This window comes from Streptomyces sp. NPDC001828 (assembly GCF_042892175.1).
In the GTDB taxonomy this organism is placed as follows: Bacteria; Actinomycetota; Actinomycetes; order Streptomycetales; family Streptomycetaceae; genus Streptomyces.
This window is the reverse complement of sequence record NZ_JBIATV010000008.1, coordinates 57,672-115,179: the sequence shown is the minus strand read 5'-3', so window position 1 is coordinate 115,179 and position 57,508 is coordinate 57,672. Positions and strand designations below refer to the sequence as shown.

Sequence of the window (57,508 nt, the reverse complement as noted above, 5' to 3'; positions counted from 1 at the left end):
CGTTCAGCGCCCCCGCCGCCCGCATCCGGCGGGGCCCACGAAAGGACTCCTCCATGTCCGGATCGCGTATCACCTTCCTCGACGGCCAGAGCGGCCAGCCGCAGGCGCTTGAGCGCGTGATCGCCCATGTACGCCGACAGCTCGACGGCCCGGCCCTCGATCCGCTGCGCGCCGCCCGGCGCCCGCTGCTGGCCGGGATCGGCGCCTCCTACGCGGCGCTCGCCGTCCCGGTCGAAGTGCTCCGCGGCCACGGCGTACCGGCCCAGCGGGTGCTCGCCAGTGAGATCGAGGACGGGCTGCGCGGCTTCGACACCGATCTCCTGATCGGTGTCTCGCAGGGCGGCCGCAGCTCGGAGACGATCGCCGCGTTCAAGGCCGCGCGGGGCGTGCCGACGCTCGCCGTCCTCAATGTCACGCCCTCGCCGCTGGGTGAACTCGCCGACCTGACGGTCGACATGGGCAACGAGCCCGACTCGTACGCCTCGACCATCGGCTTCACCGCCACGGTCGTCGCCCTCGACCTGATCGCCGGGGCGATAGCGGGCCGCGCGGACGACCCGTGGGACGGCATCTGTGCCGAGGTGGAGGGCGTCCGCGCGCGGGCGGCCGAGGTGATCGCGGCGCTGCGCCGGCGCGCGGCCCGCTGTGTGGCGGCCGACTGCGTGGCCTCCGGCGCCTCCCGGGTCAGCGCCGAGGAGGCGGCCCTGCTGCTGCGCGAGGTGCCCCGGATGCCGGCCGCGGCCTCGGTCACGCGCAACTACCTGCACGGCGAGATGGAGTCGGCGGGCAACACCCTGCACCTCGTCTTCGGCGACGGCCGCGAGGTCGAGCTCGCCCGCTCGCTCTCCTCGGCCGGCCACCTCACCCTCCTGATCACCACCCAGGACGTCGACCCGGCCGAGAGCCTCGGCGTCGTACGCCTGCCGAGGACCGCGCCCAGCGCCCGGGTCGTCCTGGAGACGGTCGTGGCGCAGGAGCTGGTGGCCGCGCTCAGCGACGAACGGGGCGTGCCCATCGAGTCGTTCGTGTTCGCCAACGACGACACCAAGGAGGGCGGCGTCGACGCGGCCGACTTCGAGCTGGCTTCGCCGGTCGCGGCCGCCTGAACCGGAGCCGCGCTACTTGTCCTTGGCGCGGCTCGGCTGTACCCGCTTGGGCTCCCCCGGCATCTTGGGGTAGTCCGGCGGGTACGGCAGGTCGCCGAGCGCGTGGTCGTGCTCGTCCCGCTCGGCGAGTTCGAGGAGCGGCTCGAGACCGAAGGCGTGGTCGTCCATCTCCGCGTGCAGATCGCCGAGTTCGGCGAAGCGCGCGGGCATGGTGCGCAGGGTGAAGTCCTGGGGGTGGACGTCGTCGACCTCGTCCCAGCGCAGCGGCGCGGACACCGGGGCGTGCGGTTTGGGGCGTACCGAGTAGGCGGAGGCGATGGTGCGGTCGCGGGCGGTCTGGTTGTAGTCCACGAAGATCCGCTCGCCGCGCTCCTCCTTCCACCAGGCGGTGGTGACCCGGCCCGCCATCCGGCGCTCCAGCTCGCGGCCGATCGCGATGGCGCAGCGCCGCACCTCGGTGAACGTCCAGCGGGGTTCGATCGGCACGAAGACGTGGATGCCCCGCCCTCCCGATGTCTTGGGATAGCCCGTGATCCCCAACTCGCCCAGCAGGGCTCGTAGTTCATGGGCGACCGGGACCGCGTCGTCGAAGTCTGTGCCGGGCTGCGGGTCGAGGTCGATGCGGAGTTCGTCGGGGTGGTCGGTGGCCTCGCGCCGCACCGGCCAGGGGTGGAAGGTGAGACAGCCGAGCTGGGCGGCCCACAGCACGGCGGCGGGTTCGGTGGGGCAGATCTCGTCGGCGTGCCGGCCGCTGGGGAAGGAGATGCGGGCGGTCGGGATCCAGTCGGGGAGGTTCTTGGGCGCCCGCTTCTGGAAGAACGACTCCCCGTCGACGCCGTCGGGGTAGCGCTCCAGGGTGGTGGGCCGGTCCCGCAGCGCGCGCGTGATGCCGTCCGCGACGGCCAGGTAGTACCGCGCCACGTCCAGCTTGGTGTAGCCGGACTGCGGAAAGTAGACCTTGTCCGGATTGGACAGCCGCACGGTCCGCCCGCCGGCCTCCAGCTCGATCGCCTCGCCCTTGCCCATGCAGGCCACGGTAGGCGGCGGGCACCAATGCCGCATATCGGTGAGAATCGGTTCTATGGATCTCCCGGTGATGCCTCCTGTCAAGCCGATGCTCGCCAAGTCCGTGGCGAAGATTCCGCCGGGGATGAGTTACGAGGCGAAGTGGGACGGGTTCCGGGCGATCGTGCACCGCGACGGACCCGAGATCGTCATCGGCAGCCGCAACGGCAAGCCCCTGACCCGCTACTTCCCCGAGCTGGCGGCGGCCCTTGAGGAGCGGCTCCCCGAGCGCTGCGTGATGGACGGCGAGATCGTCATCGCGCACGAGGGCCGTCTCGACTTCGACCGGCTCAGCGAGCGCATCCACCCCGCCGCGTCCCGGGTGAAGCTGCTCGCCGAACAGACCCCGGCGTCCTTCATCGCCTTCGACCTGCTCGCCCTCGGCGACGCCTCGCTGCTCGACACCCCGCTGACCGAGCGCCGGTCGCTGCTGGCCGAGGCGCTGAAGGGGGTGTCGGCGCCGGTCCACCTCGCACCGGCCACCACCGACATCGAGGTGGCCCGGCGGTGGTTCGAGCAGTACGAGGGCGCCGGGCTCGACGGGGTCGTCGCCAAGCCGCTCGACCTCCCCTACCGGCCCGACGCCCGCCTCATGTACAAGATCAAGCACGAGCGCACGGCGGATGTGGTGGTGGCCGGGTACCGCCACCACAAGAGCGGCCCGGTGGTCGGCTCGCTCCTGCTCGGCCTGTACGACGGCGGCGGCGCGCTCCAGCACGTCGGGGTGTGCGCGGCCTTCCCCATGAAACGGCGGGCGGAGCTGATCGAGGAGCTGGCGCCGCTGCTCATGGCCGACCCGGTCGCCGAGGGGCACCCGTGGGCCGCCTGGGCCGAGGAGGCCGCACACGAGGGCGCCCGCCTTCCGGGCGCGCCCAGCCGCTGGACCGGCAAGAAGGACCTGTCGTGGGTGGCCGTGCGCCCCGAGCGGGTGGTCGAGGTGGCGTACGACCACATGGAGGGCGACCGGTTCCGGCACACCGCGCAGTTCCGCCGCTGGCGCCAGGACCGCTCCCCCGAGAGCTGCACCTATGCCCAGCTGGAGGAGCCGGTCCGCTACGACCTCGCGGAGGTACTCGCGTCAGGGGGTGGGTGAGGGGCAGCCGGGACCGGAGGGCGAGCCGGACGGCTGCGGCGTCGGCGAGGCCGAGGGCGAGGGTGATCCGCCGGGGCAGTCCGGCAGGCCGGGGCTGCCCGACGGCGAGGGCCCGGGGCTCGTGCTGCCCGACGGCGAGGGCGTAGGACCCGGGCTGCCGGAGGAGGACGGCGACGGGGAGGGCGAGCCCGAAGGGGGCGGCGAGTGCGGTGGCGACGAAGGCGAAGGGCTGCCGCCGGGACGCCCGGGCACGGGAGCGGAGGGCCCGCCGCCCGGCTGCGGCCCGATCACGATGCCGCCGCCCTGCTTGCGGCCCTTGTCGTCACCGATCTGCCGGGCGCTGCCCGCGCCGGGCGTGGTCGGCAGCACCCCCTTGCCGTCGGGCACGGCGTGAGTGCCCCGGCGGTAGAACTCGAGCCACGACAGGACGGTGCGCAGATAGTCGGCGGAGTGGTTGTAGCCGAGCACCGCGCGGTCGAGGTCCGCCGGAACGGCCAGGTCGCGCGCGTCCGCGCACAGATACGCCCCGGCGGCGAGCGCCGCGTCGAAGACGTTGTTGGGATCCTTGCGGCCGTCACCGTTGCCGTCCTGGCCCCATGTCGCCCAGGTGGACGGGATGAACTGCATCGGGCCCACCGCGCGGTCGAAGCGGGTGTCGCCGTCCAGGGCGCCGTGGTCGGTGTCGGCGATGTTCGCGAAGCCCGCCCCGTTGAGCACCGGGCCGAGGATCGGGGTGAGCGTGGTGCCCCGCACGTCGACCCGGCCGCCGCCCGCGTGCCCCGACTCCACTTTGCCGAGGGCGGCGAGCAGTTGCCACGGCAGATGACAGCGCGGCGCGGTCCCGCGCAGCCGGGTCTCCGCCCGCTGGTACGCGGCGAGCACGGTGGCCGGGATGCCCTCCTGCGTCCACACCGGGTCGACGACGCGCACGACGGGCGGGGCGCTCGGCGTCCGTGGCGCGGCCACGAGCGGCGGGAGTTCGGTGTGGTACGAGCCGTCGGAGGGCGGCTCGACCCGCACGGCGGCGACCGGGCCCGTGGCCGCGGGCCCCTCCTGGTGCGGCGGCGCGGGGCGCAGCAGACCCGGGGCCTGGGATGCGGTGAGCGCGGCCATCGCGAGGGCCGCGACCGCGGTGCCTGCGGCCCCGCGCCGTAACCGCCTGCGGCCCGCGAGCAGTGAGAGGCGCCGCAGGTGGGCGAGGCGCGTCGGGGGTTTCACGCCGAGGCGCGTCGAGGGTGTCCCGCCGAGGTGCGTCGAGGGTGTCCCGCCGAGGTGCGTCGAGGGTTTCACGATCCCTGCCCGAAGGTGTCGATGCCGGAGATCTGCCAGGTGCCGCCGCCCTTGCGCGCCACGTCGACGGCGAACATCGCGGCGGCGTAGGTCGTTTCGGGCTTCTTGCCCGCGGTGCGCGTGCTGCTCTGGTCGGCATAGACCAGGACCCGGGCGCGGGAGCCGTCGATCATCTCCACGCCGCTCTCGGTCACGGTGGTCGTCAGGACCAGCTTCTGGTCCTTGCCCTGGGCCCGTACCGCCGCCAGCATGTCGTGGTGCTGCTGAACCGCCTTGCCCGTCAGCAGGGTCGCTGCCGCCTTGTCGGCGGGTCCGGAGTCCGCGTAGTTGTACGAGAACAGCGCGGCGACGGCCTTCTCGGTCTGGCCCTTGACCTCGCTGGTGCGGGCGGGATCGGTGAGCGCGACGTTCTGGGCGGCAGGGTCGGACCGCAGCGAGTCGGCGCGGGTCGCGGCGAACGCGGCGAAACCACCGAGCAGCACGACCAGGACGCACAGGACGACGGGCGCGCGCACGGACGGCACACGCCGGAGCCCGGTGCGCGCGGCCAACGCCCTCAGTGAGGCGGGAAGGCGGCGCCGCGCCGGGCGGTCCACGACATCCCCCGAAGGCGTCTTGACCTCCGAACTCGGCTTCACGCCAGGCGGGTTGACGGTTTTCGTTCCCCGCTCCTGGGGGGCTTCGGTGGCAACGCGGGCGGCGCCGGCGTTGGCCAGTCGGCGCTGACGGTTGACCAGGTGACGGGTCGTCGACATGTGCGGCTCCTGTCCGGGTGCGGGTGGGTGGTCAGTTGGCCGCGCTGTTGCCGACCGGCGCCTGGCCGAGGGCACTGAGCTTCCAGCCGCCGGTGGTACGGGTGAGTTCGCCGAGCATCCTGCTGTCCTTGGCGGCGGGCTTCTCCTTGGGCGCCTGCACGGTGATGCGCAGCGCCACCATCACCCTGGCCCTGCCCGCCCGGTCGTCGAGCTCGGTGACCGCGCCGTCGAGGACCTTGGCCGTGGTGACGGTCCCCGCCTGCCGCACCTGCTTCTCGAACTCGCCCCGCCCGTCCGCCAGTTGCTGGTGCAGGTCGCCGGTGGTGGAGTCCTGCCACATGTCGAGGCCGTGCGCGAGGTCGTTGTGGTCGAGGGTGGAGAGGTTCTGCACGGCCTGCTCACCGGCCGCGAGGACCTTGTCCCGGGAGGCGGCGTAGGCGGCCGAGTCGTCGTGCGCCGCGCCGTACCAGGACCAGCCGGCCCACACCGCGCATCCGCCCGCGAGCAGGGTGAGCACCATCGCGGCGATGAGCAGGGGCTGGGTCGTCATGCGTGCCATGTTCTTCGTGCTCCCTCTAGCAGGGCCCGGCGGCGGGCTGTTCCTAACGGGCTCGGATGTCGGTGATCTGCCAGTGCCCGTCGTCGAGTTGGGCGGTGATGGACAGCTGGGCCGCGGCCGTGGTGGCGGCGCTCGTGCCGCGCTGGGCCCGCTGGTCGAGGAAGACGAGCAGCTCCGCCCGGTCACGGGTGAGCCGGGTGACGCCGGCCCGCACGACGTGGGTGGTCAGACTGAGCTTCTGATCCGCCGCCCGCTGCCTCAACTCCCCGTACAGGGAGGCGAACTGGCTCGCCGCACGTCCACCGAGCAGCTCCTTCGCCGCCTGCTCGGTGGCGCTGGTGTCCTGCCCGGAGTACGAGAAGACCTTGCCGAGCGTGTTGCTGACGTCGCCGATGACGCGGGTGGTGGCGGGGGCGTCGGTGAGCGCGCGGTTGGCCGTGGCGGGGGTGTGGGTCAACTGCCGTGCCTGGAAGAGGAGTCCGGCCCCGGCCAGGAGGAGGACGAGAACACAGCCGAGCGTGAGGGCGCGGCGCAGGCGGTTGGCCGGGGGTGCGGCGCCCTCGACGGCGTCGGCGGCCGTGCCGGTGTCTGCGTACGCGTCGGCGTCGGCGGCCGGGTCCGCGTCGGCGGCCTCATCGGCGTCCCTGCCGGTGTCCACATCCGTAGCCGCGTCGGTGGCCGGGGCTGTGTCGGTGGCCATGGTCGCCGCCGTGGTCGCCGCCGCCGTGACCGTATCCGCGTCCGCGTCGGCAGCCGTAGCCGTAGCGGTAGCCGTTTCGGTGTCCGCGTCCCTGCTCGCTTCGCCGCCCCTGGGGGTGCGCGCCTCCTCCGGGTCCGAGTCCTGGCCCCGGTCGGAGGCCCGGTCCAGACCCGGGTCCGAGCCGGACGCCGGCTTCAGCTCTGCTGTGCTCACGCTGTCTCTCCCTCTCGGTCCCCACCGGCCGTCGGCGGTTCCTGTCGGCCGGGGCTCAGGACGCGGCGACCGGAACCGCACTCAGTGCCTTCAACTTCCAGCCCCCGTCGGTGCGTTCGAGCGCCGCTTCGAGCCGCTTGCGGTCCGTGGTGGCCGCGCCGCCCGCCGGGGTGAGCCGGACCTGGACCGTCGCGATGAGCTTCGCCGTGCCCGAGCGGTCGTCGAGTTCGGTGACGGCCGCGTCGGTGACCTCGCCACGGGCCGAGGCCGTCGGCTTACCGGCGCCCGTGCGGCGCAGTTCGTCCTGGAGCGGACCCGTCGAGGAGTCGAGCCAGGTGCGCAGTGCCGCGTCGGGGTGGGCGGCGTCCAGCGTGGAGAGCGCGGCGATCTGTGTACGGCCCGCCGCCAGGGCGGCGTCCCGCGAGGTGGCGTACGCGACCGAGGCGTCGTTCCGCGCCTGGAGGTACGCCCATCCCGCGAACGCGGCGAAGGCGACCGAGACGGTGAGGGCGGCCGCCACGAGGGAGCGGCGCAGCCTGGGCCGGGCGGGAAGCGCGATCACGGGCGTCCGTCCTTTCCGCCGGCGCCGGGGGCGAGCCCGAGCAGTCCGGCCAGGTCCGAGGGGCCACCGCCGGGCAGCGCGGGCAGGGCCAGGGCGCCGGGGAGCGCCACCGGCTGGGCGGCGGGCGGTGCGGCAGCGGTGGGCGCGGCCTTGCCGGGAGGCAGGGCGCCCGGCTGGGCCGGGGGGCCGAGCGGGGCGCCGGCCGGGGCGTGCGCCGAGCCCCGGACGTCCCTTCCGCTACCCGCGGGCGCGGTGCACCGCGCCTTGGTGTTGAGGTTCGGCGTATCGAGCGTTTCGAGGCCGTTGCGGTAGACCGTGCCGCCGTATCCCTCGGTGCACGGAAGCGGCGCGAAGAAGGTGACCGCCATGCCCAGATTGGCGCCCTTGGTGTCGATGGCGGTGGCCCCCGCAGCCACCAACGGCGGTACTTTGACGAGGAGTTCCTCGATTCCGCGCTGGCGGGTCACCGCGACGTCCGCCGTCGTGAGGAGGTTGGCGAGCACCACGCTGATCGCCGGATTCAGGTCCCTGAGCAGCCCGCTGACCTGGCCGGCCGCGTCGGGCGCGGCGGCGATCAGCCTGCGCAGATCGGTGTCCGAGCCCTTGAGGGTCGCGGCCAGTTGCTGGGCCCCCGACGCGAAGGTCTTGATGGCCTGGCCCTCCTCGGCCTGGGTGCTCAGGACGGTCTGGCCGTCCGCGAGCAGCGTGGTGGTGCTGGGCAGCGCCTTGTCGGCGGCCCGCACGAAGTCGCTGCCGTTGTCGAGGAGGACCTGGAGATCGTCACCGCGCCCCTCGAAGGCCTTGCCGAACTCGTCGACGACGGTGCGCAGCGAGTCCAACGGCACCGACGCGGCAAGGCTGTTGACACTGGAGAGCACGGTGGTGACAGGCGCCGGGGTGCTGGTCTGGTACTGGTCGATCACGCCGCCGTCACCGAGGTAGGGGCCGTCGGTGGTGGTGGGCCGCAGGTCGATGTACTCCTCGCCGACGGCGGACAGGTTGGCCACCACCGCGTCGAGGGCGGTCGGGATGGGCGGCGCCGAGTTGTCGATGCGCAGCTCGGCGACGACGCCGTCGTCGGTGAGCCCGATGGGTCCGACCCGGCCCACCGAGACGCCCCGGTAGGTGACGTTGGAGTGGGTGAACAGGCCGCCGGTCTGGGCGAGATGGACCTTCACGGTGTAGTAGTCGCGGAGGCCGACGTAGTGACCGACGTCGGCGTACCGGAACCCGGTATAGCCGAGCACGAGCACCCCGATGACGAGGAACGCGAGGTTCTTGATTCTGGTCGCGAGAGTCAGCATCAGCTCGTCCCCCCGGAGCGGGAACCAGCACCTGAATTAGAGCCCGAACCGGAGCCGGATCCCTGTCCGGACGTGGAGTCGGCGACGGACGGCAGAGCCAGCGGGGCCTTCTGCGCGCCCGGTGTCGTCGAAGGCGACGGCGACGGCGTGGTGAGCGGCGGGATGAGCTGGGTGCCGGGCGCGGCCGTCACGGCGAGGTAGACATTGAGGTAGTCGCCCTTGACACCGCGCAGCACCTCGTCGGTGAACGGATAGGTGAGGAGCACCTGGAGCGAGTCCGGCAGGTCCTTGCCGGAGTCCGCGAGCGCCTGGAGCGTCGGCGCGAGCGCTTTCAGGTCGGCCACCATGTCGTCCTTGCTCTTGTTGATCGTGGAGACGGCCACCGTGGAGAGGGTGTCGAGCGACTTCAGCATCGTCAGGAGTGAACCCCGTTGCTCCTCAAGGACTTTGAGGCCCGGCGACAGGCCGGTCAGTACCGTGCCGACCTGTTCCTTGCGGGTGGCGAGGGTGGCGGAGAGCCGGTTGACGCCGTCCAGGGCGTCGGTGATGTCGCCGCGGTGGCCGTCCAGGTCGGTGACGAGGGTGTTGACGCGCTGGAGCATGGAGCGGACCTCGGGTTCGCGGCCGCCGATCGCCTTGTTGAGCTCGGTCGTGATGGTCTTCAGCTGGCTGACGCCGCCTCCGTTGAGCAGCATCGAGAGCGCTCCCAGGACCTCCTCGACCTCCGGGTTGCGGTTGGTCCGGGAGATGGGGATCGCGGCGCCGGGCCCGAGACGGCCCTGGGCCGTCTCCTTGGTGTCCTCGGCCGGTCCGGCGAGCTGAACGAACTTCTCGCCGAGGAGGCTGGACTGTTCCAGCTGGGCGTAGGCGTTGGCGGGCAGCCGCACGTCTCCCCTGATGCGCATGGTGACCTTGGCGGACCAGCCGTCGGGGGCCAGCGACACCTTGGTGACCCGCCCCACCGCGACGTCGTTGACCTTCACCGCGGCTTGCGGAACCAGGCTCAGCACATCGGCGAACTCGGCGGTGATGTCGTACGGGTGGCTGCCGAGGTCGGCCCCGCCGGGCAGCGGGAGCTGGTCGATCCCGGAGAACGACGGCGCCGAGCAGCTGCCCAGGGTGAGGGCCAGGGCCACGACGACCGCGACCCCGGCGCCCAGCGCGGCTCCGGTCCGCCGGGTGATGCGCGCCGCCATCAGCGGTCCCCCTTCTTGCCGGCGGGACCGGAGGCCGAGCCGCCGTTGGCGCCCTTCACCGGGTCGGTCGAGGTCCCGTAGACGGTGCCGACCGGGGGCAGGGGCAGCGCTGGGAGCGCTTTCAGGCGGTTCTCCGGCACGGGGACGAGTCCCGCGCCGCCCGTCACCGCTGGATTGCCCGGGAACACGATGTCGCCGCCCATGCTGACCTCGTTGATGTTGCCCCGGCCGTCGAGGGTGCGATGGACCGGGTCGTAGGCGTTGAGAGCGTTTCCGGCGGCGAGCGGCGCGGTGTCCAGGGCTTCGGCGAGGGAGGCCCGCTGCTCGACGAGGATCTGGGTGAGCGGGACGAGCTTGTCGACTTCGGCCTTGAGGCTGCCCCGGTTGTCCTGGATGAACGTCTTGACGTTGCCGAGCGCGGTGCCGAGTTCCTTGAGCGCGCCCGCCAGGTTGTCCTTGTTGTCGGCGAAGAACGAGGTCACGTCGGCGAGTTGGTTCTGCGCGTCCCGCACCGCGCCGTCCTTGTTCTTCAGCATGGTGGTGAACGTCTGGAGGTAGGACAGCGTGGCGAAGAGATGCTCGCTGCTGCCGTCGAGTGTCTTCGCGGCCTTGCCGAACTGCTCGATGGAGTCGCCGATGGCGGCGCCGTTGCCGTTCAGGTTCTTGGCTCCGGTGTCGAGCAGCCCGGAGAGCGCTCCCGAGGAGTTCGCGCCGTCGGGGCCGAGCGACTTGCTGAGCTCGGTGATGGAGGCGTAGAGCTGGTCGACCTCGACGGGGGTGGCGTTGCGGGCGGCGGGCAGTTCGGCCCGGTCGGCGATCTCGGGGCCCCCGGTATAGGCGGGGGCGAGCTGGACGTACCGGTCGGCGACCACGCTGGGCGAGACGATGGCGGCCCGGGCGTCCTTGGGCACCCGTACGCCCCGGTCGAGGGTGACCACCACTTTGACCTGCTGGCCCTGCGGGGTCACCGAGTCGACCTCGCCGACCTTGACACCGAGGATCCGCAGGTCCGACCCGGGGTAGACGCCGACCGCGTGGTCGAAGTAGGCGGTGATCCGCTTGCCGCCGGAGTCGGCGAACACCGTCAGCCCGCCGACCACGGTGACGGCGATCACCGCGAGGGCCAGGACGATCGTGAGAGCGCGTCGCCGGCTCATGGGTAGCCTCCGTTCTTCGGCGGCATGCAGCCGGTGGTCGGGAGCGATTTCGCCGGGAGGTAGTTCCTGGGGACGAGCCCGCAGATGTAGGTGTCGAACCAGCGGCCGCTGCCTACGGCGTTGCCGACCAGCCGGTAGTAGGGCCCGGCCAGGGCGAGCGTGCGGTCCAGGCCTTGCTGGTTCTTGACGAGGACGTCCGTGACGCGCCCCAACGCCTGGAGCGTGGGCGCCAGTTGGGCCGAGTTGTCCTTGACGAGGCCGGTCAGCTGGGTGCCCAGGCCCCGCGTGCCGGTGAGGAGCGCCTGGATGGCGTCGCGGCGCTGCTTGAGCTCGCCGAGCAGTAGTCCGCCGTCGTCGATGAGGGTCTCGAAGCTGCTCTTCCTGTTGGCGAGCGTCTTGGTCAACTGCTCGCTACCCTTGAGGAGTTGGGCGAGCTGGGTGTCGCGCTGCGAGACGGTCCTGGAGAGCGCCGAGAGGCCGGAGACGGCGGTGCGCACATCGGGCGGTGAGTCCTTGAAGGTGTCGGAGATCGTCTCGAAGCTCTTGGCGAGCTGGGCCGTGTCGATCTCGCCGATCGTGTTGCTGAGCCCCTCGAAGGCCTGGGTGACGTCGTACGGGGATGTGGTGCGGGCCAGCGGGATGCGGCTGCCGGGGTTCTGCTCGGCGCTGCCGAGCGGGTCGATCGCCAGGTACTTCTCGCCGAGCAGGGTCTTGATGGCGATGGCGGCGGTGGAGGCGTCGCCGATCCAGGCGTCCTTCACCTTGAAGGTGACCTTCACCTTGGCGCCGTCCAGGGACACCCCGCGGACCTCGCCGACCTTCACCCCGGCGATCCGCACCTCGTCGCCGTCGCGCAGCCCGGCGGACTCGGAGAAGTCGGCGCTGTAGGTCGTGCCGCCACCGATGAGCGGCAACGAGTCCGCGTTGTAGGCGGCGAGGCCGATCAGGGCCAGGACCAGCAGACCCACCAGGCTGACCGCGACGGGGTTGCGCTCCTTCATGGGCTTGAGGCGGGGCCGGCGCCGGGCAGGGCTTCTGCGGTCGGAGGGCTCGGGGGCGGGGCGCGCGGCGGTGGGGCGGGACCGGCGCGGGATCCCGGGCCACCGGGGTGCGGGGAGTCTCATCCCTGGCACCTCGATTCGCTGACCGGGATTCCGGTGGGCGGCGGGCTGCCGTCCTCGTTCTTCACGCCGGACACCTTGGCCTCGCAGAGGTAGAGGTTGAGCCAGGATCCGTACGACGCGATGCGGGTGACGGCCCGCATCTTCTCGGGGGTCTTCTGGAGGAAGTTCTCGATCTGGGGAGCGCTCTCGGCGAGGTTCGAGGACAGCCGGCCGAGCTGCTTGATGTCCTCCTTCAGCGGGGCCCTGCCGTCCTGGAAGAGCCCGGCGGTGACGGTGGTGAGGTCGCCCATCGCGGCCAGCGCCTCGCCGAGCGGCTTGCGGTCCCCGGCGAACCCGGAGACCAGTTGCTGAAGGGTGACCACGAGGTCGTTGAAGCCCGCTTCGCGGTCGTTGACGGTGGTCAGGACCGTGTTGAGGTTGGCGATGACCTCGCCGATCACCTTGTCCTTGGCGGCGACGGTCGTGGTCAGCGAACCGATGTGCTTCAGCAGGCTGTCCACGGTCCCGCCCTCGCCCTGGAGCACCTGCACGATGGAACCCGCGAGGTCATTCATGTCCTTGGGCGAGAGCCCTTCGAACAGGGGCTGGAAGCCGTTGAAGAGCTGGGTGAGGTCGAGGGCGGGGGTGGTGCGTTGCACCGGGATCGTCGCGCCCGGCGCGAGCGCGGATCCGACCGCGCCGGTGCCCCGGCCCAGTTCGACGTAGCGCTGGCCGACCATGTTGAGGTACTTGATCGCGGCCGTGGTCGTGCCGGGCAGGCTCCGGCCGCGCTGCACGGAGAACGTGACCTGCGCGAGCCGCCGGTCGACGACCTCCACCCGGTCGACCTGGCCGACCTTCACCCCGGCGATGCGGACACTGTCGCCCTCGATCAGTCCGGTGGTGTCGGTGAAGCGGGCCCGGTAGGTGGTGGTGTCGCCCACCCCGGTATTGGCGATGGACAGGGCGAGCACGGTGGTCGCGAGCACCGTCACGAGGACGAAGACGAGCGACTTCACGAGCGGGCCCGCGATGCTGCGGCGCTTCACTTGATGGTCACCTCCGTCCCCCTCAGGGCGGGGCCGAGGAGCAGGCTGCTCCAGTCCGGCAGGGACTGCGGGGCCTGCCGGAGAGCGGGCGCGAGCAGTTCGTTCACCAGCTGGTTCTCCTGGGGCGAGTTCGGCAGGCCGAGCCCGGCACCGGAGGTGGCCGCCGCGCTGGTGAGAGCGCTCTCGGCGGGGAGCGGGGAGCCGAGGTACGGCACCGGGTAGCAGTGCGGGCCGTCGCCGCCCTTGTATACGGGGGTGTCGCGGCCGGCCACGTACTTGCCGAGCGAGGGCACGACCCGGACGGTGACGTGGAGGCCGGGCTTGTCGGTGCCCTTGCCCAGGGCCTTGTCCATCGCGGGCACGAATCCGGCCAGGGTGCGCAGGGTGCAGGGGAAGGCCGAGGAGTACTTCGCGAGGACGTCCAGGGTGGGCCGGCTCACGTCGCTGAGCCGGATGATGTTGTCCTTGTTCTGCTGGAGGAAGGCCGTGAGGTCCTGGGCCGTTCTGGTCGTCTGTCCGTAGACGCCGAGGAGCTGGGTCTCCTTGTCGACGAGCGTGCCGGTCGTGGTGGTGGCGTCGGTGAGCGCTCTCAGGATGTCGGGGGCGGCGTCGCTGTAGGTCCCGGCGACCTTGACGAGCTGCACCAGATCCGCGTTGAGGGTGGGCAGGTTCGGGTTGAACTTCTTCAGGTGGGCGTCCAACGTCACCACGGTGTCGCCGAGTTGGGAGCCCCGGCCGCGCAGCGCCCGCGCGACCGCGGAGAGGGTGGAGGACAGCTTGTCGGGTTTGACTGCGGTGAGCATCGGCAGCACGTTGTCGAGCACCTGCTCCAGCTCGATGGCGTTGCTCGACCGGTCCTGGGGGATGGTCGCATCGGCTGAGAGCGCTTTCGTGGACGGGTTCGGCGGCGGTACCAGCGCGACGAACCGTTCGCCGAAGAGCGTGGTGGGCAGCATCTGCGCCCGCACGTCGGAGGGGATGTGGCTCCGCTTGTCCGGCTGGAGGGCGAGGGTGAGCTTCGCCCCCGTGCCGTCCGCACTGATGGTGCGGACCTCGCCGACGACGACGCCGCGCAGCTTCACCTCGGCGCCCGGGTGCATCTCGTTGCCGACGCTGCCCGTCTCCACGGTCACCGTGTCGGAGCGGGTGAACTGCTTGTCGTACACGGCGATCGAGAGCCACACGAGCAGCGCCGGGACGAGCAGGAAGACGACTCCGGCGGTGCGGCGCCGGGCGGTGCGCGCGTTCATCCGGCCACCTTCACGGTGGTGGTGGCGCCCCACAGGGCGAGCGAGAGGAAGAAGTCGGTGACGGCGATCAGCACGATGGCGTTGCGGACCGAGCGGCCCACCGCGACGCCCACGCCGGCCGGGCCGCCGGTGGCGCGGAAGCCGTAGTAGCAGTGGGCCAGGATCACCATCACGCTGAAGATGAGCACCTTGAGCACGGAGAGCAGCACGTCGGTCGGGGAGAGGAACAGGTTGAAGTAGTGGTCGAAGGTGCCGCGCGACTGGCCCTTGAAGACGACCGTGGTCAGGCGGGAGGCGAAGTAGGAGCTGAGCAGTCCGATCGCGTACAGCGGGATGATCGCGACGACTCCGGCGACGATCCGGGTGGTGACGAGGTAGGGCAGGCTGCGGATGCCCATGCCTTCGAGGGCGTCGATCTCCTCGTTGATGCGCATCGCGCCGAGCTGCGCGGTGAAGCCCGCGCCCACCGTGGCGGACAGTGCGAGGCCCGCGACCAGGGGGGCGATCTCGCGGGTGTTGAAGTAGGCGGAGACGAAGCCGGTGAAGGCGGCGGTGCCGATCTGGTTCAGGGCGGCGTACCCCTGGAGGCCGACCACGGTTCCGGTGAACAGGGTCATGGCGATCATCACGCCGATGGTGCCGCCGATGACGCCGAGGCCGCCGCTGCCGAAGGCGACCTCGGCGAGCAGCCGCTGCACCTCCCTGAGGTAGCGCCTCAGGGTGCGCGGGATCCAGAGCAACGCCTTGACATAGAAGGTGAGTTGGTCGCCCGAGCGGTCGAGGATGCTGAAGAGGGCCATCGGTCAGCCGCCCTTCGGGGGGACGATCTGGAGGTAGATCCCGGTGAGCACCATGTTCACGAAGAACAGCAGCAGGAAGGTGATGACGACGGACTGGTTGACCGCGTCGCCGACGCCCTTCGGACCGCCGCGCGGGTTCAGCCCCCGGTAGGCGGCGACGATCCCGGCGATGAACCCGAAGATCAGCGCCTTGATCTCGCTGACGTACAGGTCGGGGAGCTGGGCGAGGGCGGAGAAGCTGGAGAGGTAGGCGCCCGGGGTGCCGCCCTGGAGGATGACGTTGAAGAAGTAGCCACCGAGCGTGCCGACGACGGACACCATGCCGTTGAGCAGCACCGCGACGAACATGGTCGCCAACACCCTTGGCACGACGAGGCGTTGGACGGGTGAGACGCCCATGACCTCCATGGCGTCCAGCTCTTCGCGGATGGTGCGCGATCCCAGGTCGGCACAGATGGCGGAGCCGCCGGCGCCCGCGATGAGCAGCGCCACGATGAGGGGACTGGCCTGCTGGATGACGGCGAGGACGCTGGCGCCGCCGGTGAAGGACTGGGCGCCGAGCTGCTGGGTGAGCGAGCCGACCTGGAGGGCGATGACGGCGCCGAACGGGATGGAGACGAGGGCCGCGGGCAGGATGGTGACGCTGGCGATGAACCAGAACTGCTCGATGAACTCGCGTAGTTGGAAGGGCCGCTTGAAGACGGCGCGGACGACGGCGGCGGCCAGCGCGAAGAGCCTGCCGGTCTGGCGGAACGCGCCGAGGCCGGGCACCTGGCGACGCGACGGTCTGTCCGGGCGGGGCGGCGCGGACGCCGGGTTCCTCTCGGCCTCCATCGTCATGGCCTTGCCTCCTGGGCCGGAGCCATGCCGTTCTCGACGGCGCGGCGGGCGGCGGGCGGCAGTTCGTCGAGCATGCCCATCACCCGCAGCTTGCGGCGCAGCACCGCCTGGCGGGCGGGCAGCCCCGGCGAGGGCTCGAGCTGCGGCACGATGCGACGCGGCGGCGAACTCGCCTGTCCAGCGGGCGAGTTGAGCTGCTCCTTGGCGAGGGTCGCGGCGTCCTTCTCCTCGGACATGCCGATGGGTCCCTCCCGGCGCCCGCTGAGGAACTGGGCGACGACCGGCTCCTCGCTGGTCAGGAGCACTTCGCGCGGACCGAACGTGACGAGGTTGCGGCGGAAGAGCATGCCCATGTTGTCGGGGACGGTCGCCGCGATGTCGAGATTGTGGGTGACGATCAGCATCGTCGCGTCGATCTGGGCGTTCAGGTCGATCAGGAGCTGGGAGATGAAGGCGGTGCGGACCGGGTCGAGGCCCGAGTCCGGCTCGTCGCAGAGGATGATCTGCGGGTCGAGGACCAGGGCGCGGGCGAGCCCGGCGCGTTTGCGCATGCCGCCGGAGATCTCCCCGGGCAGCTTCTCCTCGGCGCCGAGGAGGCCGACCATGTCGACCCGCTCCATGACGATGCGCCGGATCTCCGACTCCTTCTTGCGGGTGTGCTCGCGCAGCGGGAAGGCGATGTTGTCGAAGAGGGACATCGAGCCGAAGAGGGCGCCGTCCTGGAACATGAGGCCGAAGAGTTTCCGGGTCTCGTAGATGTCCCGTTCGGGACTGCTCACCATGTCGACACCGTTGATGAGGACCCGGCCGTGTTCCGGTTTGAGCAGCCCGATGAGCGACTTGAGAAAGACCGTCTTTCCGGTTCCGGAGGGGCCGAGCATGACGCTCACTTCACCTGCGGGCAAGGTGAGGGTGACGTCCTGCCAGATGTTCTGCTTGCCGAAGGACTTGGTCAGACCTTCGACCACGACTTCAATTCCCATCCCACCTCCAGCAGGCACATACGACGTGACGCAAGGGCACCGAGGGGCGCACGGTAAGTTGCGCGGCGGCGCCGAAACAAGATCCCGGACGGCCACATCGGTGAATTCCCTTTTCGTTGTCACTCGTTGACAAGTTCCGAAGCCGGCCTGGTGGACGACTGCGCAGAAATGGAGCAGTAAGGCGGTGGTGCGTGTGGAACGGGGGCGCCGCGGCCGGGGGGAGCTGAGCCGCGGCGCCCCCGTACCGGCCAGAGCCCGGGCCCGGTGACAGGAGCGGGCCGGGCACTTCGCCCGTGCGGCTCCCGGCCTTCGGGGGCGCGGCCGGGAGCGTGGGCGCGAACGCTCCGGATGGCGTCTGAGCTGCCCGGACCGACCGCACACCGGACGCTACGGCCCGGTAACCTCGCTCTGCAATACCAGTTCCGGAAGTTTCCGCGAGCCCGCGCCCGGCCGTCGCCAACTTGTCATCGAAGCAGTAGTCCATTCCCGGAACTTGTCATCCGTTGATGGGTTTCACCTGTAACCGGTCGACAGGGCAGCGCTTATGGGGAGAGAACCGGGAACTTCGGCACGAATGACGTGGCGCCGGCTCGGCCATTGCGCACCAATCGACAAGAAAAACCGGCCGGTTGCTCATCACGGGCACAAGGTAGGGCCTTGCTCGACACAATCTTGCACGGCAGGATTGTGCGCCGATGTTTCTCGCAAGTAACGTCCGCCTCGTCACGGATCGTACGTGGCCGAATCCGTCCCCGTAGCTGGTGAAACCGGAGGAATTACTGTGCGAAACCCCCTCGGAAAGCTTGCGCTGGTGTCCGGCGCCGCGGCAGCAGCGTTCGTCATGGCCACCGCCCCCGCGATGGCCCTCGTTCCCACCAACTGGGTCGTCGGCCCCAGTTCGCCGGAGAACTTCACCGCCAAGTCCACCAACGTGGTCCTTTCCATCAACGGCATCGACATGACGTGCACGTACTCCGACGCCGCGGGCTCCCTCCACAGCGCGACCGGCAACCCGGCCGCCGTCGGCACCATCAACCCGGTGCACTTCGGCAAGACCGGCGAGCCGTGCACCAGCTTCCTCGGCACCGTCAACACGGTCGCAAACACCCCGTGGACGCTCAACGTGACCAACTACACCGCGGCCACCGGCGTCTCGCAGGGCTACATCTCCGGCGTCAACGCCCGTGTCAGCGTCGCGACTTGTGCGTTCACGGTGACCGGGACCGCGCACGGCACGTACACCAACTCGACCGGTGACCTGAAGGTCGCGGCCACTCCCACCGAGCTGACGGTCTCGGCCCCGACGGCGGGTTGCGCCGGCGTGGTCTCCGCGGGCGACCACCCGTCGTTCAACGGCGACTACTACGCGGTGGTGACCGGTACCACCACCAAGCCCACCATCGTCGGCTCGTAGCAGCGGCATGACACCTCGCTACGCCCCCGGACCGCCCGGCCCGATACCTGACAGACCGGGCGGTCCCCCAACGGCGGCGCACCTGCCGCCGGCCCTTCCGAGGAGCTGAGCCAGTGGAGCTGAACGCGACGTGACCCGAACCCCGGTACCGGCCGGCCGGTGGCGGAGCGTGCGCGGCCGGGGTGCGGTGGCGGCGGCCACCGTGGTCCTGGCCGCGATCGTGCCCGGCGCCGACGTGGCCCTCGGCGACCAGCGCGCCAGCGCCGAACTCGCCTACACCTGTGCGTTCCCGGCCGGGCCGCATCCGGTGAAGGTACAGGTGGCGGCCAGGTTCCCGGCCCGGGCCGCCACGGGATCCGCCATCCTGCCCGCCGAGGTGACGACGTCGGTGACGCTGCCCGACGCCGCCGTCGCCGAGCTCACCAAACTGCGTGCCGCCACGACCGGCGCCACCACCCGGCTCACCACCGAGGTGGCCCAGAACGGCGCCGCCGCCCAGGCGCTCTGGCTGGGCACCGCGCCTTCCGTGCCGCTGACCTCGCCGGGCGGCGCCGTGCTCCGGGCGACCGGTGACGTGCCCAGCATCACCGCCAACAGCCCCGGCGACCTCACCGTCACGGCGGCCGGACTCACGCTCGACTTCCGCCCGCTCACCACCGAGGGCGGCGCCACCGACCCGGCCACCCTCTCCGTGCCCTGTACGCCCGCCCCCGGCGCGAAGGGCCTGCTCGCCACCGTGCCCGTCGGCGCCGCCCCCTCCTCGTCCACTCCGACCCCCAGCACCTCCGCCACGGGCCCCGCGGCCGGCGGTGCGTCGCGCAGCACCCCTGAGAGCGCTCCCAGGATCGCCCCGCCCAAGGCAGGGGCCGCCGCGCCGGCCGCCACCGCACCCAAGTGCCAGGGCGACACCACCAACCCGCTGGCCCTGGCGGCCTACACCACCGGGTACTCCAACGTCACCAAGATGGGCGGCGCCTCGCTGATCCCCGTCTTCTGCGCCAAGGTCGTCCAGGGGCTCAACCAGATCAAGCGCATCGAGGTCAGGCCGGGCGTCTTCGAACTGCACCTGCTCCAGAAGTCGGTGGGCCGGCTCGACTACCAGGGCCGCGCCCAGACCCCGCCCGGACCGGCCACGTTCCTCACCTTCGGCTTCATGCCGACCACCGCCACGATGACCCTTGAGGCGACCGGTCCCCTGTCCATCGAGTCCGACCTCAACAACACGGCGGGGCACGGCGAGACATACATCAGGGCCTCCCTCGTGCTGCGCGTCTCCGACGTGAAGGTGAACGGGACCCCGCTCGACGTGGGCCCCAACTGCCGTACCAGCGGCCCGGTCTACTCCACCGACCCCGACCCGGCGCGGAACACCAAGGACCACATGGTCCTGCTCGGGGAGGTCAAGAAGGGCACGGACACCGTCTGGCGCGGGTACTCGCTCTCCGGGGGCGGGCCGCTCAACGGCTCGGTGACCATTCCGCCGTTCACCGGCTGCGGGGTGGGCGAGGACCTCAGCCCGCTGTTCACGGCGTCCGTGTCCGGGCCCGCCAACACGGTCAAGCAGAACCAGGGGGCGCCCTGCGCCTCCGGCATCGAAGACGACCCGGCGCAGCTCTGCACCGCCGACAAGCAGCCGACGACCATCCCGACCCCGCTGCGCTGAGCACCGCCGCACCCGGTGCCACCGCGCCGAGCGCCATGACCGCGTCCAGATTCAGCCAACTCGCCCACCGCACACGGACGTTGCCGCACCCGCCCACCCACGTACAGGACGTCACGAGTCGTGGCGTCCGAGAGGGGACGACCCGATGAGACCCGTATCCACCCGGCTGCGAGCCGGACTGCTGGCCACCTGCACGGCCCTGACCGCCCTCGCGACCGTCGGCCCGGCCTCGGCGGACGCCGCCTCCGCACCTGGCGCGGCGGCAACTCAACTCGCGGGAGACTGGGCTCCGTTCAGCCGCTGCCCGGTGGACGACCCCGCCATGCTGGCGGCCGACGGCCGCACCGACATCGTGCAGTGCATCGCCTCCCACTCGGCGAGCGGAACCATCAAGCTCGGCAGCACCCAGGTCATCACCGGCGCCAGCGACCTCCAGGTCGGCGTGGTGCAGCACTCCGACGGCACGAACAGCCTGGTCGCACCGGCCGGCGGCGCGCTGATCGCCGACTCCGCCGACATCCCCGGCGGGCTGCTCGGCCTGATGTGCCCGAGCAACATCCCCGTCATCGGCGACATCTGCCGGCAGATCACCAACGGCACCCTCAACCGGGTCACCGCCACCGTCGAATCGGCCGGGACGCCCACCGACTTCAACCTCACGGCGGGCGCCACCTCGGGGCAGCCGATCATCTCGATCCCGATCCGCATCCACCTCCAGAACCCGTTCCTCGGGGGCTCCTGCTACATCGGCTCCACCGCCCACCCGATCGTGCTGCGCCCGCAGAACGTCACCGCTCCCACCCTCGGCATCCAGCGCTTCGACGGCAACGGAACGCCCAACACCGCGGGCGACATGAACCGGCTCAGCCTCGTCAACGCGAGCCAGACGGACACCACGTTCGCGGTGCCGGGTGCAAGCGGTTGCGGCCTCGCCGGACTGCTCGACTGGGCGGTGAACCTGAAGACCGGACTGCCCGCGGCGGCCGGCAAGAACAGCGTCGTACTCAACAGCGCGTCGACGTATCTGGCCGGTCTGCACGCCCCCGGCACGGTCGTCCCGGACAACGGCAAGCTGCTCTCCCAGTACTGGCACTCGGCGGTCCAGTAGCCACCGCGCCCCGCCCGTCGACGGCCCGTCCGCGCTCGGGCGGGCCGTACCGGAATCGGCCGACAACCGATGCACCCTGAATCGAACGCTGCCTCAAGTGTTGTCCATGACATGAGAGTTGTTCTAGGTTCAGCAGTCCGCGAAAGGTACGCACCTGTCGGTCGGTGGGAGCGCTTTCTCCATCGGCTCTCCCCCACCGGGCGCCGTAGTGCAAGGGGAGTGAGATGCCCACAGCCGCGCAATCACCGGACACCCAGGAGCCGTTGGGACCGCTCCCACAGGAGTTCGCCGCGATCATGCGGCCCGAACTGCCTGGTTTGCTCAAGGAGATCGGCGCCGAGGTCACCCGCGCCTACCCCGAATACGCCCGGCTGCTCGAAGGCCCCTACGGCGAGGCGATCCGAGTCGGCGTGGAGCAGAACCTCACCGTCTTCGTCGACCAGGTGGCGTCCCCCAGCGCCCCTTCCACCCTCCGCGACGAGATGTGCCGCCGCTTCGGCCGCTTCGAGGCGTACGAGGGGCGGAGCCTGGACACCCTGCAGGGCGCCTACCGGCTCGGCGCCCGGGTGGCGCTGCGCCGGGCCAAGAAGATCGGCCGGCGCTACAACCTCTCCCCCGCCCTCATGCTCAGCTTCGCCGACGCCCTGTTCACCTACGTCGAGGAGCTGGAAGCGCTCTCGCGCGAGGGCTATCTGGAGGTCACGTCCTTCTCCGGGGAGCGCTCGGACGCGCTGCGAAGACGGCTGCTGCATCTGATCCTGGCCGGATCCCCGGTACCGCGCGCGGCGATCGCCGAGCTGGCGGACCGGGCCCACTGGCCCCTGCCCGAGCGGGTCACCCTGGTCGCGCTGCGTTCCGGTGCGGGGCTGACCCGTGCGGCCCTGGACAACGATGTCCTGGCCGACCCCGGCGAGCCACTGCCCCACCTGCTGGTCCCCGGCCCCGTCGACGAGGTACGAAGACGGATGCTGGACGCGGCCCTGCACGGCTCCTGGGCGGCGGTCGGACTCGAGGTGCCCATCGGCGGTGCGTCCGATTCCCTGCGCTGGGCCCGCCAGGTCCTCGAACTCGCCGCGTCCGGGGTCATCGACAGCGACTCCGGGACGCTGTACTGCGAAGACCACCTCGTCACCCTCTGGCTGCGCTCCGACCCCGCGCTCCTCGAACACTTAGGCCGCCGCGAGCTCGCGCCGCTCGACGCGCTGACGCCCGGCCGGCGCGACCGGCTCATCGAAACCCTGCGGACCTGGCTCGCGACCCGGGGCACCGCCGCCCACATGGGCGAACTCCTCGATGTACACCCGCAGACCGTGCGCTACCGGATGCGGACCCTGGAGTCCATCTTCGGGGACCGGCTGACCGACCCCGAACGCCGGTTCGCCACCGAACTAGTGCTACGCGCAAGGGACCTCAGCCACCGGGAACAGCTCTGAACTTGCCCCGATCGGCGCCATAATCATCCGAATCACTTCGAAAACAACGGATAAATATCGTCAAGTCCCAAGGCCGGAGCGAACCCGCCGCTGGATATGCCCGTCTGAGTGGGCGGATGTCCGAAGGATGTCCGTACCACCCGCACTACGCCAGAGGCATGCCGTATGTCTTCGCACCTGCCGGCCGTCTTCCGCGGCGCCGCCGCTCCGCACCCCCGCACCCTGCTCGACGTACTGGACGCGACGGCGGCCGCCCATCCGGGCGCACCCGCACTCGACGCGGGCGGCGAGCGGCTCACCTACCAGGACCTGTGCGACCGGATCACCGAGCGCGCCGTGCGGCTCACCCGCCACGGCATCGGTCCGGGCGACCGGGTCGGCATCCGGATCCCGTCCGGCACCTGTGACCTGTACCTCGCGATCCTCGCGGTGCTGCTGTGCGGCGCCGCGTACGTACCGGTCGACGCGGACGATCCCGAGGAGCGCGCGGCGACGGTGTTCCGCGAGGCCGGGGTGTGCGCCGTGATCGAGGCCGACGAGCGGATACTGCCGGGGCCCGCGGCGCCCCTGAGGGCCCGCTGGCGGCCCGCGGCGCCCGGGGACGACGCCTGGATCATCTTCACGTCCGGCTCGACGGGGCTGCCCAAGGGCGTCGCGGTCACCCACCGCTCGGCGGCCGCCTTCGTGGACGCCGAGGCCCAACTCTTCCTCACGGAACGGCCGTTGGGGCCGGGCGACCGGGTGCTCGCCGGGCTCTCGGTCGCCTTCGACGCGTCGTGCGAGGAGATGTGGCTGGCCTGGCGGCACGGTGGCTGTCTGGTTCCGGCGCCCCGCTCCCTGGTGCGGGCGGGCCATGAACTGGGGCCCTGGCTGGTGGAGCGCGGCATCACGGTGGTCTCGACGGTGCCCACGCTCGCGGCGCTGTGGCCCGAGGAGGCCCTCGACGAGGTCCGGCTCCTGATCGTCGGCGGCGAGGCCTGCCCGGGCGCCCTGGCCGACCGGTTCGCGGTCAAGGGCCGCGAGATGTGGAACACCTACGGGCCCACCGAGACGACGGTGGTGGCGACCGCAGCGCGCATGCTGCCCGGAGAGCCGGTACGCATCGGACTCCCGCTCGCGGGCTGGGAGTTGGCGGTCCTGGACGCCGGCGGCGAACCCGTTCCGTACGGCGGTGAGGGCGAGCTGGTCATCGCGGGCGCGGGCACCGCCCGCTATCTCGACGCCGCCAAGGACGCCGAGCGGTTCGCCCCGCTCGCCCTGCTTGACACCCCCCGCGCCTACCGGACCGGCGATCTCGTACGCGCCGACGCGGCCGGGCTCGTGCACCTCGGGCGCGCCGACGACCAGGTCAAGGTGGGCGGCCGGCGCATCGAACTCGGCGAGATCGACGCCATGTTGAGAGCGCTCCCCGGTGTGCGGGCGGCGGCCGGGGCGGTGCGCGGCACCCCGGCCGGCGGCCAGATCCTGGTCGGCTACGTGGTGCCGGAGCAGAGCGGCTTCCAGGCGGCGCAGGCCCGGGGCTTCCTGTCCGAACGGCTGCCGGCTGCCCTCGTGCCGCTGATCGTCGAGGTCGCCGAACTGCCCACGCGCACCTCCGGCAAGGTCGACCGGGACGCCCTGCCCTGGCCGCTGCCCTCCCAGCGCGGCCCCGTCGGCGACGGCGACCCGGCCGAGGACGGCTCCACCTCCGCCCGGCTCGCCGGGGCGTGGGAGCGGATGCTGGGCGTGCACCCCGAGCCGGACAGCGACTTCTTCGCGCTCGGCGGCTCCAGCCTGAGCGCGGCCCGGCTCGCCTCCGAACTGCGCGCCCACTACCCCGGGGTGTCCGTCGCCGACCTCTACCGCCGCCCGGTCCTGCGGGACATGGCCCAGCACCTCGAATCGCTCGAAGGTCCGGCCGCCGAGGCGCGGCCCGTGGAACCGGTACCGCGCCGAGCGGGTGTGGTCCAACTCCTCGTCACCACGGCCCTGTTCGGGATCGCGGGGCTGCGCGGCCTGATCGGTCTCGCGACGCTCGACAACATTCTGGGGTGGCTCGCGCCGCAGGCCTGGGCGCCGCACACCTCCTGGTGGTTCGTGCTGATCGGCAGCGTGGTCCTGATGAGTGCCCCGGCCCGGTTCGCGATCGGCGGCGGAGCGGCGCGCCTGCTGACCCGGGGTGTGCGGCCGGGCGCCCATCCGCGCGGCGGCGGTGTCCATCTGCGGCTGTGGACGGCCGAACGCGTGGTGGCGGCGTTCGGAGTGCCGTCCTTGCTCGGCACGCCCTGGGCGCGGCTGTACGCGCTCTCACTGGGCTGCCGGGTCGGGCGGGGCGTCACCCTGCACGCCATGCCGCCGGTGACCGGGCTCGCCACGATCGGCCGGGGCGCCGCCGTGGAGCCGGAGGCAGACATCAGCGGCTGGTGGCTGGACGGGGCGACCTTGCACATCGGCGCGGTCAGCGTCGGCGAGGGTGCCCGGGTCGGTCACCGCAGCACCCTGATGCCGGGCGCGGTGCTCGGCGCGCACGCCGAACTGGAGCCGGGCGCCTGCCTGGACGGGGAGGTCCCGGCGGGCCGGCGCTGGCTCGGCTCACCGGCCCGACCGGCCGACTCCCACGAGCGCGTCGCCGGCACCGGCTGGCCCGCGCCGCGCGCCGCGCGATCGCGCCGCTGGGCCGCCGCGTACGCGCTCTCACTGATCGGCCTGCCGCTGCTGAGCCTGCTGTCCACCGCGCCCGCGCTCATCGGCGTCTACTACCTGGTGCGGTCCTGCGACACGCTCTCGGCGGTCGCCGTGCGGCTGCTGCTCTCCGCGCCGGCCGTCACCGTGGTCACCACGCTGTTCTCACTCCTGACGCTCGCCGGCCTGGTCCGGATCCTCGGGCGCGGCATCAAGCCCGGCTTCCATCCGGTGTGCGGGGGCGTCGCCTGGCGGGCCTGGCTGGTGACCCGGCTGCTCGGCGGTGCCCGTGGCAGCTTCTTCCCGGTGTACGCGAGCCTGGCGACCCCCGTGTGGCTGCGGCTGCTCGGCGCCCGGGTGGGGCGGCGGGCCGAGATCTCCACGGTGCTGCCGCTGCCCTCGCTCCTGACGGTCGAGGACGGGGCCTTCCTCGCCGACGACACCCTGGTCGCCCCCTTCGAAGTCCGGGGCGGCTGGCTGCGGTTGGGGACGGCGAGCGTCGGCCGCAAGGCCTTCGTCGGCAACTCGGGCATCGTCGGACCCGGGCGCCGCGTGCCCGACGGCGCCCTGGTCGGCGTGTTGTGCGACGCGCCCGCGCACAGCGAGCCGGGCAGCTCCTGGCTGGGCCGGCCCGCCCTTCCGCTGCCCCGGGTGGCGACCGCGGGCGACCCCGGCCGCACCTTCGACCCGCCGCGCCGCCTCGTGCTCGCCCGGGCCGCCGTCGAGCTGTGCCGGGTGCTTCCGCTGATGTGCTCGGTACTGCTCGCCGAGGCCGTGCTGATCGGCGAGCAGAGCGCTCTCAACCGGGGCGGCCTCGCGTTCGCGGCGCTGGCCGGGACCGTGCTGCTCATCGCGGCGGCGGCGGTCGCGGGTCTGACGGCGACCGCCGCGAAGTGGGTCCTGGTCGGCCGGTTCGAGGCGGGCGAGCATCCGCTGTGGTCGTCCTTCGTGTGGCGCAACGAGCTGTACGACACGTTCGTCGAGTCCCTCGCGGTGCCGTGGATGGCGGGCTCGTTCACCGGCACACCGGTCCTCAACTGGTGGCTGCGCGGCCTCGGCGCGCACATCGGGCGCGGGGTGTGGCTGGAGACGTACTGGCTGCCGGAGACCGACCTGATCACGCTCGGGGACGGCGCGAGCGTGAACCGCGGGTGTGTGCTGCAGACCCACCTGTTCCACGACCGGATCATGCGGCTCGACACGGTGCGGCTCGCGGAGGGGGCGTCCCTCGGCCCGCACAGCATCGCGCTGCCCGGCACCGACGTCGGCGCCCGGGCCTCGGTGGGGGCGGCTTCCCTCGTGATGCGCGGGGAGAGCGTGCCGCCCGACACCCGCTGGGCGGGCAACCCCATCGCGGGCGAGCACGCCCCCCTCGCGCCCGCCCAATCTGCTTCGGAGCAGCGCAAGATGACGATCCGTCAGGGTGCTTCACGGGAAGGCAGCGCGGCATGACCCGGTGCAGCCGGCGCTCACTGGTGCGGGTGGCCGCGCTCTCCGCCCTCGGCACGATCGCCGTGGCGGACGACGAGGCCACCGGCCGCGGGAACCGCTACTTCCCGCAGCACGGCTCGTACGGACACGACACCCTCGCCTACGACCTGCGGATCGCCTACGACTCGGCCAGCGGCCAACTCGCCGGCACGGCGCTCATCCAGGCCGTCGCCCTGCGCCCCCTCGATCGCATCGAACTTGACCTGTCCCGGCTCAGCGCGCACGCGGCGCACGTCGACGGCCGGGCCGCCCGCGTCCGGCAGCGGCAGGGCAAGCTGTATGTGACGCCCAGTCAACCCCTGCCGTCTGGCGCGGTGTTCACCGCCAAGGTGCGGTACGGCGGGCGGCCGGGACCGATCCGCTCGCCGTTCGGGAGCATCGGCTGGGACCGTACGGGCGACAGCCACGACGGCACCCTGGTCGCATCCCAGCCGCTGGGGGCGCCGTCCTGGTTCCCGTGCAACGACCGGCCCGACGACAAGGCGGCGTACACGTTCCGGGTCACGGTGCCGCGCGACCGGCAGGCGCTCGCCAACGGGACGCTCACCGAGTGCCGCAGCGAGGGCGCCACCGACGTGTGGACGTACCACCACCCCGGCCCCATGGCCACCTATCTGGCCGCGCTCTACACCGGCCGCTTCCAGCACGACAGCGTGCTCGCGCCGGGGCCGCCGGGCGGCAAGGCGATCCCTGTGCACAACGCCTACCCCTCCCGCATCGCCGACGCGGCCCGGCACGACCTGGGCCGCCAGCCCGACATGCTGCGGCACTTCTCGGAACTGTTCGGGCCCTATCCCTTCGAGGCGTACGGGGCGGTGGTGGTGGACGCCGAACTCGGCGCGCCCGTCGAGAACCAGACGCGCTCGGTGTTCGGGCGCAATCACATCGACGGGCGCCGGGGCTGGGAGACGCTGGTGGCCCACGAGTTGGCGCACCAGTGGTTCGGCAACAGCGTGGGCCTGCGCGAGTGGCGGCACATCTGGCTCAACGAGGGCTTCGCCACGTATGCCGAGTGGCTGTGGTCGGAGCACATCGGCGAGGACAGCGCCGACGAGATCGCCCACCGCGAGTGGCGGAGCCTCGCCCGGCGCGGCCAGAACCTGCGGCTCGCCGAGCCGGGGCCGCGCCGCATCTTCGACGACCGGCTCTACACCCGGGGCGCCTGCACCCTGCACGCGCTGCGTCTGACGCTGGGCGACGAGCGGTTCTTCGCGGTGCTGCGCGGCTGGCACGCGGCGCGGCGCGGCCGGATCGGCGACACCCTCGCCTTCATCGCCCACGCCGAGGCCGCCTCCGGCGAGGCGCTGCGCCCCCTGCTCGACGCCTGGCTCTACGACAAGAAGCTGCCGGACTTACCCGCGAAGATCGCGGATTGACGTTCCCGGAGCGAGCGGCGGGGGCGCCGAGCCGGGCTCGTGCCATCGTCCGGGAGCGGTTCAGCAGCCCTGTCGTCGTATACAAAGCTTTCCGGCCATGCGAGCCGTGTGCGCCCTATGTGCCACTTTCGGCCGTTGTCCGTCCCTTGCAAAGTCCCCTGTGTCACCCCTTACTGTGCGCTTGGCTGTTACCGGCCGATTTCACGCGTCTTGCTGACGTCACGCGTCTTAGGGGGAGGGTCAGGTGCGGATACCGCGCACTGGACGAGGGGGGCTGTTCGCGGTGCACGTGCTGCGCGGCCAGGCTCAGGTGCACTTCATGCCGAGCGCCCTGACCGGGGTGATCTTCACGGTCGCGCTGTTCGCCGCGGGCTGGCAGTACGGCCTCTACGGGCTGCTCGGCACCGCCCTGGGGACCGCGACCGCGCAGCTGCTCGGCGTGGACCGGAGCAGGGTGTCGGCCGGGCTCGAAGGGTTCAACGCCTGTCTGGTCGCGGTCGGCTTCGCCGTGTTCCTCGGTCCCGGCCACGTCTCCACCATGGTCCTCGCGGCGGGCGGCTGCGCGGTGGTCACCGTCGTGACGGCGGCCGCCACGACGCTGCTGCGCGGCTGGGGCCTGCCCACCCTGACGCTGCCGTTCTGCCTGATGGCGAGCGCCATGACGATCGCGGCCCCCGGCTTCGAGCGGGTGTGGCACGGCGGCCCCTCCACGGCCGAACTGAGCCGTGCGGCCGAGGGATCGGTGGCCCTGGCCGTCGACGACATCGGGCGTGCGTTCTTCGCGAACATCGCGCAGATCTTCCTCATGCCGCAGTGGTACGTCGGCCTGATCCTCCTGGCCGGCATCTTCGCCGCCAGCCGTACGGCGGGGGCCATGGCCTGTGTCGGAAGTGCCGTCGGGGTGGTGACCGCCTGGGCGCTCGGCGCCCCGACCGCCCGCATCGTGGACGGCACCATGGGCTACAACGCCGTGCTGGTCGCGATGGCGCTGTGCGGGGTCATGCTCGCGGCCGACCGGTGGAGCCTCGGCTTCGCGGTGGTCGGGGCGGCGGCTGCCACCATGCTCGGGCCCGCTCTGAACGCGCTCTTCAAACCGGCCGGCGGGCACTCCTTCACCTGGCCGTTCGTCCTCACCACCCTGGTCTTCCTCGCCTCCGTGCCCGCGCTCCCCCGGCTGCGCCGCGCGGTGCCCCCGACCGTGCTGCCCCTCACCGAGCCGGTCGCCTCCGGCGTCGTGCTCGGCGCCTGAGCCGCCCTCGGCCGGGGCGCCCCAGGGGCTCGCCCCAGCGGCTCCCGGCGCCTCACTCGCGGGAGCGTCCCCAAGGGCTCCCGGCGCCTCCCCGGCGGGGCGTCCGGAGGGCTCCGGCGCTTCACTCGCGCGGCCGACACGGCATGCGCGCCATCTGGGGCGGTGTGAGGGTGCCAGTGTGACCACCGCCAGCGATACAGCACCCGTGTCCGCACCGCCCGTGCTCGATGTCCGGCAGCGGAACATCGTGTTCGGCACGATCATGCTCGGCATGCTGCTGGCGGCCCTCGACCAGACGATCGTGGGCACCGCGCTCCCCACGATCGTCTCGGACCTCGGAGGCGCCGCCCACATGTCGTGGGTGGTCACCTCCTATCTGCTCGCGGAGACCGTCGCGACCGCACTGGTCGGCAAGTTCGGCGACCTGTTCGGCCGGAAGGTCGTCTTCCAGGTCTCGGCGATCATCTTCATCACCGGCTCGTTCCTGTGCGGCCTTTCCACCAACATGACGCTGCTCATCGCCTGGCGGGCGCTCCAGGGCATCGGCGCGGGCGGCCTGATGGTGACGGCGATGGCACTGATCGCCGATGTGATCCCGCTGCGCGACCGCGGCAAGTACCAGGGCGCGATCGGCGCCGTGTTCGGCGTCTCGACCGTCATCGGGCCGCTGCTCGGCGGCCTGTTCACCGACCATCTGAGCTGGCGCTGGGCGTTCTACGTGAACGTGCCCATCGCCATTCTCGTGGTGATCGCGGCCGCCCGGAACATCCCCTCGGTCCGCTCGGTCGCCAAGCCCGTCATCGACTATCTCGGCATCGGCCTCGTCGCGGTCGGGGCCAGCGCCCTGATCCTCGGCACGAGCTGGGGCGGGAACGAGTACGCCTGGGGTTCGCCGACGATCATCGCCCTGTTCGTGGGCGGTCTGATCGCGCTCTCCCTGTTCTGCTGGGTGGAGACCCGGGCCGTCGAACCGATGCTGCCGATGCGGCTGTTCCGCAACCCCGTCTTCACCGTGTGCTCGGTGCTCAGCTTCATCGTGGGCTTCGCGATGCTCGGCGCGATGACCTTCCTGCCCACCTATCTCCAGTACGTCGACGGCGACTCGGCGACCATCTCCGGCGTGCGCACCCTGCCGATGGTCATCGGTCTGCTCATCGCGTCCGTCTTCAGCGGCAACGTGGTGAGCAAGACCGGCCAGTACCGGATCTTCCCCATCGTCGGTTCCCTCGTCATGGGCGTGGGCCTGTATCTGCTGTCGCTGATGGGGCCGGACGTCGGCGCCTGGCTGGAATCGCTCTACATGTTCGTGCTCGGCCTCGGCATCGGCCTGTGCATGCAGGTGCTCACCATCGCCGTGCAGAACACCGTCGACTACGCCGACCTGGGCACGGCAACCTCAGGTGTCACCTTCTTCCGTACGCTCGGCAGCTCGTTCGGCACCGCCGTCTTCGGCACCATCTACGCCAACACCCTCAAGACGAACCTCCAGGACGGGGTGGCGGCGGCCGCGCGCATCGGTGGCGCGGACCCGGCGCGGATCGCGAAGGCGGCGCAATCGCCGGACGGCCTGCACCAACTGCCGCCGGCGACGGCCGCGCCCCTCGTGCAGGCGTACTCCGACAGCCTGCACACCGTCTTCCTGTGGACGGTGCCGGTGGCCGCCGTGGGCTTCCTCGTCGCGCTGTTCCTCAAGCAGGTCAAGCTGCGCGACTCCGCGCGGTCCACCTCCACCGACATGGGCGAGGGGTTCGCGCAGCCGAGCACCGGCGACTCCCAGAGGGTGCTCGAACTCGCCATCGGCAAGATCGTGCGCGGCTCGGACATGAACACCGCGCGGCGGATCGTGGCCGCCTCCGACACCCGGCTCGACGTGGCCGGCGCCTGGGCGGTGATGCAGGTCGAGCAGCACACGCGCATGGTCGGGTACGCGAGCCTCGGCCTGATCGCGTCGCGGCGCCATGTCCCGCCGGAGGTGCTCGTGCCGGTGTTCCAGCGGATGGTCGAGGAGGGCTTCCTCAGCCGTGAGGGCAGCTACTTCTCGCACACCCCGGCCGGTGAGCGCGAGGTCCAGGCGATCACCGACTCATGGTCGACGTGGCTCAACGACGAGCTGGAGAAGGACCGCGGGCGCCCGCGCAGCGCGGAGCTCAGGGCCGCCGCGGACACCATCGCCAAGCGTCTGATGGCCGAGGATCTGGCGAACGGCCTGCCCGCGATCCGTACCGGCGCGGGCGCGTCCGCTCAGTCGGTGAACACCGCGTCGAGGTAGACCCAGGCACCCTCGACCCGCGAGAACCGGCTCTGCTCGTGCAGCGAACCGGCCTCGCCTTCGTGGGTGTAGTGCGCGCGGAAGGTGACCGTGCCGGTGGTGTGGAAGGCGCTGCCGTCGGTGGTGTCCAGGATCTCCAGGCGGGTCCACCGCATGCCGGGGTCGAGGCCGAGGTCGGCGGGGCGGGTGTCGGGGTGCCAGGTGCGCAGCAGGTACGGCCCGTCCTGGATCGCGAAGGCGCTGAACCGCGAGCGCATCAGCGCCTCGGCGGTGGGGGCGGCGGCCGCGCCGGAGTGGTAGCGGCCGCAGCACTCGGCATAGGCGGCGGGCAGCCCGCAGGGGCAGGTCTTCGGGACGGCGGGGCGTACGGGGCGCCGGGTGCGACGGGACATGCCCTCATCTGATCACAGGCTCCCTCGCTCGCGGCGCGGGCCCGGTCGGGTGCGGCGGGCGCCCCGCGAGCGCGCAATCGCCGGTGGCCGGTGGCCGGTACACGGTCGGGTCCACCCGACCACGGGCGAGCCCCTGCCGAGCGGCTCCGGCGGCCCGTACCCCTCGGCCGACGGAGTGTCACGTACCCGGCCCCCGTCGGAGTGCCCGTACCCGGTCCCTCGTCGGAGCGCCCCCTGCCGCGGCCCCCGCGATCTCCATAGGATGCGCGCATGCCCTGCCCCTCGTGCGTACCGCCGGCTCGCTCGACCCCGGCGACCCGGCCGACGACGAAACCGCCGGCACCGCCAACTCCTTCGACAGGGAATCCGACATGACCACAGCACGGGACCTGCTGATCGTCAGCATGGACGTCACCCCCGCGGGCCACCCCGTCGAGCAGGGCGACCTCTCGCTGGCCCTCGCCGGAGCCGAACTCCTCGATCTCGCCGACCTGTTCGCCCTCACTCTGGACGGCGACCGCATCGTCCCGGGCTCGCCGCCCAGCGGATTGACGGATCGTCAGCTGACGGAAGCGGCGGCGGCCCTCGCCCGGCAGAGTCCGTACGAGTCCGTGGAGGACTGGCTGTGGCGCCGGGGCCGCGGTCTGTACGCGGCCTACCTCGCCGCCCTGGAGACGGACGGCGGGCTGACCCGGGAGCACCACCGCTGGCTCCCGCTGCGCACCGGGCGCGCGGCGGTGGCCGATTCGCCGGACCGGCGTGCGGCGTTGGAGCGGTGGGCGTCGGGCGAGCCCGTCCTCGCCGGGCTCGCGGTCGCCGCCCGGCTGCGCGAGGAGGCACCCGAGGACCTCGCGGCACGTACCGGTGACACCGTCGTGACCGTGGTGACGGCCGTAGACGACGCGGTGACGGAACTGGCGGCCGTGCGCCAGCGGCGCAGCATCGAGGACGCGGCGTTCGACAACATCTGGCGCGGCCAGTGACACGAACGGCGCACGTCGGCGCGGGGACCCCGGCATCCGATATCGGCCACACGTGGAGTTACCGCGGTTAACCCGGCGACACGCCCCCTACGGTGATCCAGATGCGCTCCGGCGCAGCAAATCGAGCCACTGTGCGGGGAGTCGAGACATGAAGCAGAGGTTGCGCGTCCTGGCCGTGGTCGGGGCCCTGACGCTGGGGGCGGCGGGCGCCGGCACCGCACGGGCCGCCGAGGCGGCGCACGGCTGCCCGGCCGCGGAGATCTTCGCCACGAACAACACGGCGATCATCACGGATCCGGCCGACCCCCGGCTCAGGACCCGCCTGAACCGCTTCGACCACGAGGTACGCGGGATCATCCAGGCCAATGGAGCGCGGCCCGGCGCCTCGAAGCTGCTCAACGGCGTGTTCTGGTCGGGCGAGTTGAAGCAGACCACCTACGAGCGCTCGCGCGAGTTCGACGTCACCCGGGTCGACCGGGACGGCCTGCACCACATCGCCGGGGTCATCGCCAAGCAGTTCCACCAGGAGTCGGTGCTGACCTTCCGCTGTCTGCCGCGCACCTCGCCGGAGACGGACGCCATCGAGATCCAGGCGCCCGGCGTCTCGGCGACCCGGCTGCACGACGCCCTCGTCGACGATCCTGAGGCGCGGGACGAGCTCGGCGGCGGCTCGGTCACCCTCGACGGACGGCTCGTCCTGATCGCCCCGGTCGCCGACCTGCCGCTGGCCCGGAAGTTCACCGAGTCCCTCGGCGTGGACTGGAGCCGGGCCCACGTCCGTTACGGGGACGAGGAATTCGTCTCGTAATCGCCGTGCGTTGTGCACCCGGTCCGTCTTCCAGGATGGACGGGGCGACCGTATGCTCCTGCGCCGGACGTGACCGTTACCACCGGTAATAGGGAGCACTGTGGCGCACACGGGCAGCACGAGACGGACTTTTGTCGCGGGTACGGCCGCGGCGGGCGCGGCCGCCGCCCTGGGAGTGGAGGCGCCCGCCGCCTCGGCCGCCTCCCGCACGGCGGCGGGCACGGCGGACGGCCGGAGCGTGGCCGTGCTCGGCGGCGGGGTAGCCGGACTGACGGCGGCTCACGAGCTGGCCGAGCGCGGGTTCCGGGTGACCCTCTTCGAACGCCGGGCGCTCGGCGGCAAGGCCCGCTCCATGGACGTCCCCGACAGCGCCAGGGGCGGCCGCAAGCCGCTGCCCGCCGAGCACGGTTTCCGCTTCATCCCCGGCATCTACCACAACCTGCCGGACACGATGCGGCGGATCCCGTACCCCGGCAACGCGGGCGGCGTCTGGGACAACCTGGTGGCACCGAAGGAAATGATGTTCGCGCGGACCGGCCAGGAGGACCTGCGCCTGCCGATGCCGGGCGCGGGCACACCCCAGCCGCTCACGCTCGACGACATCCGCCGCGCCCTGACCGGCGTGCTCGGCACCTTCCAGCGGCTGCCCGCCCGGGAGGTCGCCTACTTCGTGGACCGGCTCGCGGTCTTCCTCACCAGTTGCCCGGAGCGCCGCGACAACCAGTGGGAGACCGTCCCGTGGTGGACGTTCACCAGGGCCGCGCAGATGAGTTACGACTACCAGCGCATCCTCGCGGTCGGCGTGACCCGCAACATCGTGGCGACCAAGGCGGAGGAGGCCAGCACCCGCACGGTGGGCAGCCTCCTGGAGGCCTTTGTGTTCAACGCCCTCGGCCGGGGCGCGGACGGCCCCCTCGACCGCATCCTCAACGGGCCGACCAACGAGGCGTGGATCGATCCGTGGGTCACTCAACTCCGTTCGCTGGAGGTCGAGTTCAAGGTCGGCTGGACGGTGCGCGAAGTCACGTACGCGGGCGGCAGGGTGACGGGTGTTCAGGTCGAGGACGAGAGCGGTGTCGTGCGGACCGTGACCGCCGACCACTACGTCTCGGCGCTCCCCGTCGAGCACGCCCGGCCCACCTGGAGTGCGGCGATGCGCGCCGCCGACCCCCAGCTCGCGCGCTGCGACCTGCTGCGCACCGACTGGATGACGGGCATTCAGTTCTACCTGACGGAGCGGCCCGACATCGTGCACGGGCACCTCGACTGCATCGACTCGCCCTGGTCACTGACCGCCATCGCCCAGGCCGAGCACTGGCCGCAGCGCCCCTTCGCCGCCGACTACGGCGACGGCTCGGTGGCCGACTGCCTCTCGGTGGACATATCCGAATGGGACAAGCCCGGCATCCTGTACGGGAAGACGGCCAAGCAGTGCACCCGCGAGGAGGTCGCACGCGAGGTGTGGGCGCAGCTGAAGGCCGCGCTCAACGACACCGGCAAGACGGTCCTCAGCGACTCCAGGCTGCACTCGTGGTTCCTGGACCCGGGCGTCTCCGGCCTCGGGACGCCCGATCCGCGCAACGAGGACGAGCTGCTCATCCACCCCACCGGCACCTTCCACAACCGGCCGTCCGCCGCCACGAAGATCCCCAACTTCTTCCTCGCGGGCGACTACGTGGCCGTCCCCATCGACCTGGCCACGATGGAGGGCGCCAACACCTCGGGCCGGCTTGCCGCCAACGCCCTTCTGGACCGGGTGGGTTCGACCGCGCGGCGCTGCACGGTGACCCCGCTCTACAGCGCTCCGGAGCTGGACTTCCTCAAAAACTCCGACCGGCTGCGCTACCGGCTCGGTCTGCCGAACGTCTTCGACCTGGGGTGAGCGGGGGGGCGCGGTCCAGCCGGGGCCGCGCCCAGTACCTCACACCTTTCGGGCCACGCCCGCGTACACGGGGATGGTGTGGTCGCCCTCGGCCGCGCTCTCACCGAGCTCCGGGTGCCACTCGGCAGCCAGGCCGACGCCCGGCTGGGCCAGTTCGCGGCCGTGGAAGAACCGGGTGACCTCGGCCTTGGTGCGCGGGCGCAGGGTGACGCCGCCCTCCTTGTAGAGCTCCACCGCGCGGGCCGCGCTCTCCGGGTCGAAGTCGCCGGTGATCTGCGACAGGACCAGATAGCTGCCGGGCGCGAGGACGTCCAGGAGGCGGTCGACGATCCCGTACACATCGTCGCCGTCCCCGATGAAGTGGGTCAGGGCGATGAGTGAGAGCGCGATCGGGCGGTCGAAGTCCAGGCTGCCGTGGGCGAGTTCGAGGATGCGCTCGGGTTCGCGCACATCGGCCTGGATGTACTCGGTGACGCCGTCGGGGGTGGAGCGCAGCAGGGCCTCCGCGTGCCGCAGCACGATCGGGTCGTTGTCCGCGTACACGATGCGGGCGTCGGAGGCGGTGCGCTGGGCGACCTGGTGGAGGTTGGGCTCGGTGGGTATCCCGGTGCCGATGTCCAGGAACTGGCGCACGCCCTGTTCGGCGAGCCAGCGGGTGGCGCGGTGCATGAACGCCCGGTTGACCCGCGCGATGTCCCGGCCGCGCGAGTCGAGCGCGAGCAGCTGCTCGGCGAGGGCCTCGTCGACCGGGTAGTTGTCCTTGCCGCCGAGGAACCAGTCGTACACCCGGGCCGGGTGGGGCTTGCTGGTGTCGATCGTCACCGCGCTGCGGTCTTGCCCGGTCATGTGCGCTCCATGGGGATGAAGGTCAGTGAACAGGTGGGGGAATCAAGGGAGTTGAGCCAGGGGCGGAAGGGAAACGGAGGGAGGGCCGGGAGGATCACGTCAGGAGGAAGTCGGCCTGGCCGGACTTGGCGCCCTGGATGAAGGCGGCGATCTCGCCGGGGGTGTAGATCAGCGCGGGGCCCTCGGGATCGGCCGACTGGCGCACCGCGACCCGGCCGTCGGCCAGCTTCATCGCCTCGAAGCAGTTGCCGCCGTTGCCGCCGCTCCACGGCTTGTGCCAGCCCTCGGCGCCGAGCAGGGCCGCGGGCATGCCGTTGTAGATGTGCCCGCCGGCCGGCCCGCCGTCGTATATGTGATCCATTCACAGCTCCTTGCGGAGATCCTTCAGGATCTCCTTCGTGCGTTGTGCAGTCGCGGCCTGAGCCGCCATGCGGTCCATGACCTCCAGGTGGGTGGCCACCTCGGGGCGCGCGTCCAGATAGACCGCGCCGGTCAGGTACTCGCTGTAGACCATGTCCGGCAGTTCGGGCACGGCGAAGCGGAAGAGCACGAAGGGCCCGTACGTCCCCGGATGGTGCCCGGAGGAGAACTCGGCGAGCTGCACGGTGACGTTCGGAAGCGTCGAGGCCTCCAGGAGGCGGTCGATCTGGTCCCGCATCACCTGCGCCGAGCCGACCGGCCGGCGCAGCACCGTCTCGTCCATGATCACCCACAGGCGCGGGGCGTCCTCGCGGGTGAGCAGCGACTGGCGCTCCATGCGCAGCGCCACGTGCCGGTCTATGTCCGCGTGGCTGGTCGCGCCGAGCGCGCCGCTGCGCATCACCTGGCGGGCGTACTCCTCGGTCTGCAGCAGGCCCGGCACGAAGTGCGGCTCGTACGACCGGATCAGCGAGGCCGCGCCCTCCAGGCTGACGTACATGCTGAACCAGTCCGGCAGGATGTCGTGGAAGCGCTGCCACCAGCCGGGCTTGTTGGCCTCCTCGGCCAGGGCGACGAAACCTTCCGCCTCGCCGTCGTCGATCCCGTACGCCCGCAGGAGCAGCACGACATAGGGGATCTTGAGGGAAACCTCGGCCATCTCCATGCGCCGGATGGTGGCCGGAGCCACCCGCAGCACCTTGGCCGCCTCCTCGCGCCGGAGACCGGCCCGCTCGCGCAGGTCCTGCAGGCGTCTGCCCAGCACGACCTGGCCCACGGTCGGGGCGGACCGGGGTTCACTCACGACAGACCTCCCCACGCGCTGTTGCGAGCAGTGTGCCACGTCGCTGCAGATAGGAGAACGGCACTCTGCATTTTTCAGAGTGCCTCTTGCCAAGTGTCCGCTGCGGGTACAAGGTAGGTCGGTGAACCAGTTCACACGCGGTGAACGTTCGCGGCCTTGGGGGAGGCGGCGTCCGGGAGCCGCTTCCCCACTGTGAGGATTCCGGTCGTGGCTCCTGGTAACGCGCTCGTCCCCCAGCTCACAGGCGCCTGCTCCGGGACCGCTGTGCGGCGGTACGCCTTCGACGTGCCGGCCCGTACCGAATCGGTCTCCCTCGCACGCCGGCGCAGCAGGGACATGCTGACCGGCTGGGGGCACCACGAGGAGCTCCACGAGACCGCGTCCCTGGTCATCTCGGAGCTCGTCACCAACGCCGTCGTGCACACCGCCGGCGACCACATACTGTGCGAACTCACCGATCTGCGGCGGGCGTTGCGGATAGCCGTCAGGGACCTGGGCTGCGGCTCGGCCGGGCCCCGCCTGTGTTACTCGCAGGACGAGGAGGAGCGCGGACGCGGGCTGCTCCTCGTGGACGCGGTGAGCAGCTCGTGGGGTTCGCACGACGCCCCGTACGGGCCCGGCCGGATCGTCTGGGCCGAGCTCGCGCACGACGGGCCGGGTCAGGCGGCCCGCCCGTGCTGAGAGAGAAGCTTCCTTGGGGACCCCGGTCCGGGCGACAGGGCCCGCGAACCGATGGGTCCGGAACCGCCGGGCCCCGTGGCCCCGTGCGCAGTGGGGGTGCGCACGGTGTGCCCGGGCCCGGCGGCTCCGCCGCTCGATCCGACGGCGGAGTACTGCTGCCCCAGGTCAGGCCCGCAGCCCTCGGCCGTGACGCGGTGGGGGTACCCGCCGTGCACGGCTTCCGGCTGCTGTCCCGGCTCCCCCGGTCCGGCTGCGTCTTCGCCTCCGCCGACTGGTGGTGGTGGATCGTGCCGGCCGGCTCCGACCACGAGCTGCCCTGGCCCCGGCCGGTGCGCTACGCGCCCGGTGCCGTGGTCCCGGACGCCGATCGCCCCCGCCTGATCAACTTCCCGGAGGGCGCGACGCCCTACACCCCGCCGATCCCGCTGTACCTGGTGGTCTGCCAGCTGACCGGCACCGCCCCGGCCTGGGCCTGAGAGCGCTTCGGCCTGGGCCTGAGAGCGCTTCCGCACGGCTCTTACGGCGGGTGCGACGGGCCGCGCGACCCTCGCGGTGCCCGTGGCTCCCAGTCGGTGGGCCAGTAGGTGGGCTCAGTCGGTGGGCAGGCCCCGCGCCGCCTCGGCCAGCGCTTCGAGGACCGGGCGGAACAGGGGGTGCCACTCCGCCCCTCTGCGTACCGCCGCGAACACCCGCCGGGTCGCCGCCGGGCCGTCCACGGGGCGGACCACCGTGTCCCCCCGCGCCATGCCGCGCAGCGCGGAACGCGGCACGAGCGCCACTCCCGCGCCCGCGCCCGCAAGGGCCACCACCGCCCGGAAGTCGTCCGAGGAGTGCACCAACTTGGGCTGGAATCCCGCCAGTTCGCACGCGAGCAGCATCACGTCGTGGCAGGGGTTGCCCGGGTAGGGCCCGATCCAGTCGTCGTCGGCGAGCGCCGAGAGCGGCACGTTCGCGCCCTGGGCCAGGGGGTGCCCGGCGGGCAGCACGGCGTCGAAGGGCTCGGCGTACAGCGGGACGCGCGCGAGCCTGCTGTCGTCCTCGCGGGGCGCGCCCCGGTACTCGACGGCCAGCGCCAGGTCCGCCTCGCCGTCCAGGACCAGGGGCAGCGCCTCGTCGCCCTCGGCGTCGCGCACCCGTACCCGGATTGAGGGGTGCGTCGCGCGCAGCCGCGTGATCGCGGGCGCGAGCACCTCGGCGATGCCGGTCGCGAAGGCGGCCACGGTGACCTCTCCGGCCGCGCCGCCCGCGTACGCCGCCAGCTCCGCCTCGGCCCGCTCCAGCTGGGCCAGGACCGCGTTGGCGTGCTCCAGGAGGATCTCGCCGGCGGCCGTGAGCCGTACGCCCTTGCCGCTGCGGGTGAGCAGGGTGTGCCCGGTCTCCTGTTCCAGGGCGGCGAGCTGCTGGGAGACGGCGGAGGGGGTCAGATACAGCGCTGCTGCCGCGGCGGTCACCGTACGGTGGTCCGCCGCGGCACGCAGGATGCGGAGCCGGCGGGGGTCGATCACCCAGCCATTGTCGCCCGCGCGCCAGGCCCTCGCGGACGCCTGCAGGCCAGGCCCCGCGGACGCTCGCGCGTCAGGACCTGGCGGACGCCCGCACGCCAGGCCATCGCGGACGCTCGCGCGTCAGGCCTTCATGGCGGCCCGGGCGTCGACGAAGGCGGCCACGGTCTTCTCGATGTCCTCGGTGGAGTGGGCGGCCGAGAGCTGGACGCGGATACGCGCCGCGCCCATCGGCACCACCGGGTAGGAGAAGCCGATCACGTACACGCCGCGCTCCAGGAGCAGCTCGGCCATGCGGGCCGCCTCGGCCGCGTCGCCGATCATGACGGGCGCGATGGGGTGCTCGCCGGGCAGGATCTCGAAGCCCTCCTCGGTCATCCGGGTGCGGAAGAGCGTGGTGTTGGCGGCGAGCTTCTCGCGCAGGTCACCGGCCGACTCCAGGAGGTCGAGGACCTTGAGCGACGCGGCCGCGATGACCGGCGCGAGGGAGTTCGAGAACAGGTACGGGCGGGACCGCTGGCGCAGCAGGGCGACGATCTCGGCGCGGGCCGCGACATAGCCGCCGGACGCGCCGCCGAGCGCCTTGCCGAGGGTGCCGGTGATGATGTCGACGCGGTCGCTCACGCCGTGCAGGGCCGGGGTGCCGGCGCCGCCGGGGCCGGTGAAGCCGACGGCGTGCGAGTCGTCGACCATGACCATGGCGTCGTAGCGGTCCGCGAGGTCGCAGATCTCCTGGAGCGGCGCGATGTAGCCGTCCATCGAGAACACGCCGTCGGTGACGATCAGCCGGCGGCGTGCGCCGGACGCCTCCTTGAGCTTGGCTTCCAGGTCCGCCATGTCGCGGTTGGCGTAGCGGAAGCGGGCCGCCTTGGACAGGCGGATGCCGTCGATGATCGAGGCGTGGTTGAGCGCGTCGGAGATGACCGCGTCCTCGGCGTCGAGCAGGGTCTCGAAGACTCCGCCGTTGGCGTCGAAGCAGGAGGAGTACAGGATCGTGTCCTCCTGGCCGAGGAACGCCGACAGGCGGGCCTCCAGCTCCTTGTGCACGTCCTGGGTGCCGCAGATGAAGCGGACCGACGCCATGCCGTAGCCCCAGCGGTCCAGGGCGTCCTTGGCGGCGGCGACCACCTCGGGGTGGTCGGCGAGGCCGAGGTAGTTGTTGGCGCAGAAGTTGAGCACGTCGCCCGAGGGCACCGAGACGGAGGCGCTCTGCGGGGTGGAGATCACGCGCTCGGGCTTGAAGAGGCCGGCTTCCTTGATCTCGTCGAGGGTCTTCTGGATGTCGTCGCGGACGTTCGCGTACATGCGGGGTGCTCCTAAGGCGGCGGGAGGCGGGAGGGGCCTGCGGGGCGGACGAGGCCCGTGGGAGGGCGGGCTCGCCCGGGACAGGCCCGCGGGAAGGCGGGCCTGCGGGAGGGGCGGAGCCCGCGTGAGGGGCTAGACGGTCCAGTCGAGGATGATCTTGCCGCTGCGGGCGGTGGCGGCCTCGTCGAACGCCGCGTCGAAGTCCTGGTAGCCGTACTTGCCGGTGATCACGGGGCTGAGGTCGAGGCCGCCTTCGAGCAGCACGGTCATCGCGTACCAGGTCTCGTACATCTCGCGCCCGTAGATGCCCTTGATGGTGATCATCGAGGTGACGATCTTCGCCCAGTCCACGGCGAACTCCTGCGCCGGCAGGCCCAGCATCGCGATGCGGCCGCCGTGCGTCATGTTCGCGACCATGTCGCGCATGGCCTCGGGACGGCCCGACATCTCCAGGCCGATGTCGAAGCCCTCCTTGAGGCCGAGCTGCTTCTGGGCGTGGGCGATGTCGTGCTCGGCCACGTTGAGCGCGAGGGTGGCGCCGGCCTTGCGGGCGATGTCCAGACGGGACTCGCTGACGTCGGTGATGACGACGCTGCGGGCGCCGGCGTGCTTGGCGACGGCCGCGGCCATGATGCCGATCGGGCCCGCGCCGGTGATCAGCACGTCCTCGCCGACCAGCGGGAACGACAGCGCGGTGTGCACGGCGTTGCCGAACGGGTCGAAGATCGCGGCGATGTCCAGGTCCACCTTGGTGCGGTGCACCCACACGTTGGAGGCGGGCAGCGCCACGTACTCGGCGAACGCGCCGTTGCGTCCCACTCCGAGCCCGACGGTCGAGCGGCACAGGTGACGGCGGCCGGCCAGGCAGTTGCGGCACTTCCCGCAGACCAGGTGGCCCTCGCCGCTGACCAGGTCGCCGACCGCGATGTCCTGCACGTCCGCGCCGATCGCGGCGACCTCGCCGACGAACTCGTGGCCGAGGATCAGCGGCGTCTTGACGGCGCCCTGCGCCCAGCCGTCCCAGGAGCGGATGTGCAGGTCGGTGCCGCAGATGCCGGTACGAAGGACCTTGATCAGCACATCGCCGGGCCCGGTCTCCGGCTCGGGTACGTCCATGAGCCACAGTCCGGGTTCGGCGTGCTGCTTGACAAGTGCCTTCATGGGCGGGGCTCCCGGCGTACGGAGAGGGCGGCCGGCCACGGATCGGGGCCGGGCGTGCGTGGTGGGGGTGGATCTGCTGATCACCAATCTGCCGAGAGCGGGGCGCCGAGTCCATCGAGGATTTCTTAAGCGGGCCAACAGCCAAGCTTCACGCGCGCCCCTCACGCCCCACACGTCTGCTCCCGTGAAGGGCTCTGCGGCCGGGGCACCGCCTACTCTCACGCGCTCGCCGCAGGCCCGGGGTCGTCCGGGCGAGGCGCGCACCCCGGGCAGGGGGAGGAACAGCCGGATGGAGCAGTCGGGCCCCGGGGGGAGAGGGAGCGGGCGGGCCGGGTTGGGGTGGGGTGGGTGAGCTGCTCGGGCGCGGGGCCCTGACCGTGAAGCCCGGTGGCGCCGAACCGGGACGGCGGGCGGCTGGACCCCGCTGAGTCGGCGGAGGGGTGGGCGGCTCGGCGCACTGGGGAGACGGGGTGGGGGGCGGTGCGGGCCGCTGAGGGCGCAGGGCCAGCGGGGCCGGTCCGTCTGACGGGGGGCCGGGGTCCGGGTCCGGAGGCCGCAAGGGCATGGCCGCCGGACGCCGACGGCACCCGGGCCCGGGCCGGCGGCGCGAGGCGGGCGACGGGTGGGGCCGCGCGAGGCGGGCGCACGGGTGGGGCCGCGCGCCGGGGGGCGTGGGGACTTGGCTCACACCAGGGCCGCGGCCTGGCGGACATCGAGGCCCATACCCTCCGCGTGGGCGCGTTCGTACGCCGCCGGGTCGAGCACCGTACGCAGCGCGGCTTCCGCGCGGCGGCGGGTCTCGGGCTCGGTCGGCATCGGCCGGAACCCGAAGCTCTCCCTCCCGGTGGAGTTCCGGTCGTACGCCCCGAGCAGCCGCGCGCCGTCCCGGCTGTCCCCGATTTCGGCCTTCACCCATGCACCGCACGGGAACTGACTGACAATCAGGGTGGGTGCGACCAGGTAGGCCTGACTCTCCAACAGACGCAGCGCCTCCCGGACACGCTCCTGCGCGTCGGCGAACTTGCCGTCCACGCAGTCGAGCCAGCCGTGCATCCCCATGACGACACCCCGGAAGAGGTCGGGCGTCAGGTGAATGAACTCACCCTCCATCACCCGTAGTTGCTCACGCGCGAGCCCGAGTCGGCCGCTGCGGCCGTAGTGCTGGACCAGGAGCAGCCGGGCCGTTCCGAGCCCCTCCCCCGGGAACTTCCGTGACTCCTCGACGACTTCCACGAGCAGCCGTTCGGCGGCCTCCTCCTCGGCCGGGGTGCCTGCCACTTCGAGCCGCACCGACGCCAACCGCCCCTTGAGTACGGGGACTTGAGCCTGCTCTCCACTCCGGGCGACGCGCCCCAACGCCCGCTCGAAGTCCGCGACCGCCTCCTCGTATCTGCCCTCGCGCGCGTGGGACTCGCCACGCGCGGAGAGGGATTCGGCGATCCCCCACGGGTCGCCGACGCGCTCGAAGAGGGCGAGCGCCTCTTCCGCGTCGGGGCCGCTGAACAGTTTCGCCCGGAGCAACAACGTGAAGGCGAGGTCCCAGGGATCGCCGTTCCGCCGCGCGTCCCGGACCATCTCGTCGACGACCCGGTCGAAGCCGGTGAACTCCCCCGTGAGGAGGCGGGCGAAGTACCAGACGGAGCCGGGCTGGCGACTGGTCTGCGGCAGCCCGGGCGGATAGGCGTCGACGACGCGGCGCAGATACGCCACGCTCTCCGGGCTGTTGATCCCCGTCTCACCCCTGCCACTGGCCGCGAACAGCATGAGCCGTACTCCGCGCCGGGCCTCCCAGAGTTCCTCGTCGGCCCACGGCGGCGGACGGTCTGTGCAGCGGTCGGCCAGGGGCACGGCACGCCGCACCGGTTCGGCGAAGGGATCGGGGCCGAGTTCGGCGACCTCACGGGACCAGGAGCCCGCGTCGGCGTGATGCCCCCGCAGCTGCCAGAACCAGGCCATGGCGAGAACGAGGCACAGCGCGTCCTGCTCGCGCCCCCGCGCGACTGCCGTACGCAGCGCGGCACTTACGTTGCCGTGCTCGACTTCGAAGCGCTCCATGACCTGGTGCTGGCGCGGGCCGCGCAGCGCGGGCTCACCGGTCCGGACGAGTTCGCGGTACGCGACGAGGTGCCGCAGCTCGGTCGCCGCGCGCTCCCCGGCCTCGTCGAGCCGTTCGGCGGCGTACTCCGCCACGGTCTCCAGAAGCCCGTAGCGCATGCCGCCCTCGCCGGCGGGCGCCGCCGTGACAAGCGATTTGTCCACGAGCGAGCCCAGAACGTCCTGGACATGGGCAGCCTCCGGGACTCCCGGCCCTGGCGCCCCCGCACCCGCAGTGGAACCCCCGCTCGGAAGTCCGGCGTCCGGCCCCTCGGGGGCTGCCCCCTCCCGGTCCACGCAGACGATCTCCGCCTCGTCGAGGGCGAACCCGCCCGCGAAGACGGCGAGACGCCGCAGGACCGCCCGCTCCGGCGGGTCGAGCAGTGCCCAGGACCAGTCCACCACCGCACGCAGGGTCTGCTGTCTCGGCTGGAGGGTCCGGCTGGTCCGGGGCCCTGTATTGAGCAACCGGAACCGGTCGTCGAGCCGGTCCGCGATCTGGCGCGGGGTGAACATCCTCAGCCGGGCGGCGGCGAGTTCGAGGGCCAGGGGCAGACCGTCGAGACGCCGGCAGATCTCCGCCACCCCGACCGGATCGTCAGCGGCGTCGAAGTCCGGGCGGGCCGCGGCACCGCGCTGCCCGAACAGACTGAGAGCGCTTTCGTGGGGCAGCGGCCCGATACCCATCACCCGCTCCCCCGGTACCCCGAGCGGCTCCCGGCTGGTGGCGAGGACGCTGACCCCCGGGCAGGCGACGAGCAGCTCTTGCACCAACTCTGCTGCCGCGCCCACGACTTGCTCGCAGTTGTCGAGCACGATCAGCATCTGGAGCCGCCCGCAGTGGGCCACCAGCTGGGCGAGCGGCCCCCTGGCCGCCGACTCGGCCGGGCCGACGAGCCGGGTCTCCCGAGCACCCAGCGCGGTGAGCACGGCCTCCGGCAGGGCCGCAGCATCCCGTACGGGTGCGAGCTCGGCGAGCCACACCCCGTCCTGCCACCGCGCGGCCACGGCATCGGCCGCCTCGACCGCGAGCCGCGTCTTGCCCGCGCCGCCCGGCCCGGTGAGCGTGACCAGCCGGGCTCGCCCCAGACCTTCATGGACCGCCCGGACATCGGATTCCCGCCCGACAAAGGAGGTGAGCCGAGCACGCAGATTGCCGGGGACCTCGGACGGCGTGGCCGACGCGGATGCCCGCGCTGGTGCAGATGCGGGTGCCGGTGTCGACGCCGGTTCCGGTGACTGCGCCGGCGGCTGTGCCGAGCCAAGCACCGGCGCCGAGACGTGTGCCGGATTTGGCGACGGCGCAGTCGCTTCGACTCGGGGCTGCCGCCCGGCGAATGCGGGTGAAGCCTGAGGGGGTGGGCCCTGAGGGATCGGACTCTGCGACGTCGGGCTCTGGGGGGCTGGACCCTGGCGGGCCGGTTCCGTGGTGTGCGGTGTGCTCGCGCGACGCGTGAGAGCGCTCTCGGTAAGCCGCACAAGCCCCGCCGCGCGCTCCCCGCGCCCCGTATGAACCCCGAGCCGCCCATGCCCCTCGGGCCGCTCATGAGGCTCAGGGTGCTCTTGAGGCTCGGGCCGCTCATGACCCTCGGGGCGCAACAGCTCGGCGTGCAGCGCCAGCAGCTCGGGGCCGGGGTTGGTGCCGAGGCGTTCTGAGAGCGCTCCCCGTATCGATGCGAAGGCGGCGAGCGCCTCCGCCGAGCGGCCTGCGGCGCGTAGCGCACGCAGGTGCAGGGCCTGGAGCGGCTCGTCGAGCGGGGCGGCGGAAGCGAGCGCGGCCAGCTCTCCGAGAGCGCTCTCGGCGCGGCCGAGTTCGACCTCTGCGGCCAGCCGATTGCGGTGGGCGTCGGCCCTGCGACGCTCGGCCCGGAACACGAGCGGGTCATCGTCGCGGGCCGGAAGGTCGGCAAGAGCGGGGCCTTGCCACAGCGCGAGCGCGTCGTCGAGGAGCCCGGCCGCGCGCTCCGCGTCTCCGACGGCGAGGGCATTCGCGCCCTCCGCCGCGAGGCGCTCGAAACGGAAGAGGTCGACCTCGTCGGCCTCGGCGGCGAGGCGGTAGCCGCCCGCCACGGATTCCACCGCGTCCCGCCCAAGTGTCCGGCGCAGGCGGCCCACCAGAGCCTGCACCGCCGCGACTTCGTCGGCGGGCGGCGCGTTGCCGTCAACCCACACCTGAGCGATCAGCGCGGACTGCGGCACCCCACGACCACCACCCGTCACGAGCGCCACGAGGAGCGCTCTCAGGCGGGCACCGCCGAGCAGCACCTCGCTTCCGTCCGGGCGCAGGGCCTGCGTCGGTCCGAGTACGCGGTAGCGAAGCATCACCCGCCCATTCTCCCCGGCCCCCGACGGCGCCCGTCCACTCCCGGAACCGGCCGCCCTGACCTCTCACGGGCCCCATGGCTACCGCCCACGCGATGCCGCTCGACCCCTTGGCTATCGTGGCCGCACCACAACGGGGGTGGCGAGGGCGTACAGCGGGGGGGGTGGGTCGGTGACGGAGGCGGGCGGGCGGCACCTGCGAGTGCCAGTCGGGGACGACGCCGGCCGCTGGGCGGCCCGAGCCAGGTGTAAGCGCGTGCTGTTCGTGGTGCACAACGTGACATCGGCTACCCGGCTCCTCGACGTGCTTCCGCTGTTCCACGACGATCTTGAGGTCCAGCTGCTGGTCACCTGCACCGGCTCGTCGGCGTTCGAGGGTGGCGTGGAGGCCCTCCTCGCCGAGATCGGGGTGCCCGTACTCCCCTGGGAGCAGGCTCTCGGGACGAAGGTCGACCTGGCGATCACGGCCAGCCTCGGCGGCCAACTGCACCGTATTGCAGGCAAGTTGATCCTGCTCTCGCACGGAGTTGGCTACAATAAAACGCTCGCCACACCGGACACCGGACACCGGACACCGGACACCGGACACCGGACGGCCGAGAGCGCTCTCGCGCCGCCACCCGTCTTCGGCCTCTCCCCCGAGTGGCTGCTGCACAACGGCATCCCCATCGCGGACGCGATGGTGCTGTCCCACCCCGAGCAGCTGGAGCGGTTGCGTACCGCATGCCCCGAGGCCGTCGCCACCGCCGTGCTCGCGGGTGACCCCTGCTTCGACCGGATGCTGGCCGCCCGCCCGTATCGAGAGCGCTTCCGGAAGGCGTTCGGGGTGCGGCGAGGCCAGCGCCTGGTGCTGCTGAACTCGACCTGGAACCCCGAGTCGCTGTTCGGCGACGGCGGCGGGGCCGACGTGTTCCCCTCCCTGCTGCCACGGCTCACCGCGGAGCTGCCCGCCGACGAGTACCGGGTCGCGGCCGTGCTGCACCCCAACATCTGGCACGGCCACGGCCCCGGACAGATCCGGGCCTGGCTGGACCGGGCCCTACGTGCGGGGCTCGTGCTGGTCGACCCCCTGCACGACTGGCGCCAGGCCCTGCTCGCGGCGGACGCGGTCATCGGCGACTACGGCTCGGTCAGCTACTACGCCGCGGCCCTCGGCGTCCCCGTCCTGCTCGGCACCGCACCCTCGGGCGGGCTCGACCCACAGTCTCCCGTGGCCCAATTCGTACGCCAGGCACCGAGGTTCGACCCGCACGCGCCGCTCGCCGACCATCTGGACGACCTGATGGCGCGCCATCGTTCTCTGCCGGGACCGGCCGGCCTCACCACCTCCGCGCCCGGCGCCTCGGCGGCACTGCTGCGCGGCCTCTTCTACCGCCTGCTCAACGCCCCCGAGCCCGAGCGCCCCGCGCTCCTGGAGCCACTGAGACTGCCCCCGTACCAACGCCCGCCCATCACAGCCCCGTTGAGGGTTCTGACGCGGGTGACGTCCGATCCGTACGAGATTCATCTGGCCCGGCACGCCGACCCCGCGTACGAGCCCGTGGGTGAGGGCCAGGTCCACATGGCCACTCATGAGGACACCCGCGATCCGGGTCAACTTGCCCTGGCTGACGTGCTGTTGCGGGATGGCGTGCTGGCCGATCCCCGCTTCGGCTCGCCGGAGCAGTGGACGGCCGAGGTGCTCGCGCGCCACCCGCACAGTTCGCTCGCCGCCTACATCACCGGCCCGCACGAGTGCACGGCACGCACCCGTACCGGCCACCTCCTCCGCCTCGTCAGCGAGCCGGACGGGCTTGACCCGGGAGCCTCGGCCTCGGCCCTTCACGCCTGGTTGACGGCGGGCCGGACCGTAGCGCAGGCAACCGAGGAGGGACTGACTGTACGCACCGACCATGTGGCCCACCGCGTGACGGTCGTGGCCACATGAACGACCTGGCATGAAGGCCCGGCATGAAGGGCCCGGCATGAAGGGCCCGGCGTGAAGGTTCCCGGATGAAGGACCCGGGCCTACTGGGAGCAAATCGGGACTACTTGGAGTCCACACGTCCCATCGGCTCGGGGGCCGCCGACAGCTCCTCGCACGCCAACTGCCAGGCCGCGTCGGCAGGGTAGAGCTGTGAGCGCAGATAGGACCAGGTCAAGTGCTGCACAACGGAGACCCGTTGGGGGTTCTCGTCCGTTGTCTCGGCGACGTCGTAGCCGGAGATGCCGCCCAAACCGTGTTCCGCGCCGAACAGGGTGAGCAGGGCCTTGGGGCCGGGGGCGAGGTGGTACGGATCGCTGTGCCACTCGGGCCCGTTGACCGTCAGGTGGGCGGAGGCGTCCTTGTCGCCGGCGACCACGAGCGTGGGGGTCGTCATGCGGGAGAAGTCCGTGGTCGCGAAGAAGGGGAAGTTCTTGGCCACTTGCTCGACCAGGGCGTCCTGGCCCCGGCCGGGCGCGGCAAGCAGAAGGCCCGCCTTGATGCGGGGGTCGGCCAGATCGACTTCCCCGCCGTCGTCCGGATCGGTGAGCCGGGCGCCGAGGAGCAGGCTCGCGGTGTGGCCGCCCATCGAGTGGCCCGCCACGGCGACCCGGTCGCGGTCCAGACGCCCGGGGAGTTGGGGCACGGCCGCCTCGATCTCGTCGAGCCGGTCGAGGATGCGCGTCATGTCCTCGGCCCGCGATCGCCAGTACAGGGGCGCGCCCGGAGTCGCGGGGTCCAGGGACAACGTGCGCGAGCTCAGATGCGTCGGCTGGATCACCACGAAGCCGTGCGCCGCCCAGTAGTTGACGAGGGGGGCGTAACCGTTCAAGGAGGAGAGGTGGTTCGAGGGACCCTGGCCGTGCGAGAGGAGGATGACCGGCAGGTTGGTTCCGGTCACCGGCGCCGAGACGCGTATTTGCAGGTCCACCCCTCGGTCGGGTGTCGGCAGCACGATCGGACCGACCGAGAGGGCGGGAGTGGGCGGCGCGATGAAGGCATTCGCCGCGTAGGCAGATGCCGAAGCCACCGTCGGTGTCGTCGGTGTCGTCGATGTAGCTGACACAGATGATGTAACTGACGCAGGTGATGCAGGTGATTTGGGTGATCCAGGTGTCGCTGTTGCTGTCGGAGTCGACTCACTCATGGTGTGCGTGTCCCCTCATGGGAATCCTGGAGCTCGGGTTATGCCCCTCGGCCATGGCTTTTCCATGGCCTTCGATGACCTCCGGCGCCCGCCGCACAGGGCTCACGGCGCAGGGGGCAGGCAGACGGACGCGTCCGGCCTCGGCTAGGCTGTAAGCGGAACATCGTTCCGTTTAATATACGGAGCGCTGTTCCGTTTAGTCAACGGCCGTAGGGAGGAGAACGCGGTGCCCAGAACGAGTCCTGCCGCCGAAGGGGCGGGCCGGAGCAAACGGGCCGACGCGCTGCGCAATCAGCAGACGCTGCTCGACGCCGCCGCCGCAGTCTTCGTCACGTCCGGCGTCGACGCGCCGATCCGCGAGATCGCGGCCAGGGCGGGCGTCGGCATGGGCACGATCTACCGCAACTTCCCGACCCGCGCCGACCTCGTGGTAGCCGTCTACCGCCACCAGGTCGACGCGTGCGCCGAGGCGGGGCCGAACCTGCTCGTCGAGGGCGGCTCCCCGTTCGCGGCCCTGCGCCAGTGGGTCGACCTCTTCGTCGACTTCCTCGTCACGAAGCACGGGCTCGCCAAGGCGATGCAGTCGGACAGCAGCGGCTTCGACGCCCTGCTCGCGTACTTCCAGGAACGCCTGGTGCCGGTGTGCGCCCGGCTGCTCGACGCGGCCGTCGACGCCGGGGAGATCCGGCCCGGCACGCAGGCGCACGAGCTGATGCGCGGCATCGGGAACCTCTGCATCGGGCGCGACAGCGACCCGCGCTACGACCCGCGCCGGCTCGTCGAGCTTCTCCTTCGCGGACTACAGCAGCCGCCGCTTTCCTGAGCCCACCGCCCACCGCCCGCCGCAGCACGAGGTCACCTTCCACCCCCCGACCGGCCGCCGGAGAGGCGCGAGACGAGAAGGCACGAGTCGGAGAGGCACGGAACCGAGAGACACGGAACCCAGAAACGCAGGGTTCACACCTCTGGCCGCTCGTCCACGCAGCGCTCGCGAAGCGCTCTCAGGTGGATCAGGTGGTAGTGGGCCTGTTCGTTCGCGAGCGCCGCGATGGCCTCGTCGATCAGCGGCACCGCGTCCACCGGCCGGCCGCTCGCCTCGAACGTCTCGGCGAGGTCCGTGAGCGTGCGAGCCGTGTTGTACGCCTCGCCGGTTTCCCGGAAGAAGGCGAGAGCGCTCTCAAGGCGGGTCTCCGCCTGGACCCACTGGCCGAGACCACGCAGGGCCCGGCCGCGATGGCGCTCCAACAGGGCGCGGGCGCGCGGCAGATCGCGGCTCCCCTCGCCATCGGCAGCGATGTCGTCGAGAACCCGGCCCGCCGCCTCGAAGCAGTCGTACGCCTCCTGGAAGCGCCACTCGCGCAGCCTCAGCAGGCCCAGGGACTCGACGGCGGTGGCGTGGCCACGGGAGTGGCCGGCCGCCTGTTCGGCGCGAGCGGCCGCGGTGAAAGCGCTCTCCGCCTCGGGCCATTGGCCGAGTTCCGTGAGGTTCAGGCCGAGCAGGGTGTGCATACGGGCGGCCTCGCGCGAGTCGGGGTCGCGGGCCTCGGCGGCCCGGACGCCCGCGCGCAGAGCGGGGAGCAGTTCGTCGTGGCAGCCCATCTTCAGCTGGACCGGCCACAGTGCCTGGTTCAGCCGGAAGACCGCGTCCGCATCGCCCAGCTGCTCGGCGGTGCGGACCGCTTGGAGGAGGTTGCCGAGTTCGTCGCGCAGCGCGGTCAGCGCCTCGCCCGCGTCCGAGTACCGCACGCCACCCGGTGCCGTCCCCTCCGTATCGCCCAGGCGCCAGCCCTGACTGAGGGCGGCTCTGCTCGCGGGTTCCGCGAAGGTGACGCACCAGCGGACGCCGTTCCGTACGGCCTGCTCCACCGCCACGAGGCCGTCCTCGCGCAGCGCCTCCGTGGCCGCGTACTCGCGGATCAGTGGTCTGATCCAGTACGTAACACCACTGCCGTTCGTGCCACCGCTGCCGTATGAACCACCGCCGCCGTACGCGCTGTTGGGAGCGCTCTCCAGCAGGTGGCTGTCGGCCAGTTCGGCCAGGACGCGTTCGGCGGAGGCCTCGTCGAGGCCGAGCGTGGCGGCGGCGAGGGGCGCCCCGATCGCGGGCCAGTCGCGCTGGGCGAGCAGCCGCAGGGCACGAGCCGCCTCGGGGGCCAGGGCCTGGATGCCGTCGGCCACCGCCGTACGGGCCGCGTCCGCGCCTGGGTCGTCCTCCTGGCGCCAGTGCTGTGCGGTGAGGCGGGCGGCGGCGGCCCGCAGCGCGAAGGGGGAACCGGCGCAGCGCGCGAGGAGGGCCGGCACGGCGGCGCGGTCGAGCGTCACGCTCCCGGCCCTGGCGACCTCGGTGAGCAGGCGCCGGGCGTCCTTGTCGGAGAGCGGTCCCACCGGGATCCCCACCGCGTCGAGGCCGGGCAGCGGGTGGCGGGCCGCCACGATGACGAACACTCCGGGCGCGGAGGTGAGTACGGGAAGGATCTGCGCGGCGGACCTGGCGTGGTCGAGGACGATCAGGAGCCGGCGGCCCGTCGCGCAGGCGCGCAGCAGCGCCTGGCGGTCGTCGCGCGTCGGCGGGATCTCCGCGGCCGGGACCCCCAACTGCTGTAGCAGGAGGCGCAGTACGGTCGACGGGTCGGCACCCGAGGCGGCGCCGGTGCCGGTGCCGCGGAGGTCGGCGTAGAGCTGTCCGTCGGGGAAGCGGCGCGCCTCGGCGCAGCCCCAGTGGATGGCGAGGGCGCTGGTGCCGATGCCCTGCGGGCCGTGCAGCACGGCGATGCGGGGCCGGCCGTCCGCCTTGCGGGAGGCTTCCCGGCTCAGCGCCCTGCGTTCGCCGTCGCGGTCGGTGAAGAAGCGGGTGGAGGCGTGCAGGGCGGGCACCCGGTCGGGGCGGCCGGGGCGTGGGGCGCTGCGGGCGAATGCCGTCCAGGCCCGGGCGAGGGCCGGGTCGTGGCGTACCGCGTCGTGCACCTGCTGGGCGATGCCGTCCAGTTCGTCGCGGCCTCGGGGGGCGCGGACCTCGCGGCCCACGATGCGGCGGACTAGTCCGCCGGCGTTCTCCCAGGCGGCTTTGCCCGCTTCATTGGCGAGACCGGAGCCGATCGCGCCGAGTACGGCGGCGACGGCCGCCGTCGATGTGGGATCCAGCATGTCCGCCCCCGATGCCCCGATGCCCCGGTTCGCCACCGTCCCGCCCACGGCGCCACGGCCGCGGTCGCCGGGCCGCGCCGGGGACGGCGGCCTGGCCCGCCGGACCGACCCTAGCAACATCCTTTGTGGCGGGCCCAGTTCACCGATGGTTGGCCGAAATCGTGCGCTGGACGCGCTCTCATCGCGCGGTGCGCGGGCGCCGATCGGGCGGTGCCCGGGTCCACCGTGCGGTGCGTCGGGGTGCCCCTCGTGCGCTGGACGCGCTCTCATTCGTGCCCCATGCGCGCGGGTGGGCGCGCTCGGCGCCGAGCGACGGGTGCTCGCGCCGCCGCCCATCACCCCGTCGCGCTCTGAACGAGCGCTGGAAGCGCTACCGGGCCGGCACCACACTGAGGTGGGCGCGGCCCCGGCGGGAGGCGGGTGGTTCGGTCTCGCGGAGCACCAGGGTCAGCCGGCGCAGGCCGAACTGCCGCAGTGTGCGCGGGGATTCACTGATCAGGCGACAGCTGGTGCGGCCGCGCTCCGGGTCGGGGTGGCGCAGGTGGCGTACCGCGCCGTCGTGGTGGACGGCGGCGTCACCGACCGCCTCGACCCAGTGCGGAAGTCCGAGACGGAAGGCGGCGTCCATGATCGGGTCGTCGGCGATCTCGCGGCGGATGTCCTGGAGCCCGGGAGCGCTCTCATCGTCGGCGTACGCCTCGGCGAACTGGGCCAGCATGGGCAGGCACCAGGCCGTCTCATGCTCGGCGAGCACGCTCGCCGCGTCCGGGTGGAACAGCACGAAGCGCAGGAAGTTGTCGTCGGGCATGGCCGTGGGGTGCGGGCCGACGGCGCCGAAGAGCGCGTCGTACGCGGGGTTGGCGTGGGCCACGCCCCAGCCGGGGTCGAGGACGACGGACGGGAACGGGAGCGCGTCCGTCATCGCGAAGTAGTCGTGGACATAGGCCCGGAGCTCGGAGTCGTCCGGCAGCCCGGGGGCCTGTGCGCTCGCGGTCGTCGTGTCGTCGGCGGCGCGCTCTCCCGCGGCCGTCTGCTGTCCGGGCCGCTCCTGGACCAGGGCGAACTGGCGCCCCACCACCGGGGCATGCGCTGCCGGAACCTTGGTCACCGAGTCCTTCGCCACCAATTCTTCCGCCATCGAGTACGCGACTCCTCTTGCTGGCCCGCGAGTGCGGCGGCCGGCCTTCGGGCCCGCCCGGGGCTCGGAGGGCGATCTTCACACCGCGTGGCGATCCTGATACCGCCAACACAATGATGTCAAGCATCGTGGCATTCCGGCCCCTCGAAGCATTGATTGCGCCACAACTGTGGCAAGTTCTGGTTGTTGTTGCCGCGACCCGCTAACCTCCGGAGCATCCACTGTTGTGCCCACCGACCTCGCATGATCTAGGAGAACTACTGGTGACGGACGGCTTCTTGGTTCCGGGACCGGCGGCCACGGGCCCCCTCGCGGCCGTCGTCGCCCGTGTGGCCGAGCTCGCCGGAAAACTCGGGACGAGCCAGGCGGACGTGTTCGACGTCGACCGGCTCTCCGAGGCATCGGGCGTTCCGGCGGACGTCGTGGGCGCCCTCCTCGACGGGCAGCCGGCCGGCGAACCCGACCTCCAGGCACGCTTCCTCCAGCGGTTCGGGCTGCTGCGCAGCACCCGGCGCAAACCCAACGGCCGCCCGCACACCCAGCAGGAGATCGCCGACGGCGCGGGCATGTCGCGCCAGCAGGCGGGCGCCCTGATCAACGGTGACCGGCGGCCGACCATGGAGCACTGTGACGCGATCCAGCGCTTCTTCGGCGTCCACGCGGGCTTTTTGACCGCCGATGACACCGACGCGCTCGGCGGCGCCCTGCTGCGCACCGAGCAGGAGCTGCTCCAGCAACTCGCGGGCCGCGAAAGGGAGGTGGCGCGCGCCGGGACGCCGGGCGGCGACGCGCTGGAGCGACTCCTCCAGGACCACGGCGTCCGCGGCATCGCGTGGCGGGCGGCCCAGCTGCCCACCGACAAGCACCGCGACAAGGTCACCGAATGGCTCGACATGCTCCTGGAGAGCGTCAAGCGGTCGGAGTCCTGATATGCCCCGCACCACCCGGTGGCGGCACCGTGCCGCGCCCATCGGCCTGCCCGGACGCCGCCGTTCGTTCATTTCAGGCCTGCGTATGATGCCGAGTTCAACGAACTCCGGCTCAATGTTGACTGGATCAATCACCTACGGCTCGGCAGGCTGCACAGTGACGGGCTGCTCGAGGAAGTGCTGCTCCATGAACGGCTGGCGGGGAGAACGGTGGGCATAGGCAAGGAGATGCGCCGGCTGTGCGGCGAGCTGGTCGCGGGCATCACGATCCCGGCCCCGGCGGAGCCGAGCGACCTGTACGCCGCCCTGTGCGAGGGCATGAGCAGGCGCCGGGGCCGCCCCGTCGAGTTCCGCATGGCGGCCTTCCCGCCCGGCACCGCCAGCGGACTCTGGCTCGACATGGCGGACCGGGATCTGGTGGTGGTCGAGGAGCGGACCACGCCCGACCACCAACTGGTCATCCTGGGACATGAGTTGTGGCACATGGACGCGGGACACGGCAGCCACCACGTGGCCGGCGCGGCGGTCGCCGCCCGGCTCCTCACCGCCGAGGGCGACCTGGGCGCGGCCGTCCGCAAGGTGGCGGCCCGAACGCGCTCTCACTTGGCGGAGGAGTCCGAGGCGGAGAGCTTCGGGCTGCTGCTCGGCAGCAAGTGCCGTCCCTGGCTGCCCGGTTCGGGCGCCTATGTCCCGGCGCACCGCGATGCGCTCGCCGGCCGGATCGAGGCCTCCCTGGGCTATCGCCGGCCGCAGGGCTGACGCGTGAGGGATCTGGACTTCTACGTCCCGGCCATGCTGCTCGCCATCGGGTTCGCCTGCCGGGTGCCCGGCATGCGCCGCACCTGGCGCGACCCGTTGCTGCGTACCGTCAACGCGCTTCTGATCGTGGCCAGTTCGGTGCTCTTCTTCGCCGCGCCGACGACGATCTCCCTGGTCAACCGCATCACCGGGATCCCCAACTTCTCCGCGCCGCTGGTCTATTCCATCCTCACCGCGTACAACGCCGCCTGCCTCGTGATGATCATCAACTGGCGGGGCGGACCCACCGCCGCCGCCCGCCGGGCGAGCCTGCGGTGCCTGGCCACGTACGCCCTGGTGATCGTTTCCCTGTTCACCCTCTTCGCTCTCGGAGACGCCTCCGAGGAACGGCTCAGGGACCTGGACACGTACTACGCGAACACCCCGTACATCCGCGAGATGATCGTCCTCTATCTGGTCGCGCACTCCATCGCTTCCCTGGTCACGACCGTGCTGTGCTGGAAGTGGTCGGTCCGGGTGCACGGCTGGCTGCGGACCGGTCTGGTGCTCGTCGTGAGCGGGTATCTGCTCAACCTGGTCTACGACGTGCTCAAGTTCGGTGCGGTGGGGGCGCGTTGGGCGGGCCACGACTGGGACTGGCTGAGCACCGACGCGGCCCCGCCGGTGGCGTCCGTCTCGGCGTTGCTCGTCGCGGCCGGCTTCATCGTCCCGCTCGTCGGCCCCCGGCTCTCGCACACACGGCAGTCCTGGTCGGCCTACCGCAAGCTGGGCCCCCTGTGGCGGGCGCTGCACGCCGGGCCGACGGTCGAGGGCGGCTCGGTGCGGATGGCGTGGTGGTCACCGGCCGAGCTGCGGCTGACCTATCGCGAGGCGGGCATCCTCGACGGGTTCCTCGCGCTCGCGCCCTACTTCGACCTGGCGCTGCACGCCGCCGCCAAGTCGGCGGCCATCGAAGCCGGAGCCGACCCCCGGCGGGCCAAGGCGGTCGCCGACGCGGCCATGATCGCCGCCGCTCTCACGGCGCGGGCGCGCGACCCCGAGTGTCTGGCGTCGCGCGAGGAGCGGGCGGAGACCCCGTCCGCCATCGAACGGGCCCGGGACCTCGTCCTGGTGGCCGAGGCGTTCCGCACTTCACCCATCGTCGAAGCAGCCCGCCGCGACCCGGCACGGGCCGGAAGCAAGCAGCCATGAACACATCGGACCCGACGTCCTCGGAGCGCTCTCAGAGACCCGGCGGACCCGGCGCGGACCCGGCGCGAAAAGGCCGGGCCGTGATCGTGGGAGGCGGCCTCGCGGGCATGCTGGCGGCTGCCGCCCTCGGCGGACACTGCGCCGAGATCACCGTGATCGAGCAGGACACGCTGCCCGCCGGCCCGGAGCCGCGCAGGCAACTCCCCCAGGCCCGGCACGGCCACATGCTCTGGTGCGGCGGGGCCGAGGCGATGGAACGTCTGGTGCCCGGCGTCCTGGAGAGCTGGCAGGCCTTCGGAGCCCGCCGGATACCCCTCACCTCCGGGATGATCGGCCTGGCGTCGCAGGGC

At 72.0% G+C, this 57,508-nt stretch carries 47 protein-coding genes (1 of these 47 running past the window's edge); 21 read left to right on the top strand and 26 right to left on the bottom strand.

Annotated features, from left to right (window positions below; translation table 11 throughout):
• Positions 1-53: 53 nt before the first annotated feature.
• A complete protein-coding gene (locus tag ACFYZA_RS22600) occupies positions 54-1,106 on the top strand; it encodes an SIS domain-containing protein (protein WP_382585849.1) in 1,053 nt (350 codons plus the stop codon).
• Positions 1,107-1,118: 12 nt separating this feature from the next.
• Here ACFYZA_RS22600 and ligD read toward each other — a convergent pair whose 3' ends face one another.
• Positions 1,119-2,132, bottom strand: coding sequence for a non-homologous end-joining DNA ligase (ligD, locus tag ACFYZA_RS22595; protein WP_382585846.1), 1,014 nt, complete (start codon positions 2,130-2,132; stop codon positions 1,119-1,121).
• 55 nt (positions 2,133-2,187) lie between these two features.
• Between ligD and ACFYZA_RS22590 the strand changes: the two genes are divergently transcribed.
• The gene (locus ACFYZA_RS22590) at positions 2,188-3,264 is read left to right on the top strand and encodes an ATP-dependent DNA ligase (RefSeq protein ID WP_388492370.1); all 1,077 of its coding nucleotides are present in this window, start codon (positions 2,188-2,190) and stop codon (positions 3,262-3,264) included.
• Here ACFYZA_RS22590 and ACFYZA_RS22585 read toward each other — a convergent pair.
• From ACFYZA_RS22585 to ACFYZA_RS22520, 14 genes are all read right to left on the bottom strand, one after another.
• The gene (locus tag ACFYZA_RS22585) at positions 3,250-4,377 is read right to left on the bottom strand and encodes a lytic transglycosylase domain-containing protein (protein WP_388492696.1); all 1,128 of its coding nucleotides are present in this window, start codon (positions 4,375-4,377) and stop codon (positions 3,250-3,252) included. The genes ACFYZA_RS22590 and ACFYZA_RS22585 overlap by 15 nt on opposite strands.
• 173 nt (positions 4,378-4,550) lie before the next feature.
• A complete protein-coding gene (locus ACFYZA_RS22580; protein WP_388492368.1) occupies positions 4,551-5,309 on the bottom strand; it encodes a hypothetical protein in 759 nt (252 codons plus the stop codon).
• A gap of 31 nt (positions 5,310-5,340) precedes the next feature.
• Complete coding sequence (locus tag ACFYZA_RS22575; RefSeq protein ID WP_382585792.1) at positions 5,341-5,868, bottom strand: nuclear transport factor 2 family protein; 528 nt, start codon at positions 5,866-5,868, stop codon at positions 5,341-5,343.
• A gap of 43 nt (positions 5,869-5,911) precedes the next feature.
• A complete protein-coding gene (locus ACFYZA_RS22570) occupies positions 5,912-6,781 on the bottom strand; it encodes a hypothetical protein (protein ID WP_388492366.1) in 870 nt (289 codons plus the stop codon).
• Between the two features lie 55 nt (positions 6,782-6,836).
• Entirely contained in the window at positions 6,837-7,343 is a 507-nt protein-coding gene (locus tag ACFYZA_RS22565) for a hypothetical protein (RefSeq protein WP_388492365.1), read from the bottom strand.
• A complete protein-coding gene (locus tag ACFYZA_RS22560) occupies positions 7,340-8,647 on the bottom strand; it encodes an MCE family protein (protein ID WP_388492364.1) in 1,308 nt (435 codons plus the stop codon). The genes ACFYZA_RS22565 and ACFYZA_RS22560 overlap by 4 nt, the downstream gene beginning before the upstream one ends.
• A complete protein-coding gene (locus tag ACFYZA_RS22555; protein WP_388492362.1) occupies positions 8,647-9,843 on the bottom strand; it encodes an MCE family protein in 1,197 nt (398 codons plus the stop codon). Before ACFYZA_RS22555 ends, ACFYZA_RS22560 begins: the two co-directional genes overlap by 1 nt.
• The gene (locus ACFYZA_RS22550) at positions 9,843-11,000 is read right to left on the bottom strand and encodes an MCE family protein (protein ID WP_382585778.1); all 1,158 of its coding nucleotides are present in this window, start codon (positions 10,998-11,000) and stop codon (positions 9,843-9,845) included. The genes ACFYZA_RS22555 and ACFYZA_RS22550 overlap by 1 nt, the downstream gene beginning before the upstream one ends.
• Positions 10,997-12,001 carry an MCE family protein gene (locus ACFYZA_RS22545; protein WP_388492360.1) on the bottom strand — a complete coding sequence of 335 codons (1,005 nt, stop codon included), beginning with the start codon at positions 11,999-12,001 and terminating at the stop codon, positions 10,997-10,999. The genes ACFYZA_RS22550 and ACFYZA_RS22545 overlap by 4 nt, the downstream gene beginning before the upstream one ends.
• A gap of 119 nt (positions 12,002-12,120) precedes the next feature.
• Positions 12,121-13,152, bottom strand: a complete 1,032-nt coding sequence (locus ACFYZA_RS22540; RefSeq protein ID WP_382585771.1) for an MCE family protein — start codon at positions 13,150-13,152, stop codon at positions 12,121-12,123.
• The gene (locus ACFYZA_RS22535; RefSeq protein WP_388492358.1) at positions 13,149-14,402 is read right to left on the bottom strand and encodes an MCE family protein; all 1,254 of its coding nucleotides are present in this window, start codon (positions 14,400-14,402) and stop codon (positions 13,149-13,151) included. The genes ACFYZA_RS22540 and ACFYZA_RS22535 overlap by 4 nt, the downstream gene beginning before the upstream one ends.
• Positions 14,399-15,202, bottom strand: a complete 804-nt coding sequence (locus tag ACFYZA_RS22530; RefSeq protein ID WP_388492356.1) for an MlaE family ABC transporter permease — start codon at positions 15,200-15,202, stop codon at positions 14,399-14,401. The genes ACFYZA_RS22535 and ACFYZA_RS22530 overlap by 4 nt, the downstream gene beginning before the upstream one ends.
• Before the next feature lie 3 nt (positions 15,203-15,205).
• Complete coding sequence (locus tag ACFYZA_RS22525; RefSeq protein ID WP_388492355.1) at positions 15,206-16,042, bottom strand: MlaE family ABC transporter permease; 837 nt, start codon at positions 16,040-16,042, stop codon at positions 15,206-15,208.
• Positions 16,039-17,025, bottom strand: coding sequence for an ABC transporter ATP-binding protein (locus tag ACFYZA_RS22520; RefSeq protein WP_382585762.1), 987 nt, complete (start codon positions 17,023-17,025; stop codon positions 16,039-16,041). Before ACFYZA_RS22520 ends, ACFYZA_RS22525 begins: the two co-directional genes overlap by 4 nt.
• A 781-nt stretch (positions 17,026-17,806) precedes the next feature.
• Here ACFYZA_RS22520 and ACFYZA_RS22515 point away from each other — a divergent pair.
• From ACFYZA_RS22515 to ACFYZA_RS22480, 8 genes are all read left to right on the top strand, one after another.
• Positions 17,807-18,439 (top strand): hypothetical protein, encoded by a 633-nt coding sequence (locus tag ACFYZA_RS22515; protein ID WP_388492354.1) that lies wholly within the window; start codon positions 17,807-17,809, stop codon positions 18,437-18,439.
• A gap of 130 nt (positions 18,440-18,569) precedes the next feature.
• On the top strand, positions 18,570-20,102 hold the full coding sequence (locus tag ACFYZA_RS22510; protein ID WP_388492352.1) for a DUF6801 domain-containing protein: 1,533 nt from the start codon (positions 18,570-18,572) through the stop codon (positions 20,100-20,102).
• Positions 20,103-20,247: 145 nt separating this feature from the next.
• Positions 20,248-21,210, top strand: coding sequence for a hypothetical protein (locus tag ACFYZA_RS22505; RefSeq protein ID WP_388492350.1), 963 nt, complete (start codon positions 20,248-20,250; stop codon positions 21,208-21,210).
• Positions 21,211-21,434: 224 nt separating this feature from the next.
• Positions 21,435-22,643 (top strand): helix-turn-helix domain-containing protein, encoded by a 1,209-nt coding sequence (locus ACFYZA_RS22500; RefSeq protein ID WP_388492349.1) that lies wholly within the window; start codon positions 21,435-21,437, stop codon positions 22,641-22,643.
• A gap of 165 nt (positions 22,644-22,808) precedes the next feature.
• The gene (locus tag ACFYZA_RS22495) at positions 22,809-26,756 is read left to right on the top strand and encodes a Pls/PosA family non-ribosomal peptide synthetase (RefSeq protein WP_388492347.1); all 3,948 of its coding nucleotides are present in this window, start codon (positions 22,809-22,811) and stop codon (positions 26,754-26,756) included.
• Complete coding sequence (locus ACFYZA_RS22490; RefSeq protein WP_382585744.1) at positions 26,753-28,171, top strand: M1 family metallopeptidase; 1,419 nt, start codon at positions 26,753-26,755, stop codon at positions 28,169-28,171. Before ACFYZA_RS22495 ends, ACFYZA_RS22490 begins: the two co-directional genes overlap by 4 nt.
• Before the next feature lie 244 nt (positions 28,172-28,415).
• Entirely contained in the window at positions 28,416-29,420 is a 1,005-nt protein-coding gene (locus tag ACFYZA_RS22485; RefSeq protein WP_388492344.1) for an urea transporter, read from the top strand.
• Between the two features lie 178 nt (positions 29,421-29,598).
• Entirely contained in the window at positions 29,599-31,689 is a 2,091-nt protein-coding gene (locus ACFYZA_RS22480; RefSeq protein ID WP_388492342.1) for an MDR family MFS transporter, read from the top strand.
• Here ACFYZA_RS22480 and ACFYZA_RS22475 read toward each other — a convergent pair.
• Positions 31,662-32,081 (bottom strand): YchJ family protein, encoded by a 420-nt coding sequence (locus ACFYZA_RS22475; protein ID WP_382585734.1) that lies wholly within the window; start codon positions 32,079-32,081, stop codon positions 31,662-31,664. The genes ACFYZA_RS22480 and ACFYZA_RS22475 overlap by 28 nt on opposite strands.
• Positions 32,082-32,452: 371 nt before the next feature.
• Here ACFYZA_RS22475 and ACFYZA_RS22470 point away from each other — a divergent pair, with 371 nt between their 5' ends.
• The 3 genes from ACFYZA_RS22470 (at position 32,453) to ACFYZA_RS22460 (ending at position 35,754) form a co-directional block, all read left to right on the top strand.
• Positions 32,453-33,064 (top strand): GPP34 family phosphoprotein, encoded by a 612-nt coding sequence (locus tag ACFYZA_RS22470; protein WP_382586497.1) that lies wholly within the window; start codon positions 32,453-32,455, stop codon positions 33,062-33,064.
• Between the two features lie 148 nt (positions 33,065-33,212).
• A complete protein-coding gene (locus tag ACFYZA_RS22465) occupies positions 33,213-33,872 on the top strand; it encodes a hypothetical protein (RefSeq protein WP_388492340.1) in 660 nt (219 codons plus the stop codon).
• Between the two features lie 100 nt (positions 33,873-33,972).
• Complete coding sequence (locus ACFYZA_RS22460) at positions 33,973-35,754, top strand: FAD-dependent oxidoreductase (RefSeq protein ID WP_388492338.1); 1,782 nt, start codon at positions 33,973-33,975, stop codon at positions 35,752-35,754.
• Between the two features lie 39 nt (positions 35,755-35,793).
• Here ACFYZA_RS22460 and ACFYZA_RS22455 read toward each other — a convergent pair whose 3' ends face one another.
• The 3 genes from ACFYZA_RS22455 to ACFYZA_RS22445 form a co-directional block, all read right to left on the bottom strand.
• A complete protein-coding gene (locus tag ACFYZA_RS22455) occupies positions 35,794-36,600 on the bottom strand; it encodes an SAM-dependent methyltransferase (RefSeq protein WP_382585725.1) in 807 nt (268 codons plus the stop codon).
• A 94-nt stretch (positions 36,601-36,694) separates the two neighbouring features.
• A complete protein-coding gene (locus ACFYZA_RS22450; protein WP_161244153.1) occupies positions 36,695-36,961 on the bottom strand; it encodes a DUF397 domain-containing protein in 267 nt (88 codons plus the stop codon).
• Positions 36,962-37,822: a helix-turn-helix domain-containing protein gene (locus ACFYZA_RS22445; RefSeq protein WP_382585721.1), complete on the bottom strand. Its 861-nt coding sequence runs from the start codon at positions 37,820-37,822 to the stop codon at positions 36,962-36,964. It abuts the gene before it with no gap.
• 207 nt (positions 37,823-38,029) lie between these two features.
• On the opposite strand from ACFYZA_RS22445, the gene ACFYZA_RS22440 reads away from it, so the two are divergent.
• Positions 38,030-38,503: an ATP-binding protein gene (locus tag ACFYZA_RS22440; RefSeq protein ID WP_382585718.1), complete on the top strand. Its 474-nt coding sequence runs from the start codon at positions 38,030-38,032 to the stop codon at positions 38,501-38,503.
• A gap of 152 nt (positions 38,504-38,655) precedes the next feature.
• A complete protein-coding gene (locus ACFYZA_RS22435) occupies positions 38,656-38,979 on the top strand; it encodes a hypothetical protein (protein WP_229861315.1) in 324 nt (107 codons plus the stop codon).
• Between the two features lie 114 nt (positions 38,980-39,093).
• Here ACFYZA_RS22435 and ACFYZA_RS22430 read toward each other — a convergent pair whose 3' ends face one another.
• From ACFYZA_RS22430 to ACFYZA_RS22415, 4 genes are all read right to left on the bottom strand, one after another.
• Positions 39,094-40,008, bottom strand: a complete 915-nt coding sequence (locus ACFYZA_RS22430; protein WP_388492334.1) for a LysR family transcriptional regulator — start codon at positions 40,006-40,008, stop codon at positions 39,094-39,096.
• 120 nt (positions 40,009-40,128) lie between these two features.
• Positions 40,129-41,310, bottom strand: a complete 1,182-nt coding sequence (locus ACFYZA_RS22425; RefSeq protein ID WP_382585711.1) for a glycine C-acetyltransferase — start codon at positions 41,308-41,310, stop codon at positions 40,129-40,131.
• 132 nt (positions 41,311-41,442) lie between these two features.
• Positions 41,443-42,471 (bottom strand): L-threonine 3-dehydrogenase, encoded by a 1,029-nt coding sequence (tdh, locus tag ACFYZA_RS22420; RefSeq protein ID WP_382585708.1) that lies wholly within the window; start codon positions 42,469-42,471, stop codon positions 41,443-41,445.
• 684 nt (positions 42,472-43,155) lie between these two features.
• Complete coding sequence (locus ACFYZA_RS22415; RefSeq protein ID WP_388492694.1) at positions 43,156-46,887, bottom strand: BTAD domain-containing putative transcriptional regulator; 3,732 nt, start codon at positions 46,885-46,887, stop codon at positions 43,156-43,158.
• A 277-nt stretch (positions 46,888-47,164) separates the two neighbouring features.
• On the opposite strand from ACFYZA_RS22415, the gene ACFYZA_RS22410 reads away from it, so the two are divergent.
• Positions 47,165-48,814 carry a hypothetical protein gene (locus tag ACFYZA_RS22410; protein ID WP_388492332.1) on the top strand — a complete coding sequence of 550 codons (1,650 nt, stop codon included), beginning with the start codon at positions 47,165-47,167 and terminating at the stop codon, positions 48,812-48,814.
• A 100-nt stretch (positions 48,815-48,914) separates the two neighbouring features.
• On the opposite strand, the gene ACFYZA_RS22405 is transcribed toward ACFYZA_RS22410, so the two are convergent.
• The gene (locus tag ACFYZA_RS22405; protein ID WP_388492330.1) at positions 48,915-49,880 is read right to left on the bottom strand and encodes an alpha/beta hydrolase family protein; all 966 of its coding nucleotides are present in this window, start codon (positions 49,878-49,880) and stop codon (positions 48,915-48,917) included.
• 343 nt (positions 49,881-50,223) lie between these two features.
• Here ACFYZA_RS22405 and ACFYZA_RS22400 point away from each other — a divergent pair, with 343 nt between their 5' ends.
• Entirely contained in the window at positions 50,224-50,820 is a 597-nt protein-coding gene (locus ACFYZA_RS22400) for a TetR/AcrR family transcriptional regulator (RefSeq protein ID WP_388492329.1), read from the top strand.
• Between the two features lie 134 nt (positions 50,821-50,954).
• On the opposite strand, the gene ACFYZA_RS22395 is transcribed toward ACFYZA_RS22400, so the two are convergent.
• Both ACFYZA_RS22395 and ACFYZA_RS22390 read right to left on the bottom strand, forming a co-directional pair.
• Positions 50,955-53,141, bottom strand: a complete 2,187-nt coding sequence (locus tag ACFYZA_RS22395) for a tetratricopeptide repeat protein (protein WP_388492328.1) — start codon at positions 53,139-53,141, stop codon at positions 50,955-50,957.
• Positions 53,142-53,511: 370 nt separating this feature from the next.
• On the bottom strand, positions 53,512-54,279 hold the full coding sequence (locus tag ACFYZA_RS22390; RefSeq protein WP_388492326.1) for a hypothetical protein: 768 nt from the start codon (positions 54,277-54,279) through the stop codon (positions 53,512-53,514).
• A 263-nt stretch (positions 54,280-54,542) separates the two neighbouring features.
• On the opposite strand from ACFYZA_RS22390, the gene ACFYZA_RS22385 reads away from it, so the two are divergent.
• The 4 genes from ACFYZA_RS22385 to ACFYZA_RS22370 form a co-directional block, all read left to right on the top strand.
• Positions 54,543-55,208 carry a helix-turn-helix domain-containing protein gene (locus ACFYZA_RS22385; RefSeq protein ID WP_388492325.1) on the top strand — a complete coding sequence of 222 codons (666 nt, stop codon included), beginning with the start codon at positions 54,543-54,545 and terminating at the stop codon, positions 55,206-55,208.
• Positions 55,209-55,436: 228 nt separating this feature from the next.
• Positions 55,437-55,967 carry a toxin-antitoxin system, toxin component gene (locus ACFYZA_RS22380; RefSeq protein WP_382595677.1) on the top strand — a complete coding sequence of 177 codons (531 nt, stop codon included), beginning with the start codon at positions 55,437-55,439 and terminating at the stop codon, positions 55,965-55,967.
• Positions 55,968-55,970: 3 nt separating this feature from the next.
• Positions 55,971-57,158, top strand: a complete 1,188-nt coding sequence (locus ACFYZA_RS22375) for an MAB_1171c family putative transporter (protein ID WP_388492323.1) — start codon at positions 55,971-55,973, stop codon at positions 57,156-57,158.
• A gap of 80 nt (positions 57,159-57,238) precedes the next feature.
• Positions 57,239-57,508, top strand: partial view of an NAD(P)/FAD-dependent oxidoreductase gene (locus tag ACFYZA_RS22370; RefSeq protein WP_388492322.1) — the start only. Its footprint extends 1,104 nt past the window's final position; 270 of the gene's 1,374 nt are visible here — the first part of the coding sequence; it begins with the start codon at positions 57,239-57,241; its stop codon lies off the right edge, out of view.

Bases quoted from the DNA above. Each gene is read 5' to 3' on its own strand.
- ACFYZA_RS22505 (WP_388492350.1), top strand. From the start codon at position 20,248: ATGAGACCCGTATCCACCCGGCTGCGAGCCGGACTGCTGGCCACCTGC.
- ACFYZA_RS22500 (WP_388492349.1), top strand. From the start codon at position 21,435: ATGCCCACAGCCGCGCAATCACCGGACACCCAGGAGCCGTTGGGACCG.
- ACFYZA_RS22555 (WP_388492362.1), bottom strand. From the start codon at position 9,843: ATGGCGGCGCGCATCACCCGGCGGACCGGAGCCGCGCTGGGCGCCGGG.
- ACFYZA_RS22550 (WP_382585778.1), bottom strand. From the start codon at position 11,000: ATGAGCCGGCGACGCGCTCTCACGATCGTCCTGGCCCTCGCGGTGATC.
- ACFYZA_RS22380 (WP_382595677.1), top strand. From the start codon at position 55,437: ATGCGCCGGCTGTGCGGCGAGCTGGTCGCGGGCATCACGATCCCGGCC.
- ACFYZA_RS22535 (WP_388492358.1), bottom strand. From the start codon at position 14,402: ATGAACGCGCGCACCGCCCGGCGCCGCACCGCCGGAGTCGTCTTCCTG.
- ACFYZA_RS22490 (WP_382585744.1), top strand. From the start codon at position 26,753: ATGACCCGGTGCAGCCGGCGCTCACTGGTGCGGGTGGCCGCGCTCTCC.
- ACFYZA_RS22415 (WP_388492694.1), bottom strand. From the start codon at position 46,887: ATGCTTCGCTACCGCGTACTCGGACCGACGCAGGCCCTGCGCCCGGAC.
- tdh (WP_382585708.1), bottom strand. From the start codon at position 42,471: ATGAAGGCACTTGTCAAGCAGCACGCCGAACCCGGACTGTGGCTCATG.
- ACFYZA_RS22425 (WP_382585711.1), bottom strand. From the start codon at position 41,310: ATGTACGCGAACGTCCGCGACGACATCCAGAAGACCCTCGACGAGATC.
- ACFYZA_RS22530 (WP_388492356.1), bottom strand. From the start codon at position 15,202: ATGGCCCTCTTCAGCATCCTCGACCGCTCGGGCGACCAACTCACCTTC.
- ligD (WP_382585846.1), bottom strand. From the start codon at position 2,132: ATGGGCAAGGGCGAGGCGATCGAGCTGGAGGCCGGCGGGCGGACCGTG.
- ACFYZA_RS22465 (WP_388492340.1), top strand. From the start codon at position 33,213: ATGAAGCAGAGGTTGCGCGTCCTGGCCGTGGTCGGGGCCCTGACGCTG.
- ACFYZA_RS22475 (WP_382585734.1), bottom strand. From the start codon at position 32,081: ATGTCCCGTCGCACCCGGCGCCCCGTACGCCCCGCCGTCCCGAAGACC.
- ACFYZA_RS22470 (WP_382586497.1), top strand. From the start codon at position 32,453: ATGACCACAGCACGGGACCTGCTGATCGTCAGCATGGACGTCACCCCC.
- ACFYZA_RS22575 (WP_382585792.1), bottom strand. From the start codon at position 5,868: ATGGCACGCATGACGACCCAGCCCCTGCTCATCGCCGCGATGGTGCTC.
- ACFYZA_RS22585 (WP_388492696.1), bottom strand. From the start codon at position 4,377: ATGGCCGCGCTCACCGCATCCCAGGCCCCGGGTCTGCTGCGCCCCGCG.
- ACFYZA_RS22580 (WP_388492368.1), bottom strand. From the start codon at position 5,309: ATGTCGACGACCCGTCACCTGGTCAACCGTCAGCGCCGACTGGCCAAC.
- ACFYZA_RS22450 (WP_161244153.1), bottom strand. From the start codon at position 36,961: ATGGATCACATATACGACGGCGGGCCGGCCGGCGGGCACATCTACAAC.
- ACFYZA_RS22390 (WP_388492326.1), bottom strand. From the start codon at position 54,279: ATGGCGGAAGAATTGGTGGCGAAGGACTCGGTGACCAAGGTTCCGGCA.
- ACFYZA_RS22600 (WP_382585849.1), top strand. From the start codon at position 54: ATGTCCGGATCGCGTATCACCTTCCTCGACGGCCAGAGCGGCCAGCCG.
- ACFYZA_RS22545 (WP_388492360.1), bottom strand. From the start codon at position 12,001: ATGAAGGAGCGCAACCCCGTCGCGGTCAGCCTGGTGGGTCTGCTGGTC.
- ACFYZA_RS22395 (WP_388492328.1), bottom strand. From the start codon at position 53,141: ATGCTGGATCCCACATCGACGGCGGCCGTCGCCGCCGTACTCGGCGCG.
- ACFYZA_RS22520 (WP_382585762.1), bottom strand. From the start codon at position 17,025: ATGGGAATTGAAGTCGTGGTCGAAGGTCTGACCAAGTCCTTCGGCAAG.
- ACFYZA_RS22525 (WP_388492355.1), bottom strand. From the start codon at position 16,042: ATGACGATGGAGGCCGAGAGGAACCCGGCGTCCGCGCCGCCCCGCCCG.
- ACFYZA_RS22560 (WP_388492364.1), bottom strand. From the start codon at position 8,647: ATGCTGACTCTCGCGACCAGAATCAAGAACCTCGCGTTCCTCGTCATC.
- ACFYZA_RS22495 (WP_388492347.1), top strand. From the start codon at position 22,809: ATGTCTTCGCACCTGCCGGCCGTCTTCCGCGGCGCCGCCGCTCCGCAC.
- ACFYZA_RS22590 (WP_388492370.1), top strand. From the start codon at position 2,188: ATGGATCTCCCGGTGATGCCTCCTGTCAAGCCGATGCTCGCCAAGTCC.
- ACFYZA_RS22455 (WP_382585725.1), bottom strand. From the start codon at position 36,600: ATGACCGGGCAAGACCGCAGCGCGGTGACGATCGACACCAGCAAGCCC.